The organism is Phytoactinopolyspora halophila (assembly GCF_003287285.1).
Classification (GTDB): Bacteria; Actinomycetota; Actinomycetes; order Jiangellales; family Jiangellaceae; genus Phytoactinopolyspora_A; species Phytoactinopolyspora_A halophila.
In genome coordinates this window covers 1-56752 of record NZ_QMIG01000010.1, presented here as the reverse complement: position 1 = coordinate 56752, position 56752 = coordinate 1, and the positions used below count along the sequence as shown (strand labels likewise).

The 56752-nt window shown below is 67.5% G+C and carries 53 protein-coding genes, 3 tRNA genes and 2 pseudogenes (1 of these 58 cut by a window edge); 27 read left to right on the top strand and 31 right to left on the bottom strand.

Annotated features, from left to right (window positions below):
• Positions 1–706, bottom strand: partial view of an RtcB family protein gene (locus DPM12_RS11520; RefSeq protein WP_112258553.1) — the start only. Its footprint begins 716 nt before the window's first position; only the first 706 of its 1422 coding nucleotides appear in the window; the start codon lies at positions 704–706; its stop codon lies off the left edge, out of view.
• Between the two features lie 81 nt (positions 707–787).
• On the opposite strand from DPM12_RS11520, the gene DPM12_RS11515 reads away from it, so the two are divergent.
• On the top strand, positions 788–1351 hold the full coding sequence (locus tag DPM12_RS11515; RefSeq protein ID WP_112258466.1) for a GNAT family N-acetyltransferase: 564 nt from the start codon (positions 788–790) through the stop codon (positions 1349–1351).
• 99 nt (positions 1352–1450) lie between these two features.
• Entirely contained in the window at positions 1451–2047 is a 597-nt protein-coding gene (locus DPM12_RS11510) for a CBS domain-containing protein (protein WP_211658844.1), read from the top strand.
• A 3-nt stretch (positions 2048–2050) separates the two neighbouring features.
• Here DPM12_RS11510 and DPM12_RS11505 read toward each other — a convergent pair whose 3' ends face one another.
• From DPM12_RS11505 to DPM12_RS11495, 3 genes and pseudogenes are all read right to left on the bottom strand, one after another.
• Positions 2051–2773, bottom strand: a complete 723-nt coding sequence (locus tag DPM12_RS11505) for an aspartate/glutamate racemase family protein (RefSeq protein ID WP_112258465.1) — start codon at positions 2771–2773, stop codon at positions 2051–2053.
• The gene (locus DPM12_RS11500) at positions 2770–3054 is read right to left on the bottom strand and encodes a hypothetical protein (RefSeq protein WP_112258464.1); all 285 of its coding nucleotides are present in this window, start codon (positions 3052–3054) and stop codon (positions 2770–2772) included. The genes DPM12_RS11505 and DPM12_RS11500 overlap by 4 nt, the downstream gene beginning before the upstream one ends.
• 103 nt (positions 3055–3157) lie before the next feature.
• Positions 3158–4965, bottom strand: a pseudogene (locus tag DPM12_RS11495) (thiamine pyrophosphate-requiring protein).
• Positions 4966–5202: 237 nt separating this feature from the next.
• Between DPM12_RS11495 and DPM12_RS11490 the strand changes: the two are divergent.
• The 5 genes from DPM12_RS11490 to DPM12_RS11470 are packed head-to-tail and all read left to right on the top strand — an operon-like array spanning position 5203 to position 10790.
• Positions 5203–6231: a LacI family DNA-binding transcriptional regulator gene (locus DPM12_RS11490; protein WP_112258463.1), complete on the top strand. Its 1029-nt coding sequence runs from the start codon at positions 5203–5205 to the stop codon at positions 6229–6231.
• A gap of 36 nt (positions 6232–6267) precedes the next feature.
• Positions 6268–7575 carry an extracellular solute-binding protein gene (locus tag DPM12_RS11485; protein WP_112258462.1) on the top strand — a complete coding sequence of 436 codons (1308 nt, stop codon included), beginning with the start codon at positions 6268–6270 and terminating at the stop codon, positions 7573–7575.
• A 3-nt stretch (positions 7576–7578) separates the two neighbouring features.
• The gene (locus DPM12_RS11480) at positions 7579–8520 is read left to right on the top strand and encodes a carbohydrate ABC transporter permease (protein WP_211658840.1); all 942 of its coding nucleotides are present in this window, start codon (positions 7579–7581) and stop codon (positions 8518–8520) included.
• Between the two features lie 11 nt (positions 8521–8531).
• Entirely contained in the window at positions 8532–9347 is an 816-nt protein-coding gene (locus DPM12_RS11475; RefSeq protein WP_112258550.1) for a carbohydrate ABC transporter permease, read from the top strand.
• Positions 9348–9356: 9 nt separating this feature from the next.
• Positions 9357–10790: a sulfatase family protein gene (locus DPM12_RS11470; RefSeq protein WP_112258461.1), complete on the top strand. Its 1434-nt coding sequence runs from the start codon at positions 9357–9359 to the stop codon at positions 10788–10790.
• A gap of 58 nt (positions 10791–10848) precedes the next feature.
• Here DPM12_RS11470 and DPM12_RS11465 read toward each other — a convergent pair whose 3' ends face one another.
• From DPM12_RS11465 to DPM12_RS11440, 6 genes are all read right to left on the bottom strand, one after another.
• Entirely contained in the window at positions 10849–12507 is a 1659-nt protein-coding gene (locus DPM12_RS11465; RefSeq protein ID WP_164465314.1) for a substrate-binding and VWA domain-containing protein, read from the bottom strand.
• Positions 12508–12652: 145 nt separating this feature from the next.
• Positions 12653–13876 (bottom strand): DNA polymerase IV, encoded by a 1224-nt coding sequence (dinB, locus tag DPM12_RS11460; protein ID WP_112258459.1) that lies wholly within the window; start codon positions 13874–13876, stop codon positions 12653–12655.
• A 69-nt stretch (positions 13877–13945) separates the two neighbouring features.
• Complete coding sequence (locus tag DPM12_RS11455; protein WP_211658834.1) at positions 13946–15748, bottom strand: S9 family peptidase; 1803 nt, start codon at positions 15746–15748, stop codon at positions 13946–13948.
• A gap of 136 nt (positions 15749–15884) precedes the next feature.
• Entirely contained in the window at positions 15885–17063 is a 1179-nt protein-coding gene (locus DPM12_RS11450) for a cysteine desulfurase family protein (RefSeq protein WP_112258458.1), read from the bottom strand.
• Complete coding sequence (locus DPM12_RS11445; protein WP_112258457.1) at positions 17060–18343, bottom strand: MFS transporter; 1284 nt, start codon at positions 18341–18343, stop codon at positions 17060–17062. The genes DPM12_RS11450 and DPM12_RS11445 overlap by 4 nt, the downstream gene beginning before the upstream one ends.
• Entirely contained in the window at positions 18340–19701 is a 1362-nt protein-coding gene (locus DPM12_RS11440; protein WP_112258456.1) for an MBL fold metallo-hydrolase, read from the bottom strand. The genes DPM12_RS11445 and DPM12_RS11440 overlap by 4 nt, the downstream gene beginning before the upstream one ends.
• 80 nt (positions 19702–19781) lie before the next feature.
• On the opposite strand from DPM12_RS11440, the gene DPM12_RS11435 reads away from it, so the two are divergent.
• Positions 19782–20438 carry an ArsR/SmtB family transcription factor gene (locus DPM12_RS11435; protein ID WP_112258455.1) on the top strand — a complete coding sequence of 219 codons (657 nt, stop codon included), beginning with the start codon at positions 19782–19784 and terminating at the stop codon, positions 20436–20438.
• A 114-nt stretch (positions 20439–20552) separates the two neighbouring features.
• Here DPM12_RS11435 and DPM12_RS11430 read toward each other — a convergent pair whose 3' ends face one another.
• Together DPM12_RS11430 and DPM12_RS11425 are read right to left on the bottom strand one after the other, a co-directional pair.
• The gene (locus DPM12_RS11430) at positions 20553–21206 is read right to left on the bottom strand and encodes a hypothetical protein (RefSeq protein WP_123788579.1); all 654 of its coding nucleotides are present in this window, start codon (positions 21204–21206) and stop codon (positions 20553–20555) included.
• Between the two features lie 114 nt (positions 21207–21320).
• Positions 21321–21392, bottom strand: a tRNA-Lys gene (locus tag DPM12_RS11425).
• A 225-nt stretch (positions 21393–21617) separates the two neighbouring features.
• Here DPM12_RS11425 and DPM12_RS11420 point away from each other — a divergent pair.
• Genes DPM12_RS11420 through DPM12_RS11410 form a run of 3 tightly spaced genes read left to right on the top strand, consistent with a single transcriptional unit; the run spans position 21618 to position 23681 of the window.
• Positions 21618–22577, top strand: a complete 960-nt coding sequence (locus DPM12_RS11420) for an ABC transporter ATP-binding protein (RefSeq protein WP_112258453.1) — start codon at positions 21618–21620, stop codon at positions 22575–22577.
• On the top strand, positions 22577–23428 hold the full coding sequence (locus tag DPM12_RS11415; protein ID WP_112258452.1) for an ABC transporter permease: 852 nt from the start codon (positions 22577–22579) through the stop codon (positions 23426–23428). The genes DPM12_RS11420 and DPM12_RS11415 overlap by 1 nt, the downstream gene beginning before the upstream one ends.
• 13 nt (positions 23429–23441) lie before the next feature.
• On the top strand, positions 23442–23681 hold the full coding sequence (locus DPM12_RS11410) for a helix-turn-helix transcriptional regulator (protein WP_112258451.1): 240 nt from the start codon (positions 23442–23444) through the stop codon (positions 23679–23681).
• Here DPM12_RS11410 and DPM12_RS11405 read toward each other — a convergent pair.
• Together DPM12_RS11405 and DPM12_RS11400 are read right to left on the bottom strand one after the other, a co-directional pair.
• Positions 23678–24463 (bottom strand): SDR family NAD(P)-dependent oxidoreductase, encoded by a 786-nt coding sequence (locus tag DPM12_RS11405; protein ID WP_112258450.1) that lies wholly within the window; start codon positions 24461–24463, stop codon positions 23678–23680. The two genes, DPM12_RS11410 and DPM12_RS11405, sit on opposite strands and share 4 nt — an antisense overlap.
• A gap of 1 nt (position 24464) precedes the next feature.
• Positions 24465–24677, bottom strand: coding sequence for a PspC domain-containing protein (locus DPM12_RS11400; RefSeq protein WP_112258548.1), 213 nt, complete (start codon positions 24675–24677; stop codon positions 24465–24467).
• A gap of 499 nt (positions 24678–25176) precedes the next feature.
• On the opposite strand from DPM12_RS11400, the gene DPM12_RS11390 reads away from it, so the two are divergent.
• Complete coding sequence (locus tag DPM12_RS11390; RefSeq protein WP_112258449.1) at positions 25177–25494, top strand: VOC family protein; 318 nt, start codon at positions 25177–25179, stop codon at positions 25492–25494.
• Between the two features lie 21 nt (positions 25495–25515).
• Here DPM12_RS11390 and DPM12_RS11385 read toward each other — a convergent pair whose 3' ends face one another.
• From DPM12_RS11385 to DPM12_RS11345, 9 genes are all read right to left on the bottom strand, one after another.
• Positions 25516–26820, bottom strand: a complete 1305-nt coding sequence (locus DPM12_RS11385) for an ATP-grasp domain-containing protein (protein WP_112258448.1) — start codon at positions 26818–26820, stop codon at positions 25516–25518.
• A 2-nt stretch (positions 26821–26822) separates the two neighbouring features.
• Positions 26823–27731, bottom strand: coding sequence for a nicotianamine synthase family protein (locus tag DPM12_RS11380; RefSeq protein WP_158542861.1), 909 nt, complete (start codon positions 27729–27731; stop codon positions 26823–26825).
• Positions 27732–27922: 191 nt separating this feature from the next.
• Positions 27923–28312, bottom strand: coding sequence for a 4-carboxymuconolactone decarboxylase (gene pcaC, locus DPM12_RS11375; RefSeq protein ID WP_112258446.1), 390 nt, complete (start codon positions 28310–28312; stop codon positions 27923–27925).
• 6 nt (positions 28313–28318) lie between these two features.
• Positions 28319–29134 carry a 3-oxoadipate enol-lactonase gene (pcaD, locus tag DPM12_RS11370; protein WP_112258445.1) on the bottom strand — a complete coding sequence of 272 codons (816 nt, stop codon included), beginning with the start codon at positions 29132–29134 and terminating at the stop codon, positions 28319–28321.
• Between the two features lie 7 nt (positions 29135–29141).
• Positions 29142–30521, bottom strand: a complete 1380-nt coding sequence (locus tag DPM12_RS11365) for a lyase family protein (RefSeq protein ID WP_112258444.1) — start codon at positions 30519–30521, stop codon at positions 29142–29144.
• Positions 30518–31108, bottom strand: a complete 591-nt coding sequence (gene pcaG, locus DPM12_RS11360; RefSeq protein WP_211658830.1) for a protocatechuate 3,4-dioxygenase subunit alpha — start codon at positions 31106–31108, stop codon at positions 30518–30520. Before pcaG ends, DPM12_RS11365 begins: the two co-directional genes overlap by 4 nt.
• On the bottom strand, positions 31101–31832 hold the full coding sequence (pcaH, locus tag DPM12_RS11355; RefSeq protein WP_112258442.1) for a protocatechuate 3,4-dioxygenase subunit beta: 732 nt from the start codon (positions 31830–31832) through the stop codon (positions 31101–31103). The genes pcaG and pcaH overlap by 8 nt, the downstream gene beginning before the upstream one ends.
• Before the next feature lie 42 nt (positions 31833–31874).
• Positions 31875–32654: a CoA-transferase subunit beta gene (locus DPM12_RS11350; protein WP_112258441.1), complete on the bottom strand. Its 780-nt coding sequence runs from the start codon at positions 32652–32654 to the stop codon at positions 31875–31877.
• Positions 32651–33454, bottom strand: coding sequence for a CoA transferase subunit A (locus tag DPM12_RS11345; RefSeq protein WP_112258440.1), 804 nt, complete (start codon positions 33452–33454; stop codon positions 32651–32653). The genes DPM12_RS11350 and DPM12_RS11345 overlap by 4 nt, the downstream gene beginning before the upstream one ends.
• A 200-nt stretch (positions 33455–33654) precedes the next feature.
• Between DPM12_RS11345 and DPM12_RS11340 the strand changes: the two genes are divergently transcribed.
• From DPM12_RS11340 to DPM12_RS11315, 6 genes are all read left to right on the top strand, one after another.
• A complete protein-coding gene (locus DPM12_RS11340) occupies positions 33655–35043 on the top strand; it encodes a diaminobutyrate--2-oxoglutarate transaminase family protein (RefSeq protein ID WP_158542860.1) in 1389 nt (462 codons plus the stop codon).
• On the top strand, positions 35040–36605 hold the full coding sequence (locus DPM12_RS11335) for a pyridoxal phosphate-dependent decarboxylase family protein (RefSeq protein ID WP_112258438.1): 1566 nt from the start codon (positions 35040–35042) through the stop codon (positions 36603–36605). The genes DPM12_RS11340 and DPM12_RS11335 overlap by 4 nt, the downstream gene beginning before the upstream one ends.
• Positions 36602–38419, top strand: a complete 1818-nt coding sequence (locus DPM12_RS11330) for an IucA/IucC family protein (protein ID WP_112258437.1) — start codon at positions 36602–36604, stop codon at positions 38417–38419. Before DPM12_RS11335 ends, DPM12_RS11330 begins: the two co-directional genes overlap by 4 nt.
• Entirely contained in the window at positions 38416–39105 is a 690-nt protein-coding gene (locus DPM12_RS11325) for a GNAT family N-acetyltransferase (RefSeq protein ID WP_112258436.1), read from the top strand. Before DPM12_RS11330 ends, DPM12_RS11325 begins: the two co-directional genes overlap by 4 nt.
• Positions 39098–40477: a lysine N(6)-hydroxylase/L-ornithine N(5)-oxygenase family protein gene (locus DPM12_RS11320; RefSeq protein ID WP_112258435.1), complete on the top strand. Its 1380-nt coding sequence runs from the start codon at positions 39098–39100 to the stop codon at positions 40475–40477. Before DPM12_RS11325 ends, DPM12_RS11320 begins: the two co-directional genes overlap by 8 nt.
• Positions 40478–40564: 87 nt before the next feature.
• A complete protein-coding gene (locus tag DPM12_RS11315; RefSeq protein ID WP_112258434.1) occupies positions 40565–42412 on the top strand; it encodes an IucA/IucC family protein in 1848 nt (615 codons plus the stop codon).
• 125 nt (positions 42413–42537) lie between these two features.
• Here DPM12_RS11315 and DPM12_RS11310 read toward each other — a convergent pair whose 3' ends face one another.
• Together DPM12_RS11310 and DPM12_RS11305 are read right to left on the bottom strand one after the other, a co-directional pair.
• Positions 42538–43326 carry a YcnI family copper-binding membrane protein gene (locus DPM12_RS11310; RefSeq protein ID WP_112258433.1) on the bottom strand — a complete coding sequence of 263 codons (789 nt, stop codon included), beginning with the start codon at positions 43324–43326 and terminating at the stop codon, positions 42538–42540.
• Positions 43327–43426: 100 nt separating this feature from the next.
• The gene (locus tag DPM12_RS11305) at positions 43427–43975 is read right to left on the bottom strand and encodes a hypothetical protein (RefSeq protein WP_123788580.1); all 549 of its coding nucleotides are present in this window, start codon (positions 43973–43975) and stop codon (positions 43427–43429) included.
• Positions 43976–44043: 68 nt separating this feature from the next.
• On the opposite strand from DPM12_RS11305, the gene DPM12_RS11300 reads away from it, so the two are divergent.
• The 3 genes from DPM12_RS11300 (at position 44044) to DPM12_RS11290 (ending at position 45969) form a co-directional block, all read left to right on the top strand.
• The gene (locus DPM12_RS11300; RefSeq protein WP_112258431.1) at positions 44044–44652 is read left to right on the top strand and encodes a cob(I)yrinic acid a,c-diamide adenosyltransferase; all 609 of its coding nucleotides are present in this window, start codon (positions 44044–44046) and stop codon (positions 44650–44652) included.
• A 64-nt stretch (positions 44653–44716) separates the two neighbouring features.
• The gene (locus DPM12_RS11295; protein ID WP_112258430.1) at positions 44717–45346 is read left to right on the top strand and encodes an MBL fold metallo-hydrolase; all 630 of its coding nucleotides are present in this window, start codon (positions 44717–44719) and stop codon (positions 45344–45346) included.
• Positions 45343–45969 carry a hypothetical protein gene (locus DPM12_RS11290; protein ID WP_123788581.1) on the top strand — a complete coding sequence of 209 codons (627 nt, stop codon included), beginning with the start codon at positions 45343–45345 and terminating at the stop codon, positions 45967–45969. The genes DPM12_RS11295 and DPM12_RS11290 overlap by 4 nt, the downstream gene beginning before the upstream one ends.
• A gap of 218 nt (positions 45970–46187) precedes the next feature.
• Here the strand turns inward: DPM12_RS11290 and DPM12_RS11285 are convergent, their stop codons facing one another.
• Entirely contained in the window at positions 46188–46535 is a 348-nt protein-coding gene (locus tag DPM12_RS11285) for a metallopeptidase family protein (protein WP_211658828.1), read from the bottom strand.
• A 252-nt stretch (positions 46536–46787) separates the two neighbouring features.
• Between DPM12_RS11285 and DPM12_RS11280 the strand changes: the two genes are divergently transcribed.
• The 4 genes from DPM12_RS11280 to DPM12_RS23200 all read left to right on the top strand — a co-directional run bounded on the left by DPM12_RS11280 (position 46788) and on the right by DPM12_RS23200 (position 48817).
• Complete coding sequence (locus DPM12_RS11280; protein ID WP_123788582.1) at positions 46788–48245, top strand: metallophosphoesterase family protein; 1458 nt, start codon at positions 46788–46790, stop codon at positions 48243–48245.
• Between the two features lie 145 nt (positions 48246–48390).
• A tRNA-Glu gene (locus tag DPM12_RS11275) sits at positions 48391–48463 on the top strand.
• Positions 48464–48509: 46 nt separating this feature from the next.
• Positions 48510–48587: transfer RNA gene (locus tag DPM12_RS11270), tRNA-Asp, on the top strand.
• Positions 48588–48658: 71 nt separating this feature from the next.
• Positions 48659–48817 (top strand): hypothetical protein, encoded by a 159-nt coding sequence (locus DPM12_RS23200; RefSeq protein WP_158542859.1) that lies wholly within the window; start codon positions 48659–48661, stop codon positions 48815–48817.
• Between the two features lie 5 nt (positions 48818–48822).
• Here DPM12_RS23200 and DPM12_RS11265 read toward each other — a convergent pair whose 3' ends face one another.
• The 4 genes and pseudogenes from DPM12_RS11265 to mobF all read right to left on the bottom strand — a co-directional run bounded on the left by DPM12_RS11265 (position 48823) and on the right by mobF (position 53656).
• A complete protein-coding gene (locus tag DPM12_RS11265) occupies positions 48823–49659 on the bottom strand; it encodes a nucleotidyl transferase AbiEii/AbiGii toxin family protein (protein WP_281269654.1) in 837 nt (278 codons plus the stop codon).
• A gap of 35 nt (positions 49660–49694) precedes the next feature.
• Positions 49695–50018, bottom strand: coding sequence for a hypothetical protein (locus DPM12_RS11260; protein WP_112258426.1), 324 nt, complete (start codon positions 50016–50018; stop codon positions 49695–49697).
• A gap of 97 nt (positions 50019–50115) precedes the next feature.
• A complete protein-coding gene (locus DPM12_RS11255; protein ID WP_281269653.1) occupies positions 50116–52779 on the bottom strand; it encodes an AAA family ATPase in 2664 nt (887 codons plus the stop codon).
• Positions 52780–52783: 4 nt separating this feature from the next.
• Positions 52784–53656: pseudogene (gene mobF / locus DPM12_RS23885) on the bottom strand (MobF family relaxase).
• A gap of 520 nt (positions 53657–54176) precedes the next feature.
• Here mobF and DPM12_RS11250 point away from each other — a divergent pair.
• Entirely contained in the window at positions 54177–54431 is a 255-nt protein-coding gene (locus DPM12_RS11250) for a helix-turn-helix domain-containing protein (RefSeq protein ID WP_112258425.1), read from the top strand.
• Positions 54432–54508: 77 nt separating this feature from the next.
• On the opposite strand, the gene DPM12_RS11245 is transcribed toward DPM12_RS11250, so the two are convergent.
• Positions 54509–55732, bottom strand: a complete 1224-nt coding sequence (locus DPM12_RS11245) for an IS110 family RNA-guided transposase (RefSeq protein ID WP_211658810.1) — start codon at positions 55730–55732, stop codon at positions 54509–54511.
• Between the two features lie 537 nt (positions 55733–56269).
• Here DPM12_RS11245 and DPM12_RS11240 point away from each other — a divergent pair.
• Positions 56270–56704 (top strand): hypothetical protein, encoded by a 435-nt coding sequence (locus DPM12_RS11240; protein ID WP_112258424.1) that lies wholly within the window; start codon positions 56270–56272, stop codon positions 56702–56704.
• The last annotated feature ends 48 nt before the right edge of the window (positions 56705–56752 follow it).

The following is a 56752-nucleotide window of genomic DNA, read 5'->3' as shown; positions in this document are numbered from 1 at the left end:
CGCAGTGGATCATCACGCATACCTGGCCCATGCGCAGGCCAAACGCTGCCGCAGCCGACTCGTCGTAGATCTCGTCCACGGCCTGCACCTCGAGAAAGTGGTTGCCGGACCCGAGGCTGCCGAGCTGATCACGACCCCGCTCGATGGCCCGGGAACTCACGTGCTCCGGCGCCGCGTCGGCGACACCGCCGCGATCCTCGCAGCGGTCGAGATCACGCTGGACTCCGTACCCGCGATCGACGAGGTAGCCCGCGCCGTCACGTAATACGGCCCGAAGCTCCTTCTCCGGATCGCGCACGTGCCAGACCGCTCCCCGGCCGAGCCCGCGTGGCGTGGACTCGTCGAGGCGATCCATCAAGGTGTCAATGACCGGGGCGATCCGAGCGCGATCCACGTCGGCCGCGAGCAACCGCACTCCGCAGGAGATGTCGAACCCCACGCCGCCCGGGGAGACGACCCCACCCTCCGCAACATCGGTAGCGGCGACACCGCCGATGGGAAAGCCATACCCCCAGTGCACGTCCGGCATCGCGTACGATGCACCGACGATGCCAGGCAACGTCGCCACCGCGGCCACCTGCGTGAGCGACTTGTCCTGCGCCGGTTCGGGAATGAGCGCCCGCGACGCGAAGACGATACCCGGAACGCGCATGCCTTCTCGACGTTCGATCCGGAGCCGGTACGGGCTTTCCTCCTCGACGTGCACGGAACCTCCTTGACGCATGACCGCTCATCACAGTCTGATCGACCGATGTGGGGAATTCCCATCGGATTTTGAGGAGCGACGATGTATACGGTGCAACCGGCGACGGCGGACCGGTGGGAGGACGTCGCCGCCGTCATGGGTACCCGCGGCGACCCGTCGCGATGCTGGTGCCAGTACTTTATGATGCGCAGGAAAGACTGGCACGCGTCGACGGTCGACACGCGGCGGGAGATGCTGCGCGAGCAGGTGTGCCGACAAGACGTACCGCCCGGTGTTCTCGCCTACACGGACGGCACGCCCGTCGGGTGGTGCGCGATCGCTCGGAAGAGCTCGTACCCGCGTCTGCGTCGTTCCCCGCTCGCGGGATCCGGCGATGACGACGGGGTGTGGTCGGTGACGTGTTTCGTCGTCACCGTCGGCCATCGCCGCCGTGGCATGACCTCGGCGCTCTTGCAGGGCGCGATCGACCTGGCTCGTGCCCACGACGCCAGAACGATCGAGGCCTATGCCGTCGACCCGTCCGCCCGCACATCCGTCTCCGCAGCCGAGCTGTACTTCGGCCCGCTGTCCGTGTACACGAGCGCCGGATTCACCGAGGTCGCCCGCCCCTACCCGGCACGTCCGCGGATGCGGCTGGATTTGTGAGGGTCACGCTCGATTCGTCCTGCCCGTCCTGGGTATCTAGCACACGACGGCTTCCGACGAGGCCCACCTCGCCGGGAAACAGGACGGAAGGGAGATCCGATGGCCGAGCGTGGAAGCGACAAGCACGGTCCCCGGCAGGATCAAGAACTCAAGCATGAGCTGCACGGTCTGGAACAGGCGGATCGGCTGGTCCGTGCCGAGGAATGGCGCGCACCCGAGCCACCGGCCGATGACGATCCCGAGTCTTACGCGGGAGAACTGGCCGCGGGCGTCGGGGACCAGACGGTAGGTGACGTCATGGCCACGGACATCGTCGCGCTTCCTGGGGCCACATCCATCGTCGACGCCGCGCGGGCCATGCGCGACGCGAACGTCGGCGACGTCCTCGTGGTCGAGCAGGACGTGCTCCACGGCATCGTCACCGATCGGGACATCGCGATTCGCGTCCTCGCCGAGCGTGCCGATCCGAACGAGACCACGATCGGCGGCATCTGCAGCGAGGCGATCGCCGTCGTGACGCCGGTGACACCGTTCGACGAGGCCATCAACCTCATGCGCGGGCGGGCCGTACGCAGGCTACCCGTCGTCGACGAGAACGGCCGCCCGCTCGGCGTGGTGTCCCTCGGTGACCTGGCGTTGGCCCGTGACCCCGAATCGCTGCTCGCCGAGATCAGCATGGCGCCAGCGACGAGATGACACTCACGCGGGGCCTCCGCGCCATTCCGGCATCGGTCGATTGCCCACCGCGACGTCGAACGCGGCCCGCGCGAGCAGCCGGGTCGAATCCAGGATTGGAAGCGGTGACGACGCGGCGTCGACGAGCAACGGGATCTCCGTACAGACGAGCGCTACCGCGTCGCATCCCCGCTGTTCGAGCTCGGCGATGATCTCGACATAGCGCGCCCGCGACGCGTCGGTAAAGATTCCCTCTACCAGTTCGTCGAAGATGATGCCGTTGATGGTTTCCCTGTCGCGGGCTCCGGGGACCATCGCCTCGATACCGTGCCGGGACAGTGCACGCGGATACAGATCACCATCCATCGTGTACGTCGTTCCGAGCACGCCCACCTTGTGGCATCCCGTTCGTGCCGCCCGTGCCGCGACGACGTCGGCGATGTGCAGTCCTGGCAGCGCGAGGGTGTTCCCGTCGGCCTCCAGCGCCAGGTGCGCGGTGTTGTCCGGGCAGGCAAAGAAGTCGGCACCGGCGGCTGCGAGACGTTCCACACTGGTCGCGAGCGTCGTGCGGATGCTGGCATGATCTCCGGCGTCCCATGCCGGCATGCTGTGCCCCATTGCGATGCAGTCAAGGGTGACGTCCGGGTGGAGGTGCGTTCCAATCTCGGAGGATCCATGCTGGCAGAACGCCCGCATGCACAGCGCCGCCCCCTCGATGCTGTGCGCGAGGATGCCGAGATGCTTCATGGGGTGGCGACCCTACCACCTGCGGGGCGCTCCGGTACCTGGCTGCTGCCGGGCAGAGTTATCTCCCGCGGCCAGTTCAGCCGCGCGACAACCTGCGCGAAGGCACGCTGCCGGGCGATGGCGGGCTCGCGCCCGTCCCCCATGATCGCGAGCAATACCGAGCTGACCCCTGCCGCCGAGGCCACGGCTTCCAGCTCGGCGAGCTCGTCTTCGACGGCGGCCGGTCCGCGCTCGGCAAGCCGGTGGGCGAGCTCGTGCAGCGCGCCCGCGTGCAGCCACATGATCGTCCTCTCGTCAGGGCGTGATGATCCGAGGACTATCGTGAGCTATCGACTGGCCCGGTAACAGTGCCAGTTCGACAAAAGTGGCCTGGGCCAGCTGCACCTATCGGGAACTGCCCGGCTTCCTGATGGAGGGAACCGCCTCCTGCAGTTTGGTCTTCGTTCCCTGCACCAGGACACGCCAGGCTTCAGGATCGCCCTTCAGGAGCGCCTGTGTGGTCGACGTCATCTGATCGAACGTGGCCGACGGCGGAATCGGGGGCACCGCCGGGTCACACGCGACATCCAGCACGGCCGGGCGGTCCGCCGTCAGCACCCGATCCCACGCGCTGGCCAGCTGGTCCGGCGCGTCGACGGTGAGGCCCTCCAAGCCGAGCTCCGTAGCGAACTGGGCATACGACACGTCCGGGAGGTTCTGCGACTCCTCGAACTTGGGAGCGCCACCCAACGCGCGCAATTCCCACGTCACCTGGTTGAGATCGTTGTTGTGGAAGACACACACCACCAGCCGCGGATCTTCCCATCGGCCCCGGTAGCTGGCGATGGTGAGCAGCTCGGCCAGGCCGTTCATCTGCATCGCGCCGTCTCCCACCAGCGCGATGACCGGCCGCTCCGGGTAGGCGAACTTGGCCCCGATGGCATACGGCACGCCGGCGCCCATGCTGGCAAGCGTCCCGGACAGCGAGCCGCGCATCCTCCCACGCATCCGCAGGTTGCGCGCGTACCAGTTCGTCGAGGAGCCCGAATCTGCCGTGACGACCGCGTCGTCCGGGACCTGCTCGGACAGCTCGTGCACCACGCGCATGGGGTTCACCGGGCGCGCTTCGAGCATGGCTTGCTGCTCTAGCGTCGACCACCAGGAAGCCACTTCGCCCTCGACGAAGGTGCGCCACGAGCGATCCTCCTTGCGCTCCAGCAACGGCAGCAGCATGCGCAGCGTTGCCTTGGCCTCGCCGACGAGGTTCACCTCCGTGGGGTACCGCAGCCCGATCATGCTTCCGTCAATGTCGATCTGAACGGCACGCGCCTGGCCGAACTCCGGCAGGTACTGCGAGTACGGAAGATTGGACCCGACGATGAGCAGGGTGTCGCAATCTCGCATCAGCTCGTAGCTGGGGCGCGTTCCCAGCAGGCCGATGGCACCGGTCACGTACGGGAGGGTGTCCGACAGCACGTCCTTGCCCAGCAGTGCCTTCGCCACGCCTGCTCCCGTCGTGTCGGCGACGAGCACGACTTCCTCGGCTGCGTTGCGGGCACCCTGGCCGACCAGGATCGCCACCTTCTCACCCGCGTTCAGCACCTCGGCCGCCGCAGCCACCTCGTCGTCCGGTGGAACCATGACCGACCTGGAGGAGCTCGGTGGGCTCGATGGGACGTGAGCGAACTCATGCTGGGGTGAGACGTATGGCTCCTCCTGAACGTCGGAGGGGATGATCACCACCGTCGGCGCCTGCCGGGACTGGGCAGTGCGGATGGCACGGTCGAGGGCGTTGGGCAATTGTTCGGGAACGTTGACCTCGACCAGGTACTCCGACGCCACGTCCTTGAACAGGGTCTGCAGATCTACTTCTTGCTGGTAGCTCCCGCCCATCGCGGTGCGCGCGGTCTGTCCGACCACGGCGACGACGGGCACGTGGTCGAGTTTGGCGTCGTACAGCCCGTTCAGCAGGTGCACTGCCCCGGGCCCGGACGTCGAGAGGCACACACCGACCGTGCCGCTGAACTTCGCGTGACCCACCGCCTGAAACGCCGACATCTCCTCGTGTCGCGACTGGATGAATCGGGATCGTCGTCGGCCCGGCCGAACGCGGCCACGATGTCGTTTACGCCGTCACCGGGGTAGCCGAAAACGTACTCCACACCCCATTCGCGGAGTCGCTGCAGGACGTAGTCGCCAACCGTTCCAGCCATGCTTCCTCCCAAACCTGCACGGGCACATGCCGTTTGCGATACCCGTTCGGGTGAGGATCACGCGGCGGCCAGCCGGATCAACCGCCACCGAGCTCATTATTCCGGCGGCCCCGCGCCTTCAAGCCAACCGCATGTTGATTCGATTAAACTCACCCAGCGATCATGTGACTCCGCAGGTGAACAGCATAGATATAGCAAACTATTGACAGAGAGCTATCTATGCATAAACGTATAAGCATGTCTCGTCGATGGACGTCCCGGGACGTCGCCGCGTTGGCCGGGGTTTCGGTGGCGACGGTGTCCTACGTCATGAACGGCCGCATGAGCGATCGGATACCGGCCACCACCCGGGATCGGGTCCTGGCCGCAGCCCGGCAGCTGGACTACTCGCCCAACCGGGCGGCCCAGAGCTTGCGCCGTCGCAAGACCGAGCAGATTTGCCTCATCGTCGACTCCATCGGCGTCCCGACGAACGACCAGCTCGCTCGCGACCTGCACGCCACGGCTGACGAAGCCGGCTACGGCGTCATCACCATGGTGGTCGACTCGGCCGAGCGCGCCGCCAAGACGGCAACTCTCCTGCAGCAGCGCATCGCCGACGCCGCCGTCATCGGACCGGCCAAGGTGCCGTGGTTCTCCGAAGAGATGCTCATCGAGCTGGCCCGCGGCGGGCTTCCGCTGGTCGCCATGAACAACTCGGTACGGCCGAACGGGTTCGACGTCGTTCGCGCCCCGGAAGCCGGAGCGTGCGGCGAGGCCCTCGACCACCTGTATGCGAACGGGCGCCGCCGGATCGCATTCGTCGGACACCGCGAGGAGGTCAACGATCCCACCGCTCGCGAGCGATCCGAGCGGTTCGGTGCCTATCGTGCCGCGCGGGAACGGCATGACGCCGCGTTCGATGACAGCCTCGTCGTCGAAGGCGCTGACGACCGGGTCGCCGCCTACCAGGCCGTCACCGAGTTGCTCAACCGGCCCGACAGGCCGGACGCCATCTTCGCCGCCTCGGCGCGGTCGGCCATCAGCTCGGTCTGGGCCGCGCGCGATGCCGGCCTCGGCATTCCCGACGACGTCGCGATCGTCGGCTGCGGCAACCTTCCCGAAACCCGTATCACCCGGCCGCCGCTGAGCACCGTCGGCCCGCCGTCCGCGGACGACTTCACCGACGTCTCCCGGTTGCTGTTCGACCGCGTCCTGGCATCCGATCCACCGCCAGGCCGCGAGCTCACGACCCCATGGGTCTTCGCCCCTCGCGGAACATCCTGACCTGCGACGCCGCACCGTCGCGAAAGGAGCACCACCATGGCTACCCAACAACCGACGCGCCGCCAACTTCTCCGCTGGACCGGTGCCGGGGCTCTCGCCGGCGTGGCCGGATCGTTCGCCACCAGTTGTGGCGCCGGCGCACCCGACGACGAGACCACCGCCGACGCCGCCGACAGCGGCGGCGACGACGGCACGTTCACCATCTACTGGAACGCCGGGCACGCGTACGAGGCTTACGAGGAGGTCATCAAGGAGTTCGAAGAGGAACACGGCCTCACGGTCAACTTCCAGAAGTACCAATGGGACGACATGCGAACCCGGTTGCTCTCCGACTTCGCAGCCGGGAACGTTCCCGACCTGGTCGAGGACGCGGGTTGGGCGCAGGAGTTCGCCATTAGTGGCGACGCGCTCTCGCTGCAGCCCTACATCGACGAGGACGGCGCCGAGATGGGCTTCCCCGACGACTGGCAGCCCACCACCATCGACCGGAACTCCTACGAGGGCGAGGTGTACGGCATCCAGCTGCACCTGACCTGCGTCCTGCCGTTCTACAACAAGGCGATGTTCGATGCGGCCGGCCTGGAGCCACCCGAGACGTGGGACGACCTGCTGGAGGTGGCGAAGGAACTCACCGGAGACGACGTGCACGGCATCGCGTTGAACCAGGACGCCAGCTACGCGTGGTCCTGGATGCTCCAGAACGGCGTCCGCTACTACGATCCGGAGACCGAGGAGCTGATGACCCCGCGCGACGCAGCGGTCGAGGCGCTCCAGTTCCAGGCCGATCTGGTGCACAAGCACAAGGTTGCGCCCGTTCCGACGCCCGGTACCGACTACTCCGGTCCGCAGAAGCTGTTGTCCGCCGAACGGGCCGCGATGATCCTGTCCGGGCCGTGGGACCTCCTTCCGATCCGCGAGACCAGCCCCGATCTGGAACTCGGCATCGCGCCCGCACTCCGCCGGGAGAAACAGGCCGCGGTCCAGGCTGGTACGAGCGTCTTCATCCCGGCTCAGGCGTCCCATCCGGACCTCGCGTGGGACCTCATCAAGCGGCTCACCGCACTCGACGTGGAAGAGCAAGCCACCGACGAGGCCGGAATGCTGATGCCCCGGGTCTCGTGGGCGGAGTCGTCTGCGGTGCAGGACAACGACCAGTACTCCGTATTCGCCAAGGCCTTCCCGTACGCGGTCGACTACAAGGAGGACCTGCGCCTGACGGGCAAGAGCGGCGAGATCGACGAACTGTTCGACACGCTCTACCAGGACGTCGTCATGAACAACACGCCCGCCGACGACGCGCTGGACGCGTTCCTCTCCGAGGCGGAGCAGGTGCTGGCGGACTGAGCCATGAGCTACTCCGACCTACGCGACGCGGACGCGGCCGTCACCGACGACTCTCCGCCACCCGCCCGGCCCCGCTGGCGGCTGTCGATGTCTCGCCGGTACGCGCTGACGGCCTACCTGTTCCTGTTGCCGGCGTTCGCCTTCTTCGGGCTGATGTTTTACGGCCCGATCATCAACATCTTCGGGAACTCCTTACGGACCGGTCCGCAGGCGGATACCTTTACCGGCTTAGACAACTACATCCAGGCGTTTCAGGATCAGGCCGTACAGAACTCCTTCATCATCACGCTGATCTTCGGCGCCGGAACAACGATCGGGGCCATCGTCATCGGACTGGGCCTGGCCCTGCTGGTGGACCAGCCGCTGCGCGGACGCGTGGTGTTCCGCGCGGCGCTGCTGGTTCCGTATCTCACGTCGGTGGCGATCGTGGGCCTGTTGTGGCGCAACATCCTCGATCCGCAGCTGGGGATCCTCAACCGCGTACTGGACAGCCTGGGACTGCCGACCCAGGCCTGGCTCAACACGCACCCCCTGGCGACCATCATCGGGGTCACCCTCTGGATGAACGTCGGGTACACGATGGTGCTGTTCCTGGCCGGGCTGCAGGGCATACCGGAGGTCTACTACGAGGCCGCGATCATCGACGGGGCTAGCCCGCGCCAGCGGTTCTGGCGAATCACGCTGCCGCTGCTGGCACCGACCACCCTGTTCGTCTCCGTCATGATGGTGATCACCGGATTGCAGGCATTCGCCCAGGCGTACATCATCACCGGCGGCGGACCGGGGAACAGCACGGACCTATTCGTCTTTCATCTGTTCAACGTGGCCTTCACCGCCCGAGACTTCGGCTACGCGTCGGCGCTGTCCTTCTTGCTGCTCATCGTGATCGTCGCATTCACGATGGTGCAGCTGCGGATCGGCCGCCGGGGAGAGGTGCAGTACTGATGCTTCGCCACATGACGACAGGCGCCCGAATCAGAAGCTACCTGATACTCGGATTCGCCGCCGCGATCACCGTGGTGCCGCTGATCTACATGGGACTGCTGTCCCTGCAGACGGAGGCCGAAACGCTCTCCGCCGATCCGGTGCTGTTGCCCGAGGAGCCACAGTTCGGCAACTACCTGGAACTCTTCGAGCGCGCACCGTTCGGCAACTTCATCCTCAACAGCGCCATCGTGACCGGCGGCATCACCATCGCGCACCTGCTGTTCGACCCGCTCGTCGGCTACGTCTTCGCCAAGTTCCAGTTCCCGCTGAAGAACATCCTGTTCATGCTGCTGCTGGCCACCCTCATGGTGCCGCTGTTCGTGCGGATGATCCCGCTGTACACGATGATGGCGGACCTCGGCTGGCTGAACACCTACCAGGCGCTGATCACGCCGTTCCTCATGGACGCGTTCGGCATCTTCCTGATGCGCCAGTTCATCCAGCCGATTCCGGACGATCTCATCCAGGCAGCACGTATCGACGGGGCCTCCGAGCTGCGGATCTACGCCAGGGTGATCCTGCCCCAGGTCAAGCCAGCGATGGCAGTGCTAGGAGTCTTCACGTTCGTCTACCAGTGGAACGAATTCATCTGGCCACTCGTAGCAACCACCACGGAAGACATGCGCACCATCCCCGTCGGCCTCACGCTGTTCAACCAGGAGTACTTCACGCTCTGGCATCTCACGGCGGCGGGATCGGTCCTTCTCTTCATCCCCACCGTTGTGCTGTTCCTGTTGACCCAGCGGTACTTCGTTCGGGGTATCACATTGAGTGGACTCAAGTAAGGGAGATACATGTCCAGGGCCCGTCCCCAACATCCGAACGTCATCGTCATCTTCACCGATCAGCAGCGGTGGGACAGCACGGGAGCGCACGGGAACCCGCTCGATCTCACGCCAACGTTCGATGACGTGGCGCAGACCGGTACGCACGCCGCACAGGCATTCACACCGCAGCCCGTGTGCGCGCCGGCCCGTGCGGCGATGCAGACCGGTCAATATCCCACGACGACGGGCTGTTTCCGCAACGGCATTCCGCTGCCCGAAGAAAGCCGGACGCTGGCGTCCTGCTTCGGCGACGCGGGCTACACCACCGGCTACATCGGCAAGTGGCATCTAGCCGACTCCGATCCAGTACCAGCCCACCAGCGAGGCGGATACCACACCTGGCTGGGCGCGAACATCCTCGAGTTCACCTCGGACGCTTACCGGACCGTCGTCTTCGATGAGGACGGCGAGGCCGTCATGTTGCCCGGTTATCGGACTGACGCGCTGTACGACGCCGCGATCCGGTTCGTCGCTGACCACGCGGGCACTCCGGGCGTCGACGCGTCGCCTCCCGAGCCGTTCTTCCTGTTCTGTTCGCTCGTGGAGCCCCACCACCAGAACGAGATCGACGCCTATCCGGCACCGGTGGGGTACGAGGAACGCTACCGGGGACGCTGGATGCCGCCCGATCTCGCGGCTCTCTCTGCCGAGGGCGGGACCGCGCATCGCCACATCGGCGGCTACTGGGGGCAGGTGCGACGAGTCGACGAGGGATTTGCCCGACTGCTCGACGCGCTGCGCAGTATGGACCTCCTGGACAACACCATCGTGGCGTTCACGTCCGATCATGGTTGTCACTTCAAGACCCGCAATGACGAGTACAAGCGCTCGTGTCACGACGGATCCATCCGGGTGCCGATGGCGTTGTGCGGGCCCGGGTTCGACGGAGGCCGCCGCATCGAACAGCCGGTGAGCACCATCGACCTGCCACCGACGTTGCTCGACGCCGCCGGCCTGGACGTCCCCTCCGACATGCAGGGCCGCTCGTTCCTGCCGCTCGTACAAGATCCCGCAGCCGAATGGCCCGACGACGTGTTCCTGCAGGTGAGCGAGTCCGAGGTGGGCCGGGTGATCCGGACGTCGCGGTGGAAGTACCACGTGACCGCGCCGGACGCCGACCCCTGGCACGATGCGAGCGCCTCGCGCTATGTGGAAACCGAGCTCTACGACGTCGTGAACGACCCCCACGAGCTGGACAATCTGGCCGGGCTGCCATCTCATCGCGCCATCGCCGACGAGCTACGCGAACGCCTCATCCAGCGGATGGTCGAGGCCGGCGAGGCCGCGCCGGCCATCGAGGCCGCGCCCGCCCAGCCGGACGCCCGACGCCACGTCGATCCCTATGTCCACACCTCCTCCTGGAAGCCGGCGCGCTTCGGGCATCAGCCCCGCACGCCGTAAGGACGACGCGGGCTCGGCTTCGACCGATCGGCGTCCCGGCCGCCAATCACGGCGGGGGTCAGCAGTTCGGGCGGCACTGGCGTTCGAGCATGGCACGGAAGAAGATGTCCTGGATGTCTTCGGGATCCTCGGCCTGATACGCCGACGCGCCGGTGGCCTCCGATATCTGCCGGAGTGCGTCCATGTCCGCGTCCGGCCCGATCCCGATAGTGATCAGCAAGACGGGACGAGCGGGATCGTGCTGCGCGCGGAGCTGCGTCAGCAACGTGTCGAGGTCCATCTCGGGAGACAGGTCCGGCCCCCACTCGTCTTCGCCGTCGGTGAGCAGGACCACCGAGTTGACCTTGTTGGGGTCGTAGTTCTCCTTGACCTCCTGGTACGCCGCCCACGCGGTCTCGTACAGGGCCGTCCAGCCGCGGACCTCGGAGTCCGGAAGTGCCGTCACCTCCTCGGTGAGCGCGTCCAGGCGGGTCCCCTCGCCGAGCTCCTCGTCGAGGGGACCGATGCCGACCAGCTCGCGCCAGTGGTTCGGCGGATCCTCCTCGGTGGAGAACGCCCACAGGCCGAGATCGCTGGTGGGAGGTATCAGGTCGAGCGCGGCCAGGTTGGCGTCGCGTACCAGCTCGATGCGGGTCTGCTCGCCGCCATCGGTCTCCCACATCGAGCCGGAGACGTCGATGACCGCCAGCATCCGCATCTCCAGGGACAACGCTGCCCATTGCCGAAGCGCTGCGGTCACTGTCTCGGGCTCCGGGCTCGCCATCACGTCAGGCATTCGTGGCTGGACACCCTCCACGGCGCCGACCACCTCACCTGCGGTCCCGTCCGGAGCGCGGAATCCGGCATCGTCCAACGCCGCCGCAGCCGCGTCGTCGCGCAGGGCGTCGACGACGCCGTCGACCGCTTCCGCCGTTGCCGCATCCGCATCGTCCGCGCCCACCAGCGCGGCCGGATAGTCGAAGACGGCCGTCCCGTCCTCCGGATACAGGGCGACCACCGGGCTGTCGGGGTGTTCCACGTTGTGCGCCACCACGGACTGCTCCGTGGCCGTGAACAACGGCGCGGCTGCGGGATCATCCACGACCTGTCCGTAGGCTTCGTCGACGTCGGCCACGGTATTGTCAGACACCGTCGTCATGGCTTCGACTAGCTGCGTCTGAGATTCCCCAGACTCACCGGTGGCTGCCTGTACCGCGAGCAACGTCGCCAAGCCTTCGGACGTGCTCATCGGATCGGTGATAGTCATGGCCACGTCATCCGACAGCGCGTTGCTCCACGCGACCTCGGCATCCGGCCAGCCCAGCTGCTCCTCCGCAACCCCTTGCGGCGCCACCATCACGAGCGGGGACGTCGCTATCGACCGGCTCTCTCCCAGCTGCGCACCGGTCTCCGATGCCCGTTGCAGCCAGATGCTCGACTCGGGCAGCCACAGGTCGGGAGCATCGTCGCCGTCCAGGCTCTCGACGGCTTCGGCCGAGGGCACCGGTGTCACGTCCACCGAGACGCACCTGCCGTCGACGGACGGTCCGTCCTCGGCTTCGTACGCGCGCACGATCTCGCTGATCGCCGGAAAGATATCGGGCGCCGCCGCCACTGCGAGCGCCAGGGTGTCGTCACAGGACGCCTGGGCCTCGCCGCCCGGGCCGCCCGGCCGTTGCTCGTCGCCGGATACGAAATCGCGAACCAGATACCCGGCGCCTGCGAGCAAACCGAGCACGATGATGGTCCCGCCCGTGCGAGCCGGCCAACGCCGCCTCGTCCGACCCCGTTGTGCGTGGCGTCCTCTCATCAAGCTCCGACCCCCTCACGGAACAGCGATCGGAACAATAGTCGAAAATGCCGCAAATCGGAACTACGCGCGCTCATTCATACAGCTGCGGTGGGGATTCATACATCGACCTCCCGAGGCCAGACGCTCGCGTGACCGCCGCGCCTCCGTAGCGACCACGCAATTCGTCCAGGGCGGCATCGAGAGGACGCGCGGGGCCACACTCCAGCGGCAGCGCCAGCTGGACGTTCCGGGCGTCGTCAAGATTGGTCACCGCCACCCCGATCAACGTGAGTCCCTTCTCCTCGACCATCGGCCACGACCGCGCGAGGAGCCACCGCGCCGTCGCGAGAAGGTACTCGGTCTCGTCCGTCGCCTGCGACATCGTGGACGAACGCGTGGCCCGGGAGAAGTCGGCGAAACGCATCCGCACCATCACCGTGTGCCCGACGCGCCGGCCTGCCCGCAGGCGGCGGCCGACACGATCGAGCAGGGTTGCCAGGATGGCGTCGACGTCGTCGTACGGCCGCGGCCGTTGGCCCAGGGCGCACTGCGCACCCACCGATCGCCGCCGACGCCCCGTCTGGACCGGGCGTGCGTCCTGGCCCTGCGCGAGCCGATGCAGATGGTCGCCAGCAGCTCTCCCGAGTGCCGACACGAGGGTCCGGCGGGGCATCGCCGCCACGTCGCCCACCGTTGCCATGCCCTTCGCGCGCAGCTTGCGTGCCGTCGCCGGGCCGACACCCCAGAGCCGCTCTACCGGCAACGGGTGCAAGAAGTCGAGCTCCTGCCCGGGTGAGACGACCAGCAGTCCGTCCGGCTTTGCCACGGCGCTGGCGACCTTGGCGAGGAACTTCGTCGCGGCGATCCCCACCGTGATCGGCAATCCGAGCTCGTCGCGCACGCGTCGTCGCAGCTGGCGCGCGATGTCGAGGGGTGCTCCGGAAATCCGCCGCAATCCACCCACGTCGAGAAACGCCTCATCGATCGAGATTCCCTCGACCAGCGGCGTCACTTGTTCAAAGAGCGCGAAAACGGCCCGGCTCGCGGCCGCGTAGGCGGCCATCCTCGGCTCGACAACCATCGCCTGCGGGCACAACCAGCGAGCCTGAGCCCCGCTCATTGCCGTACGAACGCCACACGCCTTCGCCTCATAGCTCGCCGCGAGCACGACGCCGTGCCCGACGATGACCGGCCGGTTCCGTAGCGACGGCTCGTCTCGCTGCTCGACCGACGCGTAGAACGCGTCGAGGTCAGCATGCAAGATGCTCGCACCGGACACGAACACATGTTCCCATAATTTGCCACGAACGGCCATGCTCGGCCACACGTGGCCACGCCGTCGCGCGTCGCTGGTGGTGCCCGGTGCTGTCGCGCGAGGTGGTCGTCAGGCGCGTACCTGCTCGGCGATGAAAGACATCGCGGCCGGGTAAGCGTCGAGCCGGTTGGCTCGCTTGGCCAGCCCGTGGCCTTCATCGTCGTAGACGATCAGCGTGCACGGCACGCCCTTCTCGTCCAGCGCCGCCTTGATCTGCTCGGATTCGCTCAGCGGCACCCGGGGGTCGTTCGCGCCGTGCACCACGAGCAGGGGCGTATCCATCGCATGCAGGTACGTCAGCGGGGAAGCTTCGACGAGGAACTCCCGGTCGTGTTCGAGGCTTCCGTATTCCCGCTCGCGAATCGCGCGCCGGTAGGGCGAGGTGTTTTCCAGGAAGCTGACCAGCGACGAGATGCCGACGATGTCGACGCCTGCCGCCCAGAGGCCCGGATGCATCGTCAAGCAAGCGAGCACCAGGTACCCGCCGTAGCTGCCCCCATAGAGCGCGATCCGGTCCGGATCACCACCGACGGACGGCACCCACGAGCGGATGTCGACGATGTCCAGCACCGCCTCCAGCCGCAGCCGGACGTCGTCCATCGAGTACCAGCGCTTGCCGTAACCGGTGGAGCCGCGCACGTTCGGCACGAGCACGACGTGTCCTGCCGCGGCCAGCGCCTGGTTGATCGGGCTGAACTGGCGCCGGGCCTGCGCCTCCGGACCACCGTGGATGTTCATCACCACCGAGCCGGACATGCCGGGCACCGGCTCGGGCGGAGAGTACACGTAGCACGGGATCATCTCGCCATCCCGGGCGGGAACCAGCACGCTCGTGGGATCGATCAGCGCATCGCGCAGCTCCGGCGTCATCTGCTCGGTCCCGTCCACCAGCGTCCGCAGCTCTCCCGTGGAGGTGTCGAACAGCAAGACATCACCCGGGCTCGTCGGCGAGTCCACACCGATGGCAAGAAACGCGGAATCTTGCGACCACGCGGCCGTCACCACGCCATTCCGGACGAGCGGTATGTCGGCCTGCCATTCGCCGTCCGGGCCGTGGATCGCCAGCTCGTCGCCACCGTCGACATTCCGGATGATCAGCAACCGGGAACCGTCGGGCGACGGCCGCGCGCTCACGTCATGCTCGTCGGAGGCGAGCAGCGTCGTCCAATTCTGCGCCCCGTCCACCTTCACCACAGCACGGAAGTCCCGCCCGTGGTTGGACGACATCACGAGGGTGTCCGTGCCGGAGATCAGCCTCACCGGCGTGTGCAAGGCGTGGTCGTCGGCGGCCGTGACGTCCGTCACCTGACCGCCTCGGGCCAGCCTCACCTGCGTCGACGCCGGCTGCAGCGAGAACAGTGTGACCGCAGCCGTGTCCCCGTCAACATCCACCTCGGACACGTAACCGCCGTCGTCGTAGAGAACCCGCTCGGCTCCGCTGTCGAGTTCCCGGACGATGACGTCGAAGTCGATCTCGTTGCGGCGGTTGGTGCGATACACCACGCGACCGGGCTGGACGTCCACCAGCGCGTGAACGTATGCGGGATCGTGCACCAGGGGTTCGAGATCGTCCAATCCTGCGGGCGTGGACGGCGGCGGTTCGACGTCGAGAAGCGAGAGCTGTAAACACTCGTCGCCACCATTGTCGTGTTGCACCACAACGGTGCGCCGCCCCGGCAGGTACCGTCCGGAGCACGCCCCCGGTAGCGCGGTCAACGGCGTGCGGGCACCCTGCGGATCGAGCTCGACCAGCTGCATCGAACCATTCGCGTCCGAGCCGGCCAGCACCCTGCCCTCGGGATCGACGTCGAAGACGGTCCAGGCGTGGAGTTCGAGAAGATCGGTGATCGTCGGCTTCGCGGCAGAAGTCACGCTTGCACTTTTACCATCGTGGCCCGCCGCCGCGGGCCGCGGGGTCAGCCACCGGGCATGCCGGACATCGGGCGCGGCGCCCCGTGCACGCTGAGATCACGTCAATCGATCGCGGAAAGCGCTTTTCGACGTGGATTCAGCGTGCACGGCTCTCCCGCTCGATGGCGTGCGCGGTCTCGCTGAGCGACGTGGCAGCTCGGCTGATGTCGTCATGGGTGCTCCATCGACCAAGTGTGAGGCGAAGTGCGCACCGGGCGCGCTCGGCAGGGAGGCTCATGGCGGTGAGCACCATCGAGGGCTGCGTTTCGCCTTCATGGCAGGCAGAACCAGAGGAAGCGGCGACGTCTGGCGTGGCGTCGAGGGCCCGGGCTCCTGGGACGCCGTCGATGCTGATGTTGAGGGTGTTGGGCAGGCGGCTGGTGGGGTGACCGTTGAGGTGCACGCGGCCGGGTAGTTGCTGGTCGAGTTGCTGGTGGAGCGTGTCGCGCAGGTGACGAAAGTGCCGTCCTTCAGCGATGTGGTTGTCCCGCGCAAGCCGAGCAGCATGGCCGAAGGCGACGATGAGAGCGACGTTTTCGGTGCCGGCGCGCAGGCCGCGCTCCTGCCCGCCACCGTAGATGGCTGGTTCGAGCTGAAGTCCTGGTCGAACGTAGAGCACGCCGATGCCTTTTGGTGCATACATCTTGTGCCCGGTGACCGTCATCAGATCGACGCCGAGTCGGCGTACCGAGATCCCTGCCTTTCCGGCGGTTTGGGAGGCGTCCGTGTGGAACACGACACCGTGAGCATGGGCCCGATCGGCGAGGTCTTCGATGGGTTGCACCGTGCCGGTTTCGTTGTTGGCGTGCATGATCGAGACCAGCACGGTGTCCGGGGTGATGGCGGCATCGAGCTCGGCGGGATCGACCTTCCCGGTGTCATCCACGGGCAGGCGGGTGATCCGGAATCCGTGTAACCGGGCGAGGCTGTCGCAGGCGGCGAGGACGGCGGGGTGTTCGGTGGCTTGCGTGATGATGTGGCTGCCACGAGCGCGGTGAGCGAGCGCCGCGCCCCGGATGGCCAGGGTGTCCGACTCGGAGCCACCGCCGGTGAACACGACATCATCCGGTGCGCAGTCAAGGAGCCCGGCGACCGATCCCCGTGCTGTGATCACGGCCTCGTGTGCAGCCTTCCCATAGGCGTGGCCGCTGGATGGGTTGCCGAAGTGGTCGGTCAGATACGGCAAGCATGCCTCGACCACCCGCGGATCGACCGGTGTGGTGGCGTTGTAGTCCATATAGACGGGTCCGCGACGGAGTGTGGTGGGGACGGTCATGGTGTGTCCTCGATGAGGTTGCTGCCGGCTCGAGGGTGCGTTTCGTACATGCGCACGGCGACGACGATGCCGGACACGACGCTGATGACCGCCGCCGCCCAGACGGCCGGGCGCAGTCCCCACACGTCGGCGACCACGCCGCCGACGAGCGCGCCGGCCGCATAGCCGCTGTCGCGCCAGAGCCGGTATACCCCCACAGCGCGCCCCCGCCAGCTCGGCCGGGCGACGTCGCCGATGGTGGCGAGCAAGGTGGGGTAGACCATGGCAGTGCCCGCTCCGAGCAGCACGGCGGCGACCACCCACCACGAGAACGTGTCCACGGCGGCGAGCACCGCAAGCCCGGCAGCCTGCGCCAGCATCCCGGACGTGATGAGGTGCTTGCGGCCCCACCGGTCGGAGAGAGCCCCCGTCACGAGTTGCCCGGTGCCCCAAACCGCCGGGTAGAGGGCGATGAGGACGCCGATTCGTTCCGCGGATACGCCAGCGGAGGCAAACAGGAGCGGGAACAATCCCCAGGACAGCCCGAAGTTGAGGTTGTTGACCATGCCAGCTTGGCTGGCCGAGGAAAGCGCGGGTTCGCCGACCGTCGTGCGGCCGAAGACCTGCCGGTTCGTGATGTCGGACTCCACTCGTGCGTGGCCGCTGGCGCGGGCGTCCTCGCCGGCCTCCAGGCGGGCATGCTCGCGGGTTTCCCGCACGAAGAAGGTGGACAGGCCGAGTCCGAGTGCGGCATAGGACAAGCCGAGCAGGAATGGTGCGGGGCGTAGCCCGTAGCGGGCGCCGAGGTAACCGGCGAGCACGGCGGTGACGGCGAGCGCCCCGTACCCGGCGGCCTCGTTGAATCCCATGGCCATGCCGCGCTTCCGTGGCCCGACGATATCGATCTTCATGATCACCGTGGTGGACCAGGTCAGGCCCTGGTTGATACCGAGCAGCAGGTTCGCCGCGACGACCCAGCCCCAGCTTGGCGCCCAAATCAGCATGAGCGGCACCGGCAACGCGATCAGCCACCCGACGAGCAGCACGGGCTTGCGGCCGAATCGATCCGACCACGTGCCGGCAAAGTAGTTGGTGGCGGCTTTCGTCACCCCGAAGACGAATACGTAGGTCAGCAAGAACGTGTAACCGGTGAGGTGAAACTCCCGCTCGGCCAGCAGCGGCAGGACGCCTTGCTGCTGCCCCACCATGCCTCCTACCAGGGCATTGACCGCCACGAGAAGGCTGAACTGGGCGAGGTTGGCGCGCAGCCCCAGCCGCGTCGGCCGTTTCGTCCCGGTCACGTTCCCGTTTCCAGTCCCCGACCGGTGGTGCGCGCCCAGTCGTCGGGACCACCGACCATGACGGCGAGGTCGCGGTGGCCGGCTCGTTCGAGCAGGCTCGCCGCGCCCATGGCACGCTCGCCGTGCCCGCACATGATCACGGTCGGCTCGCGCGGCACCTCGCCGGCACGGTCGGCGAGCGAACCGAGTTCGACGTGCCGGGCACCGGGCAGGTGCCCGGCCGCGAACTCGGATGTCTGGCGAACGTCAAGCACCTGGCCCTGGCCGACGTGCTCCGGCCACACCACCCGAGTACTGGACGTGGATAATCCTGCGGCGGTCCAGGCGCCGACTGCACCGTCCAGCTCGCCCGCGAGGTTGGTGTAACCGATCTTGGCGGCTTGCCACGCGATCTCGGCCGGATCTTGATCGGCCCCGCGCACGACGACGAGCGGGCGCTCGTGCGAAGCGAGCCATCCGAGCCAGGAGACGAATGCCGGGCGTAGTGGGATCGAAACCGCTCCCGGCACGTGACCCGCGGCGAACTCCGGCACCGGGCGCGTATCGATGATCTGGGCGCCGTCGTCCAGCAATGCGCGCACCGTCGCCACGTCCAGCGCCGGCAGGCCCGGCTCCGCGTCGAATACTGCCGGGCCCCGGCGGTTGATCTCGGACAGGCGCAAGAAGTACGGCGGGAAGCTGCCCAGCGAGTCCAGCAACGTGGCGACGAAAGAATCCTCATCGCTGGCACGCAGCAACGGGTTCGTGGCCTTCTCCTGCCCGATGGTGCTGGTGCGCTGCGTACCTGGTGGCGCGGAGCAAAACGAGCCGGCGCCGTGCGTCGGCCATACCGGCACCTCGTCCGGGAGCGACGCCAGGCGCTGCAACGATGCATACTGCTGACGTGCCAGCGCCTCGGTCTGCTCCGGCGAAACCAGGTCGGTGCGTGCGGCGGCCCCCACCAGCAGCGAGCCTCCCGTGAACACCCCGATCGGTTTGTCGTCATCGAGCAGCAGGAACGAGAGGTGCTCGTGCGTATGCCCCGGCGTGGCCAGCGCTTGCAGCCGCAGCCCACCGAGATCGACGTCGTCGCCGTCGCGCAGGCCGGTGTGCGCGAACTCCCGGTGTCCCTCCGCTGCCGCCAGCACCCGCGTACCCTCTGTCGCGGCCAGCTGACGGGCGCCGGAGAGGAAATCGGCATGCAGGTGCGTGTCCGCCGCGAATCCCAGCGCAAGTCCACGCCGCTGCGCCGCGTTCCAGGCAGCACGCAGGTCGAGGCTGACGTCCACCACGAGTGCACGCCCGTCGCCGAGGTCCACGAGATAGGCGGAGTTTCCGAGTCCTTCGTCGACCAGCGGGACGACATCTACCGCAGCCATGTTTCCGCCTTCCTGGCGTCGATCGGGTACGACTTCTTCATAGTTCCTATACACTATTCCATAGAAGATTGGAGAAATCGATGGGTGACCGAGATGCCAAGGCAGCGTTGTTCGACCAGTTCGCCCGCGTGGGCAAGGCACTGGGTAGCGGGAAACGCCTGGAGCTGCTGGACCTCCTGGCGCAGGGCGAGCGGACCGTCGAGTCGCTGGCGCGCGCCGCGGAGCTCGGGCTGACCACGGCGTCAGCGCACCTGCAAACCCTCAAACAAGCCAATCTGGTGGCCACCCGCAAGGAGGGCACCAAGGTGTACTACCGCCTGGCGGGCACCGACGTCGCGGCGCTCTACACGCTGCTGCGCCAGGTGGCCAACGCGCATCTCTCCGACGTCGAAAATGCCCGGGCCGCCTATCTCGGCCCGGACACCGAGCAGGTCAGCCGCGAGGACCTGCTGCGCCGCGCCCGCGACGGGGACGTCATGGTGCTCGATGTGCGCCCACACGAAGAGTATGTGGCGGGCCACATCCCCGGCGCGATCTCCGTACCGGTGGACCAACTGGCCGACAAGCTCGCCGAGCTGCCCGTCGATCAAGAGATCGTCGCGTACTGCCGCGGCGCCTACTGCGTCATGGCACACGAGGCGGTTCGCCTGCTGACCGCGCACGGGCGCGACGCTCGCCGCCTGGCCGACGGGATGCTCGAATGGCGCCTGGCCGAGCTACCCGTGGCGACGGCGTAGCCGCGCTCCCAAACCACATCTGCCTGGTGACGAATCATCGCCGCCGGCATCGGTCCTCCACCAGCATTCTTGCCTGCCGTCCGCTTTGAAGGCCGGGTGGGTTCGTCGTCATTGCTATCGGGGTGGAAAATCGTCAACAGTCAGCTTCCCGGCGCGAGTTTCGACGGTTGCCGCGGATCGAGGTATCGGCGGCGCGTTCGGATCACTGACCACGAGATTCTGCGATTTGCGTTGCCAGCCTGTGCTCTCGGCGACAGCGTCGGCGAACCCGTCGGGAACGAGGTGAGCTTCGCTGCTCGGCTCATCCGCGCGACCCGCGGTCCATAGAGTCAACCCGCGGCGTTCGAACCGCTCGCTCGTCGTGCACGTTTGCCCGCCTTTGGGCGTGGCGGTGTCCAGCGCCGTAATCAGGCAGATGCTTCCCTCTTTGTCGATCGTGACCCAGTGCGTGGCATCTTCAGTTCGTCCCACCAGGCGTGACGTGCTGGTCTCGATGCCTTCGGCATGTGACCCTGGCAACTCGTCCTGGGATTTCTGCGCTGACAACAAGGCGGAGATCGGAAACTCTTCAAGCGACCACTGCGCCGGGCCATGAACGCCTTGCTCAGCCGCTACCTTGGCAGCCGCCTGCACGTCGCCCGCTGCCTTGGCATCCGCCCGCGTGTCGCCCGTGTTCGCCGTCAGGGTCATGACAGCTAGGGATCCCAACACGATTGCTGCGAAGAGGCCAGCGGCTGCGCAGTAACCCTGCTTGCGACTCAACGCCATACTGGAAAGATAAATCGAGCATCCTCCGACGTGAGATCTGGGCCTCGGTGGGTCTTCCGCCCTGCCGGTATGCGAACGCTGGACTTACGGGGCTGAACATGCAGTTCAGAGCGGTGGGCCCCCAGGGACTCGAACCCTGAACCTACGGATTAAAAGTCCGCAGCTCTGCCATTGAGCTAGAGGCCCTGAAAACAGGCTACCTGAGGCTAGCCCGAGCAATAGGGCACGGCCCAGCCATGACCGGGCCGGGCTGATGGCCCACCTCTACCGTGCGGCCACGTGACGACATCCTACTCACGTGCAGATCTGTGCCATATGCCCAGGCGAGCGAAGCCGCTCTCGCGTAGATGTAGTACTTGTGCTATTTTTCGTAGTCAACGATATTTCTTCAATACAAGGAGCTTTGTTCAGATGACTGCGGCGACAGCCCCCGCTCCGGCGGCAGAGACCCCCGACGGCGGGGCCGTCATCGACGTTCGCGGGCTCCGGATGCGGTACGGCACCATGGATGTGATCACGGGAGTGAACTTCTCGGTCCATCGCGGCGAGGTCATCGCCCTCCTCGGCCCGAACGGCGCTGGCAAGACCACCACCATCGAGATCCTGGAAGGCTTCCGGATCCGGTCGGCCGGCGACGTCCGCGTCCTCGGCACCGAACCCGCCACGGGAGATGAACGATGGCGCGCCCGGCTCGGCATCGTGCTCCAATCCTGGCGTGATCACGCCCGCTGGCGCGTGCGTGATCTCCTTGATCACCTGGGCCGGTACTATGCCCCGTTCGCCACGCCGGGCCGGCCACGTCCGATAGAGACCGACAAGCTGATCGCCATGGTGGGCCTGACGGAACACGCCAACAGGCGGATCTCCACGCTCTCGGGCGGGCAGCGCCGGCGTCTCGACGTCGCGATCGGCATCGTCGGCCGGCCCGACGTGCTATTCCTCGACGAGCCGACCGCAGGGCTCGACCCGCACGCCCGCCACGACTTCCACGATCTCTTACATCGGCTGTCCGACTTCGACGACACGACCATCCTGTTCACCACGCACGATCTCAACGAGGCCGAGAAGATGGCGGATCGGATCCTGATCCTCGCCGACGGCCGGATCGTCGCCGACGGCAGCGCCGAGCAGCTCGCCCGGCGCGTATCCGGACAGGCCGAAGTGCGCTGGAGTCAGGACGGCGAGTTCCTCGTGCACTCCACCGACGACGCCACCGCGTTCGTCCGGGAGTTGTTCGCCGAGCACGGCGACGAAATCGGCGATCTCGAGGTGCGGCGCACGAGCCTGGAAGACACGTACATGGCTCTGGTGCATCGGCTCGAGACGGGGCAGAGCGGCGGGGACGTGGTCCCCTTCAAAAGGACGGCCTGATGAACGCTACGGTCCACGGGATTCAGCTCGGCTTCCTACGAGGCGTGATCGAGCTCCGGAACTCCCTGCGAACCTGGGACGAGTGGGGCAACAACATCTTCGTCGCGCTCGCGTTCGCCGTCGTCCTCTACTTCCAGCGAGACACCATCCTCGACGAGGCCACGGTCGCCCTCGCCACTGTCGCGCTACCCAGCATGCTCGGAACGATGGTGGTCCTCGGCGGAGTCAGCGGGACCGCCAGCATACTCGCCTTCGAACGCGAGGACGGCACCTTGCTGCGCGCGAAAGCCGTGCCCCACGGCATGGTCGGCTACCTCATATCCAAGATCATGCACTCCGCCGGCCTGATGGTCGTCACCATCACGGTCGTCTTAGTGGCTGGCCTGATCTTGGTACCGGAGATCTTGTCGACCAGCACGGTCGGCTGGCTGATGGCGGCCGGAATTCTCATACTCGGCTTGCTCGCGACACTGCCCTGGGGAGCGGTCATCGGGTCGTTGGTCAAGAGTCCACAGATGGCCTTCGGGCTCAGTGCCCTGCCGGTCGGCGGGCTCGCCGCGATTTCCGGTATCTTCTACCCGATCACGGCCCTTGCCGGCTGGGTTCAGGCGATCGCCCAGGCTTTCCCGGTGTATTGGCTCGGCCACGGGATGCGGGCCGCGCTGGTACCAGAGGCCGAAGCGGCCGAGATCGGAGGATCCTGGAGGTATGTGGAGATGCTCGGCGTCCTCGGCGCCTGGACGATCGTGGGGCTGCTCCTCGCGCCTCCCATCCTGCGCCGCATGGCGCGTCGGGAGTCCGGTTCGGCGGTCGAGGAGCGCCGCCATGCAGCCATGCAGCGATACAGCTGACGAGAGGACAGCATTGAGCGAAACCGTCTACAACCGGATCACGATGTTGCGCGCCGAGCGGGGAATCTCCCGGCGAGAGCTCGCCGACGCGCTGGGCGTGCACTACCAGACGGTAGGTTACCTGGAACGCGGCGAATACAGTCCCAGCCTGTACCTGGCGCTGCGAATCGCCGAGTATTTCGAGGTCCCGGTCGAGGTCGTCTTCTCCACGCGGCCATTTCCCCGGCTGGGTTCGGCCGAGCGCTCGGCCTAGCCTTGTTCACTCTCCCGGCTCAGACGGATCGGCGGATACGCCTGCGCCGCCAATCCCCCGTCGACCTCGAGCACCGTTCCGGTGACGTACGCGGCGTCGGCGCTGCACAACCATTGAACGGCCCGGGCAACGTGGTGGGGATCGCCGCACCCGCTGGCCGGCACTCGTGCGGCGATTTCCCGCTGCATGGCCTCCTGCTCATCGGCTCCGGCTGGCCACCCAGGTGACGTCTGGATGAACCCTGGCGCCACCGCGTTGACCCGCACACCGTGATCGGCGGCATCGAGCGCCATCGCTTTCGTCATCGCGGTCAACCCGCCCTTGGCCGCGCCATAGGCGGCATGCCCCGGAAGCAGGCGCGTGCCATGGATCGATGTGACGTTGACGATGGCGCCACCCGGCTTGTGCAGCAGCGGCCAGCACACCTGGCTGACGAGAAACGGGCCTTTGAGATCGACGTCGACGACGCGCTCCCACTCGCCTTCGGCCATGTCGAAGAACGGCGCTGGATACCCGATTCCCGCATTGTTCACGACCACGTCCAGCGCCCCGGTCCGGCTGTGGATCTGCTCGGCCATCGCCGCCACCGACGAGTGGCTTGCCACGTCGACGACCAGCGAGGTCGTCAATGCTCCCGCTGACCGGAGCCCATCCGCGTGCTTCTCGACCCCGTCTGCGTCGACATCGGCGAGGAACACGGTCGCGCCCTCGTCCGCGAACGTCGTGGCGATGGCCGCCCCGATGCCATGAGCAGCGCCGGTAACAAGGACCGCGCGAGTCATCTCAGCTCTCGTTTGGCATGACGACCCACAAGACGATGTACACGAGGAGGCTGGATGGCGGCAAGATTGCCAGCACGATAAACAGGAGGCGGAAGGCCATCACCGACGTGCCGAAACGCCTGGCCAACCCCGCGCAGACACCCGCGATGATCCGTCCTTCTCGCGGCCGCGCCAGACCGCTCCGACCGCTGCGTCCGTATCCATAAGTGCTCATGAGCCTCACGTTACGCCCGCGACAGGCCTCGACGCGTCCCACTTGCGCATGGTCGATCCCGGATTTGGCCTCCGGGTCACCCTGAACTCCGACGATCCGGCATACAGTGTCGAGACCGGCACTCCTGCCCTCCGGATCACCGAGTCGCGCACGACCGCGACCACGTGCCAATCGACGCGTACACGTTGACAGCCCTCGCGGGCTACGGGATCGTCTTGCATCTCACCCGGGCGACGCGCTGATCGCCGCCCCTTGTCGATCAGCCGTCGAACACCTTGGCCAGCGCTGCCCTTCCATCGGCCGCGAACGGCACGTCCTGAATCGATCCGAGCGCCACCGCGACGGCGATCGCCAGCGACGGGGTGAAGTTGACCGGACGCGGTCCGGCCTCGTGGCCCCGCTCGGCGCAGGTCCTCGGTTAGCGCATACCGGCGGTCGGTGCGATTCATCGCCCGGTTCACCTCCGGCGCGCGGCGAGTGCCGAAACAGTGACAGAACGGTGTCACCGAGCACGGATGCCCACGACATCCCCGCAGAGCTGCGGTATCAGGCACGCACCATCATCGACACCAAGGGCAGCCGTCCCGACATCTCCTTCCTGGCCGTGCCCGAGACGAAGACAGTGAAGAACCGGGTACATCTGGACGTCCGGGTCGGGCGTGCCTTTCCACGCGAGGAACGGCACGCCCGTCAGGACGCCGAGGCACGGCGACTCGTCGCTGCCGGTGCGACGCTGATCGGCCGGGTGGACACCCCCGACGGCACGTCACATCTCGTCCTGCGCGACGTCGAAGGCAACGAGTTCTGCGTGACGTGATGGGGGATCACAGTACGTGCCCTAGGCCAGACCGCTCGGGATGCCGAGGGGCGAGGCCGTCGCCCCGTCGTCGAAGTGCAATTCCAGCCCGCGCACCGCCTGCTCGGCATAGGCCCGCGCTCGCCGCCCGTCCGGGTCGACGGTGAGGACGTGGCCGAGGTAGGCGTCATTGTCCTGGGGCCTGCGCACCGGCCCGGAGCGAAGCATGGACCACCGCCACACCCGCGGGTCCGTCTGCAGCCGGTCCGAACCCGCAACGTACTCGACTACCCCGTCGCGCGGTGACATCACGAAGAACACCGCGGCGCTGCCCGCCGTACCGTCGGCCGCGGATGCAGCCGCCGCGAGATCGGGCATGCGGCCGAGTGCCAGGTCAACGAGCATGTCAAGGGGATGCACGCCGGCCACCAGGTGAACGAGATCGAAGATATAACCGCCACCCTGGCGCGGGTTGATCTCTATGATCCGGGGGCCGTCGGCGGTAAGTGCCACCTCGGTGTGGCTGAGTCCGTACGTGTAGCCGATGGCCGCGAGCGCGTCGGCAACCAGCGCCTCGATCTCGCGTGCGCGGCTCGGATCGAGCCGCGCGGGAAACATGTGTCCCGACTCCACTCGCGCCGGGGCCGCCGTGACGCTCTTGTCCGTGATGCCGATGACGGACGTCGTGCCCTCGTACGTGACGGCCTCGACACTGACCTCTTGCCCCTTCAGCGGTTCTTCGAGCAGCAGAAGGCGCTGCAGTGGTTGACCCCGCGTGTTGCGTTCGATGCCAGCGACATGCCAGAACGCATCTTTCAGCGCACCCTCGCTCTCGATCAGCTCGACGGCCGTTCCGGCGTTCAGATCAACCGGCTTGCCGATCAGCGGTAGTCCGAGACGGGCCGCCGCGCCGCGAGCATCCTGCCAGCTGTCGACGGCCGCGAACGCCGGGTTCGGCAGGCCGGCAGCCGCGAGCGCCGCCCGAACACGATGCTTCTGCGTGGCCGTGCGCATCACCTCGGCAGGGGCACCGGGAAGCCCCAGATCGTTCGCGGCCGCGGCGGCTGCCTCCAGATAGTAGTCGCAGGTCGTGAGGGCGCCGTCCACGCGCAGACGCTGGTCGACGGTGCGTGCCGCATGCCTGACGGCATCAAGATCGTTGGTGTCCGCCACGACGATCTCGGCCGCGTTCTCGACGACCGGATGCGGCCGATCGCCGTCGAGCGGGGCGTAGATCGACGGATCCCTGGTGAGCAGCACGTACTCGTGCCCCATGTCTCGAATGATCGGCGGCAAGCATATCCCGGTCGAGCGCAGCCAGCTTTCGATCATAAGCAGCGTCGCCACCCTCACGCCTCCGATCCGGGGCGAGGTACGGGAACGGCACCACGACGGGGAATCTGCGCCACGATCACGGAGTTGATCACCTCGCCGTCGGGATGGATGACGGTCCGCACGTCGAACTCGTCGAGCAGCGTGCGTTCGACCTCCGGGTAGAGCAGCATTCGCATCCCGCGGGCGCTGCGGATCAACAGCGTCGCGCCGGGAGCCATCGAACGCGCGAGATGCGCGAGGACACCGGCCTTCTCCTCCCCCGTCGCGCCGACCAGCGCAGCGAGGACGACGACGTCGTAGCCCGACAGGTCCACCCGGCCGGCGCCCTCATGCACGATGCGCAGGTGGGACAGGCCCAACGCGCGCGCCAGCCGACGTGCTGTCGTGACCGCGACCGGATCTCGATCGATGCCGTCGACGGCCGCACCGAGCTCGCGGGCCAGCAGGAACGCACTCATCGGCAGCGGCCCGGATCCGACGAAGGCCAGAGAACGCACGGGGTGGTCGACGGCCCGCGCCACGGCGCCGGCTTCCATCCGGGCGAGTAGCCGATAGTTGCTCAGGTACGGGAACTGGGACAACGTCAGGCTCGGATCGTCGCTGCCGCCGATGCGGCGCGCCCAGGCCAGCTCGAGCTCGGTCTCGCCGGTGGCACACAGCTCGCGCAACCGGGGCGCCAGGGAACTCACCCGGACGTCGTCGAACGCCCGAACGGCCAGCTCGTCGGGCGTACTCAGTACGAGATGGACAAGCTGATGGAACAGGGCATCGACATGCGCGCCCGGACGCAGATCAGCGCGCGCCTCAAGACCGTGGTAGATGGCGCTCAGGCGCCTGGCGACGTCGTCGACGGCGGGAGCCGCCAGGGACACGTCCCGGGGCGCGGCGATGGACGCGGATTCGGCGGTTTCCAGGAGCGTCACACGACCACCCGGCCCGCGTATCCAAGGCGCCATTGCGACAGGGCAGCACCGGAGCGATCACGTCGTGGCCCCGCAGCCACACCAATCCGGGCAAACCACGCAATTTCGATTATGAGATTCATGTTCATCAGGCGCCATCATGCCACGCCGCGATCGATCCCGTGTGGCATTCTGCCGAAGTGTTGCGGCCGTTACGCGTCGATGCGGCCCTCGTCCACCAGAACGTCCCGGGCGACCGCGAACGCCCGATTGGCCGCCGGCACGCCCGCGTAGATGGCCACCTGGAGCAGCACCTCGCGAATCTCGTCCACCGTCAGGCCATTCCGAAGTGCGGCCCGGACGTGCATGGCCAGCTCGGCGTCATGGTGCAAGGTAGCCAACATCGCCACCGTGATGCAGCTACGTGCCCGCCGATCGAGCCCGGGACGTGCCCAGATCTCGCCCCAGGCGTAGCGGGTGATCAGATCCTGGAAGTCGGCCGTGAACTCGCTCGCCTGCCGGGTCGCCCGGTCGACGTGCGCATCACCCAGGACGGCACGGCGCACCTGCATCCCGGAGTCGTATCTGTTCTGCTCGTCCATCGCTCCTCAGTTCGGCTCGGATCGAAGGTGATCGAGTATCAGCTGCCCCACCCGGTCGGGACGTTCCACGCTTGCCAGGTGAGCCGCGCCCTCGACGACCTCCAGGCGGGCGGGCGTGCCCGCGTTCGCGATGCCCTCGCTGATCGTGCGTGCATGATCGACCGGTGTCGCCGGATCCTCGGCTCCCGCGATCACCAGAGTCGGTGCCGCGATCCGCGGCAGGAGTGGCCGCAGATCCATCGTCGCTATCGCCGCGCAACACCCGGCATACCCCTCGGCGGGGGTCTCCAGCAGCTGCGTGTACAGGGTGTTCGCCTGCGACGTCGACGAAAAGGCAGGCGTGAACCAACGCGACCGGGCAGCTGGCAAGGCCGCGTCCGTTCCACGGGCACGGACCATCGACGCGCGTTCGTACCACGCGTCGGCAGGTGGCATGTGTGCCGAGGAACAGACCACGGCCAGGCGCTCGACCCGTTCGGGCAGCGTGGCGGCGCAGTGCAAGGCGAGCATGCCACCCAGTGACAGGCCCGCGAGGTGGGCCCGGTCCACCTGCAGCTCGTCAAGCAGCGCAACGAGCTCGGCAGTGAGCTGGTCGAGCGTGTACGGCCCGGGCGGAACGGCCGACGAACCGTGACCGAGGTGGTCGTAACGCACAACCCGAAACGACTCGCAGAACGTGCGCAGCTGGGGCTCCCACATGTGCCGGGTCGTTCCGAGGGAACTGCCCAGGACCAGCACCGGCGCATCGTCGGGCCCGTGCACGTCGTAGGCGAGCCCGCCCCTCCGACCCCTCCGATGATCATGAACACTACTCGTCCTCATAGGTCGATTAGTGTTCATGATCATCGGAGGGGTCGGAGCGGCGGGAGGGGCCAGCGGCATGGGAGGCGTGGCGATGGAGATGGCGGTCGACGAGAGCTCCAGCGGAGCCGAGCCAGCTCGCCGGGTCCAGGCGAGCGACCAGCTCCTCCTCGCTCAGCGCGTCCGCTATGGCCGGATCCCGCCGCAGCGCCACGACGAGATCCCGGCCACCCGCCGGCGCCTCGGCCAGAGCCTCCCGCACCGCCTCGTGCGCACCCGCGCGTCCCAGCACTGGGACGAGCACGGAGGCCAGCGCCTCGGACATCACCCCCGGCCCGGCCGCCCGCACGTGCTGCCGCATGGCAGCCGTATCGACCGACAACTCCGCCAGGATCGACGCGACACCGGCGGCCGCTCCCCCAGCGAGCCGGACCAGCTCCCGCAACGCCGGCCATTCCGCATGCCACGAGCCCGTAGCCCGCTCCTGCTCGTGGACCCCGCTGCCGAGAAGCGTCGCCACGAGGCCGGGAGCTCGGCGCGCGGCCGCCAGCACGAGCACCGACGTGACCGGGTTCTGCTTGTGCGGCATGGCCGACGAACCGCCACGGCCACCCTCGGCGAGCTCGGCACCCGGGCCCGATGACTGCCCGACGACGTCGGCGGCCACCTTCCCGCAGGCGGTCACTGTCGTGGCGAGCGCCGTCCCCAGCGCGTGTATGCGGGACCGCTCGGTATGCCAGGGCGTCGCCGGCGCGGCCAGACCCAGTTCGCTGGCAACATGATCCATCATGTCGAGCCCCCGGCCGGCCTGGCCCGCAAGCGTTCCGGCTGCCCCGCCGAGCTGGACCGCCAGCACGTCGTCGTGCAACCGCTCCAGGCCAGCATACGCCGCGTCGATTCCGGCTAGCCAACATGCTGCACGCAGGCCGAACGTCGTCGGTTGTGCGGGCTGGCCCAGAGTGCGGGCGAGCATGAGAGTGTCCCGGTGAGACTCCGCCCACGCGGCGGCCGCATCTCCCGCGCGTGCCAGGTGTGCGCGCAGCGGTATCAGGGCGCGACGCACCAGCAGCATCAACGCGGTGTCCAGGACATCCTGGCTCGTCGCCCCCGGGTGCACGGCGGGCTGCGCCGCGAGCGGCACGGATGCGGCCAGCTCGCGGACCAGCGGAACGACCGGATTACCGGCCTGCACGGACTCGCGGCCCAGATCACCGGCGTCGATGTCGAGTTCGGCAGCCGCGCGTGCCACCGCCTCGGCGGCCTCCGGGGACACGAGGCCCGCCCCCGAGGCGGCCCGGGCAAGTGCGACCTCGACGTCGAGCATCGCCCGGACGAGTGCGGCATCCCCGAGCTCGGTGTCGACCGACGGCGCGCCGTCGAGCCATTCGAGCATCCCGTTGCCGGTCATAGCGCGAAGAACACCGTTTCACGATCACCTTGCAGCCAGATGTCGAACCGGAAGCCGTCACCGTCCGGCGCCGCGATCAAGGTGTGCCGGCGCTCCTCCGGCACGGCGCACAGCACCGGATCGGTGTGGTTGGCATCATCACCGGGAAAGTAGATCCGGGTGACGACGCGATCCAGCAAGCCACGTCCGAGCACGGACACGTTCACGTGTGGCGCCTCGGTGCTGCCGTCCGGGCAGGGTAGCGAGCCCGGCCGGACGGTGTGCACGGCGTAGCGGCCGTCCTCATCCGTCGGGCATCGCCCGAATCCCCGGAAGCCTTCCACCTGGCTACGAGCCGAACCGCGCGGATCGTCCGGGTGGTCGAACCGTCCCTCCGGGTCGGCTTGCCAGGTTTCCACCACGGCGTCCGGGATCGGCACTCCGTCACCGTCGTACACGGTCCCGGTGATCCACACGGCTCCTGGCGTGCCTTCGGGAACGACGTGCGGACCGTCCGGCCACGGCAGGCCAACGTGCAGGAACGGGCCGACCGTCTGGGAGGGCGTCAGGCCCCGGCGTTCCGGCACCATGGCGCGTGGTTCAGTCATCGTCGTCCTCCTCGAAGACGCTGGCATGCTGCCCACGCAGGATAATGTCGAACCGGAAGCCCAGGGCCCATTGCGACTGCGTCGCGTCATGATCGTAGCCAGCTATCATCCGCTCGCGCGCCTTCTCGTCACGCACCGAGTTGAAGATCGGGTCCCGGGAGAACAGCGGGTCGTCGGGAAAGTACATCTGGGTGACCAGCCGCTGGGTGAATGCCCGCCCGAACAGCGAGAAGTGGATGTGCGCCGGGCGCCAGGCATTGTCGTGATTACGCCACGGGTACGCGCCCGGCTTGATGGTGACGAACCGGTAGTACCCGTCGGCGTCGGTGAGGCAGCGGCCGACGCCCGTGAAGTTCGGGTCCAGCGGAGCGGGCCAGTTGTCCCGCGCATGCCGGTATCGCCCGCTCGCGTTGGCCTGCCATATTTCGACGAGCGTCTGCGGCACCGCGCGACCGTCCTCTTCGAGGACCTGGCCATGCACGATGATTCGCTGACCTAGTGGTTCCGCGGCATGCTGGCGGGTCAGGTCGTGGTCGAGCGGTCCGACCCGGCCGTCGCCCAGCACCGGACCGGTGATCTCGGTCAACCGCTGGGGCAGCAGCACCAGGGGCTCGTGCGGATGCCGCCGCGCCGTGGAGCGGTACTCCGGACTGTCGAGTGGCGGATGGACACCTTCCGGCGGCGGATACCACGGCACGGTGGCGCCGCTCCACGTTCGCGTCATGACACTCCTTCCAAGACCACGGCCAATCCCCCGATCGACACATCAGGCATCGCTCGGCTTCCCTGTCGCGTTCTCGAGCTGGCGCAGCATGCCCAGCTCGACGTCGCTGGGCGCCGGGGTGGTACGAAGATCGGCGGCGACGGCTACCTCCCAGCCGGTGGCGGCGCGAACGTCGTCGATGTCGACGCCCGGATGCACCTCGGTGAGGACCAGCTCGCCCGTGTCGGGATCGGGACACAGCACCCCGAGGTCAGTGATGACCTTGGTCGGGCCGGCTCCCCTCAGGCCCAGAGTCGCGCGCGCACCTGGGCCGGTGCCATGTCCGACCGACGTGACGAAATCCAGCTGCTCCACGAACGTGCGCGTGTTCTGTGACACCACCACGAACACCTCGCGGCAGGACGCCGCGATTTCCGGCGCACCACCGGCGCCCGGAAGCCGGACCTTGGGCTCCGCGTAATCGCCAATCACCGTGGTGTTGATATTGGCGAACCGGTCGATCTGAGCCGCTCCCAGGAAGCCGATGTCGATCCTGCCGGGTTGCAGCCAATAGTTGAACACCTCCGGGACGCTGATGACCGCCTCGGCGGTTTCCGCCAGGACACCGTCACCGATCGAGAGGGGCAGATGCTCCGGTCTCGCCCCCACCGCCCCGGATTCGTAGATCAATGCGAGGTGTGGCGCGTGGATCCGGCGAGCGAGGTTCGCCGCCGTGGAGGGAAGTCCGATGCCCACGAAACAGGACGTGCCGTCACGCAGGACACGTGCCGCCGCGACCGCCATCATCTCCTGCGTGCTGTATGAGAGACCGTCGCACGTCATGCGAACACCTTTTGCCTCAGCCAGGCGTCAAAACTCTCACGATCCCGGCTGATGGCATCCCAGCTCTGGTAGTGGGCATTGTCCCGCTCCGAATAGCCCTGCGCATACGACGGGTGCGCGCCGCCAGGAACCTCCGCGACGTACCCGAGCGCCCACCCCGGCAAGACCACGGCGCCTGGCATCGGCGTCAGCTCGTCGACGACCTCCTCGACCGTCACGATGCTGCGCGATGCCGCCAGGACCGCTTCCTTTTGCACGCCGATCAGGCCCCAGAGCTGGACGTTCCCGGACCGGTCGGCCCGCTGCGCATGGACGATCGCGACATCGGGATTCAAAGCCGGGACCGCCGCGAGCTGCTCGCCCGTGAACGGGCAGGTGACCTGTTTGATGGTTGACGTCACGCTGGGCAGATCGGTTCCGGCATAGCCACGCAGGACCGCGAACGGCAGGCCCGAGGCACCCGCCACGTAGCGGTTGGCCATGCCGGCATGGCTGTGCTCCTCCAGCTCGAGCGGTACCGGCCAGCCGTTTTCCACCGCATCGCGGAACCGGTGCAGCGACCCGACGCCGGGATTGCCTCCCCAGGAAAAGACCAACTTGCGCGCGCATCCGGCGCCGATCAGCTGGTCGTACACGATGTCCGGTGTCATCCGCACGAGCGTGAGGTCGCGCAGCCCTCGACGGATGATCTCGCGTCCCGCCGCGACCGGAATCAGGTGCGTAAACCCCTCCAGCGCCACGGTATCGCCGTCGTGGACCGCCTCCTGGACGGCCTCACCCAACGAAACCAGCTCTGCCACCGAAACTCCCGCCACGTTGTTCGCATTACGCACTTCTGTTCTTTATTCGAACGTACCGTTCGCCCGATGAGCGTGTCAAACCTCATGGATCGCGCCGAATCACTTGCGGCGGCACCCCTCAGTGAGTAAGGCTAGCCTCAGCTTCATTAGGCATGCCTAATCAAAGTCAGCACCTATTCCCAGTATCACGAAGGAAGCCCGTGACACAGCTCGAAGCACTCGCGCCGACCGGAACTCCGGCCGCAGAGAACCTGCCCACGCACGATCCACTAGCACCCGACGCGCCCACCCGGGAGTCGTCGGCACGCTCCTACCCCGCCCGATTACCGATCACCCTTACGTGGGGCCGCGGCGCACGCGTCCGCGACACCGGGGGAGACGAATACATCGACTGCCTGGCCGGAGCCGGTGCGCTCGCCCTCGGCCACCATCACCCTGCCGTGGACGAAGCCATACGTGCCGCCCTCGACAGCGGCTCGCCCCTCTCCACCCTCGACCTCGCCACACCCGTGCGGGAACGGTTCATCGAGCAACTGTTCAGCGTGTTGCCCGCGCCCCTACGCGCCGAGGGGCGGGTCCTGTTCTGCGGCCCCAGCGGCGCCGATGCCGTCGAAGCCGCCGTCAAACTCGCCCGCACCGCCACCGGGCGCAGCGGAGTCGTCGCCTTCGGAGGCGGGTACCACGGCATGACTCAGGCCACGCTGGCACTCACCGGCCGCCGATCCGCCAAGGAGCCCCTCGGAGCCCTGCTACCGGAAGTTCATCACCTGCCGTTCCCGAGGCCGTATCGCTCACCGTTCGGACCGGTCGATGCCGCCACCGATGCCGATCTGGCCGCACGCCTCGTCGCCTGGGCCCTGCACGACGACTACAGCGGCATCGCCGCGCCGGCCGCCGCCGTGGCCGAACCGGTCCAGGGCGAAGGCGGGGTACATCCCATGCCCGCGTCGTTCGCCACCGCCCTGCGAGCCCACTGCCGGCAGGCCGGCACGGTGCTCGTCGCGGACGAAGTGCAGACCGGTCTCGGGCGCACGGGCACGCTGTGGGCGAGCGAACCGATCGGGCTCGATCCGGACATCCTCGTCCTGTCCAAGGCCGTGGGCGGTGGCATGCCGCTCGCGGTGATCGTTCACCGTGGTGCCCTGGACGCGTGGCAGCCCGGCGCACACGCCGGCACGTTCCGCGGCTCGACACTCGCGCTCGCCGCCGGTGCAGCCACGATCCGCGAGGTGGTGCAGGGCGGCCTGCACCAACGGGCGGCCGAACTCGGCGAGCGGTTGACCGCGGGCCTGCGCGCTGCCGCCGACGATCCGCGTGTCGGCGACGTGCGCGGTCGCGGCCTGATGGTGGGTGTCGAGCTGGTCGACCCGGAGGTGACCGAGGACGGCGTTCCCGTACCCGATGGCGATCTCGCCGCCGCCGTGCAGAGCGAGATGCTCCGCCGCGGCGTGATCACCGAGGCGGGCGGGACACGCGATGCCGTCGTGCGGTTCCTTCCCCCGCTCGTAATCAGCGACGAGGAGATCGACCGCGTCGTCGACACGTTCGTGGCCGCACTCGCTGCCGTACCGAAAGGCGGCACGGCATGACGGCAGCGAACGAGGCAACCGCGCACGCCCGCGCGACGGCCGATTTCCTCGACGGCAGCGCCGCAGCCAACGCCGCGCTGAGCGAAGCCGTCGCCCTGATGCTCGACACGCTCGCCACACACGAGGGGCGCCGGCCATGTCCCGCACGGAGCCCGGACGAGCTACGCGCGCGGGTAACCGCAATCGACCCGATCCCCGAGGACGGCGCCCCGCTCGCCGACGTGCTCGCCGACGTGGGCGAGGTGCTGCTGGCCCACGGAGTGCGGCTCGCCGACCCGTGGTGCGCAGCGCACCTGCACCCGCCCGTGCTGATTCCGGCCGCGGCCACCGAACTCGCCATCGGTGTGTCGAACCAGTCGATGGACTCCTACGACCAGGCTCCAGCCGCGACATTCGCCGAGGACCATCTCGTCCACTCGCTCGCCCGCCTGCTGGGCCTGGCCGGATCGTCGCCGGAACCGAGCGGCGTGCTGACCGCCGGCGGCACATCGTCCAACCTCCTCGGGCTGCTGCTGGCGCGCGAACACGCCCACCGGGAAGCGGCGGGAAGCGCCGTCGGCGTCAGCTCCCGCGGCCTGCCGGAAAACGCCGGAGCCTGGCGCGTCCTCGCCTCCGACGGGGCACACGCCAGCGTGCGCCAGGCCACGGCAGTTCTCGGGCTGGGCCGCGACGCCGTCGTGCCCGTGGCCACCGGCCCCACCGGCGCGATGGATATCGACGCTCTCGACGATGCCTGGCGGCGGCTCACCGACGCCGGGCAATCGGCGATCGCCGTCGTCGGGACGGCGGGAACCACCGACTCCGGCGCGATCGACCCGCTCGACGAGCTCGCTGACCGCACCACGGCTCACGGGGCCTGGTTCCACGTCGATGCTGCCGTCGGTGCCGGACTCGCCCTCAGCGACCGGCAACGTTCCCGGCTGCGAGGCATCGAGCGGGCCGACTCCATCACCGCCGATCTGCACAAGCTGTGGTGGCAGCCGATCGGCGCCAGCGCGCTGCTCGTGCGCGATGCCGCCAGCCTGCGCGGCGTGCGCGAGCCCGCCGACTACCTCAACCGGCACGACGACGGTGACGTGCTCAACCTCGTGGAACGCTCGCTGGACACGTCCCGGAGATTCGACGCGCTCAAGGTGCTCGTGTCGGTCCGCGCCACGGGACGGCGCACGCTCGGAGGCTACGTCGACCACCTCGTCGATCTGGCCACGCAGGCAGGCACGCTCGTCGACACCCACCCGGATCTGGAGCTCGTCGCCGCGCCCCAGACGGTGACGGTGCTGTTCCGCTGCCGGCCCGCAAGTACGGCCTCCCTCGACGGCGGGCACATCCAGGACGCCAGCGACGACGAGCACGTGGACGCCCTCAACACCCGCGTACAGCGTGACCTCCTCGCGCGCGGGCGCGCGGTGATCGGCCGAACCCGGTGGCGCGGCCGGGTCGCTCTCAAACTCACGCTGGTCAATCCACTGGCAACCACTGCCGACATCGCCGCCCTGCTCGACACCGTGGCCGCGGCGGGACGCAGCAGCCAGCTCGCCGAACACGAGGAGGTCGCCGGATGAGACACGCTGCCGAGCACGCCAGCATCCGCGCCCTGCTCAACTGCTGGATACGTGAAACACCGCGCTGGTCGCTAGAAACCCGGCCCGATGAGGGCACCGTTCTCACCGTTCCCCTGCCCCGCTGGAACGCGCACATCGAGGCGCCGGTGTCGCGGGTCTCGGCCACGTTCCGGCACGAGCTCGCCCTACCGGCGTGGCTCATCGTGGCCGGCCAGCAGGCCCGGCCAGTCACCCTGGCCACGCTCGCCACGCTGCTGGCAGACGAGCTCGACGGCACGGTTTCCGGGAGCGACGGGGCCGGCGGGAGCGACAGCGCTGACGGGGGCGGCGAGCCTGACAGCGCCGACGAGCCTGATGGGGGCAACGCCTTGCTGCGCCGGATCCTCGACAGTTCGGCCGCCATCTCCGGGCACCTGCACGCCCGCGCCGGCGAGATCGACCGGCTGTGGAGCGCCGACCCGCTCCCCTTCGGCGCCAGCGAGCAGGCGCTGTTGCTCGGGCACATGTGCCACCCGACGCCCAAGAGTCGTGGTGAGATGACCGAGACGCAGCGCCAGCTCTACTCGCCGGAGCTCGCGGGACGGTTCCCGTTGCGTTGGCTCGCCGTCGAACCCGATCTCGTCCGGCATGCCAGCGCCACTGGCACCCCCGCTCCCGAACTGGCCAAGCAGCTCCTGCGTACCGATCCGTCGACCGACGTGGCCGCCCTCGACGCCATGACCGGAGCCGTCGGCGAGCGGATCATCCTCCCGGCGCATCCCTTCGAGGCCGACCGGCTCGCCGCCGATCCGGCCACGGCGCACCTGTTCGCGACCGAAGCCGTCGTCGATCTCGGCACCTTCGGTTCGCCCTACCTTCCGACCACGTCGGTACGCACGGTCTACCGGCCGGACGCGGCCTGGCAGCTGAAGTTCTCGCTGCACGTGCGCGTCACCAACTCGATGCGGGTGACCCTGCCGAAGGAGCTGGACCGCGCGGTCGAATCGGCGATGCTGGCACGCACCTCACTCGGCGAGCAGGTGGCCGCCCTCGCACCGCACTTCACCCTGCTGCAGGATCCCGCGTATCTGACCGTCACGTCCGGCGGGGACGTCCAGGACGGATTCTCCGTGCTGTTGCGAGAGAACCGGTGGACACGCGACGGTCCCGGCGACGTCAGCGCGCTGACCACGCTGTGCCAGGATCATCCCGCCGGTGGCGACAGCCGTCTGATCGCCATCGTCGACGCGATCGCGCGACGCGAGCGGCGCAGCGCGAGCGACGTAGCACGCGAGTGGTTCGCTCGCTATGGCGACGTCGTCATCCGTTCCCTGATCCGGCTCTACCTCGATGCCGGGCTGTGCGTCGAGGCGCACCAGCAGAACACGCTCGTCGAGCTCGATCGTGGCTGGCCGGTGCACGGGGTCTATCGCGACAGCCAGGGCTACTTCCACCGCGAGGCGGCTCACGACGACGTCACCCGGCTGCTTCCCGGCCTGGGCGAGGCCACGGAGTCGATCTTTCCCGAGTCGCTCGCCGACGAGCGGCTGGCCTATTACATGTTCGTCAACGCGGCACTGGGCGTGATCAACGCTCTCGGTCCTCGCGTCGGCGAGGAGGTCCTGCTGGCCGACCTGCGAGATCTGCTGATCGGGGAACGCAAACGTGGTGGACGGTACCCGGCGACGCTGCTGGACCGGCTACTCGACGATGCGCAGTGGCCCTGCAAGGCCAACCTGCTCACCCGGGTGAACGGCATGGACGAGCTGGTCGGCGACATATCCCAGCAGTCCGTCTACGTGACGCTTCCCAATCCGTTGAGGGAGAGCCCATGACGACGCACACCCCTGCCGATCCGTCCGCTCCCCTTCCCCGCGTCCCGGCGCATGACGACCCGGCAGTACGCACCGGGCCGGCGCCGTGGACGGCCACCGTTGCCGGCTCGGCCGTGACGCTGGCTGCCCTTCCAGCCCGCGCCGACGAACACGGCGAGCTCGTCCACGACTGGATGAACCGTGCACACGTCGCGCCCTGGTGGCAACTCGACCGTTCGCTCGACGAGATCCGTGCCTATCTGACGGGGCTCACACACCTGCAGCCCTGGATCGTCTACGCCGACGGCCGCCCGTTCGGCTACGTCGAGACCTACCGCGCCGTGGAGGACGATCTCGCGTCGTACTACGCGGCACGCCCGGGCGACGTCGGGTGGCACCTGCTCATCGGCCCGGAAGACGTGCTCGGTTCCGGACTGGCCCGGCTGCTCGGGCACGCCTTTCTCGCCTACCTGTTCACGCGCGGAGACCGGGTGGTCTGCGAGCCCGACGTGCGCAACGCGCGGATGCACGCTTTCTGCCGCCGCCTCGGGTTCGAAGCCATGGCCGAGATCGGCCTTCCGGACAAGCGCGCCCTGCTCATGAGCTGCTCCCGGCAGGCATACGCAGAACTCTTCCCGGCCGGCACCGCCGTGATCGGTAACGCGCACGGCCAGTGGAACGGTCAGGGGGTGAACACCGATGCGTGACACCGAGGAGGGGCCGGTACGCGTGACCCGTACGGATCTGGCCAACAAGTCGGACGGCACGGCCAACGTCGACGTCGTCGGCGTCGGGCTTGGCCCGTTCAACTTGGGGCTCGCCGCCCTGCTCGAACCGGTGGAGGACGTCTCCGCGATCTTCTTCGAGGCCGAGCCGGACTTCGCGTGGCATCCCGGTCTCATGCTGACCGGCACCACGCTCCAGGTGCCGTTCCTGGCCGATCTCGTCACGCTGGCCGATCCGACCAGCCGGTACTCGTTCCTCAACTACCTGCACGAACACGACCGGCTTTACCGGTTCTACTTCTACGAGCGCTTCCACGTCCCGCGCCAGGAGTACGACGCCTACGCCCGCTGGGTGGCGCACGGCCTCCCGACGTGCCGGTTCGGGCACCGGGTGGAGAGCGTGACGCCGGACGGCTCCGGAGCGTGGACCGTACGGGTGCGCTCCGCTCACGGTGCCCACACGTACCGTGCCCGTTCGGTCGTCTTCGGAGTCGGCAGCCGCCCCTACGTTCCGCCGGTGGGCCAGGACCTGCTCGGCGACGACCTCTTCCATGCCGCCGACTACCTCACGATGCGCGGCAAGGCCATCGAGGCCGAGGCGGTCACCGTCGTCGGATCGGGACAGAGCGCCGGAGAGATCGTGGCCGACCTCCTGGAAACCGGCATCCACACCGGGCAGCGGCTCGACTGGTTCACGCGAAGCTCCGGATTCTTTCCCATGGAGTACTCGAAGCTGGGACTGGAACACTTCTCCCCCGAATACACGACGTACTTCCACTCCCTGCCAGCCTCGACCCGCGACCGCGTGCGTGCCGGACAGGACCTGCTTTACAAGGGCCTGTCCGAACAGACCAGCGAGCGCATCTACGACCTGCTGTACACGGCGACGATCGACCGGCCCGACCCGCCCGTCACGTACGTCGCCGGGTGCGAGCTGCAGGACGTGCAGCCGTCGCCGACACCGGGACGGCAATGGCGGCTGACCTGGCACCACGTCGACGAAGACCGCACCGTGGCGCGGGACACCGACGTGGTGATCTTCGCCACGGGGTACCGGCCCGCGCCGCTACCCGTACCGGATGGCCTGATCCAGCGGGACGAGTACGGACGGCCCGACGTGAGCCGGGACTACCGGCTACGCCTCGACGGCCAGCCGCCGCACCCGTCGTCGCTGTTCACCCAGAACGCCGAGCTGCACACCCACGGCGTCGGCACGCCGGACCTCGGCCTCGGTGCCTACCGCAACTCCGTCATCGTAAACGCCCTCGCCGGACGCGAGATCTACCACGTGCCCGAGCGCACGGTTTTCCAGCGCTTCGGAACGGCCGCACTCGATGACGAGACGCGCCACTGACGGCACGGGCCGGGGCCGTGCCTCCCCGCCTCGAACCATCAGCCACATCCGGCCCTCCCGGGCCGCCCAACAACTTACGGAGGAACCATGGACGACCCTGCGCGAGACATCTCCGGCTGGCTCGACTCCACGACCTGGACACGCGCCAACCGCGAGCTCGTCGCCAAGGCGCTCACCGAGCTCATGTACGAAGAGGTCATCACGCCCGACATCGACGATGCCGGTCAGCTCGCCGTCGAGCTTCCGGGCGGCACCCTGACCGGGCGAGCAACATACCGGACGCTGGGCTGGTGGCGCGTATGGCCGGGGTCGCTGGCATGGACGCCGAGCGGAACCGGCTCGGATGCCACGACGGGCGCAGGGCGTACTCCGCAGGACGTTCCCGACGCCGCCGATCTCGTCGCGCGCATCCTGGCCCGGCACGGAGTCGGAGCATCCACCGTCGCCGGCGTCGTCGCCGAGCTGGCCGCGACACTGATGTCCGACGCGTGGCAGCTCGCGCGCGGGCAGGCGGCGGCGAAACTGCTGGACCTGCCACCGGTGTTCGTGGAGTCCGAGCTGCGCGGACATCCCTGGATCATCGCCAACAAGGGACGGATCGGCTTCGGCGCCGACGACGTGCTGTCATACGGGCCAGAAGCCGGCACGGACGTCACCCTGCTCTGGCTGGCGGCGGATCCACAGATCGCCGATGTCCGGAACGCTGCCGGGCTCGACCATCAGGGCGTCGTGCGTGAGCAGGTCGGAGAGCACGAGTTCGCCCGGATGCGCGAGCGCGCCGCACAGGCCGGGCTCGACCCGGACACGTGTGTTTACCTGCCCGTACATCCGTGGCAGTGGAGTCACCGCATCCTGGCGCTGCACGCCGGAGAGCTGGCCCGGCGATCCCTGGTCCCGCTCGGTGAGAGCGGTGCCCGCTACCGTCCCCAGCTGGCCATCCGCACCCTGACAGATGTGGAACACCCCGAGCGGCGCTACCTCAAGCTGCCGCTGTCCGTACTGAACACGTCGGTCTACCGGGGACTGCCGCGCGAGCGCGCGCTGGCCGCTCCCGCGCTGACCGAGTGGCTGGCGCAGGTGGTCGCCACCGATGGATTCCTGCAGGAAACCGGGATCGTGTTGCTGGGCGAGGTGGCATCGGTCAGCGTGGCCCATCCCACGTACGAGGCCGTGCCGGACGTGCCCTACCAGCACACCGAGATGCTGGGCGCGATCTGGCGCGAACCGGTGGACCCGTACGTGCGTGCTGGCGAGCAGGCGGTATCGCTGGCCGCCTTGCTGCACGTCGATCCCGAGGGCAAACCGTTCGTGCAGGAGCTGATCCGGCGTAGCGGCCTGCAAGCAAACGAGTGGGCCAGCCGGCTGCACGGCATCGTGCTCCCGCCACTGCTGCACATGCTCTACCAGTACGGCGTGATGTTCTCACCACACGGGCAGAACTGCATGCTCGTGCACCGGGACGGGGTGCCGGTGCGGCTCGTCGTCAAGGACTTCGTGGACGATCTCGCGATCTGCTCCGAGCGGCTACCCGAGCACGATGGGATCGACGCACACGTGCACGACGCCCTGGAAGACGTGACGATCGAAGCGAAGACCCTGGTGAAGTACCTGCAGAACGGGCTGTTGATCTGCGTCTACCGGTACCTCGCCGAGATCATGGACGACGCCCTGGGGCTGCCGGAGGGCAACTTCTGGGCGTCGGCCCGCGCCGAGCTGGCCGCTTACCAGCAGCGCTTCGGCGCCGAGCTGTCCGATCGGTTCGCGCTGTTCGATCTGGAAACGCCGACGTTCCCCAAGCTCTGCCTCAACCGGCTGCGGCTGTTCGAGCGCGGCTACGCCGACGATCCGGAACGCCCCGTCATCGCGGCGGCCGGTGAGGTCTGGAACCCGCTGGCCCGGCGCCGAGATACGGCGCCGAGTGAAGAACACGCGTGAGGGCGACGACGCGGTCCCGGGATCCTGACGTCGGTCTGCAATGGCGACTTCGATGCCGAAACGTGCGAAAAAGCCACCAGATCGGCGAATAGTTGCACGTCTCGGCATCGAAGTCAGCCGACGAGTCAGGACTGTATGCCCGCACGTCGACGCGCATACACGAGCGCGCCGCCGCCGAGAAGGGTTCCGAGGATGCCGAGGCCCAGCGCCGCGGCATTGACAGCCGTCACTCCCGAGTCGTCGTCGGAGAGCGCAGCCGCGTCGTCGTCCGCCGGACCCTCACCGTCGGCAGCAGCATCACCCTCGACGTCCGCATCGTCGCTCTGCCCGCCATGGCTCTGCCCGTCAGCAGATTCGATCACCTCGACCACCGGGGCCGGCGCATCCAGCTCGTGCGGATCCTCGCCCTCGTCAGCGATCTGATCCCAGGCGGTCTCGCCCTCTTCGCAGTCCTGCAGGACGGGGAAGGCGAGCGCGTCGACGGGTTCCTCCGGCATGAGCGCCGAAATTTCGAACGCGTCGCGGAGATCGCCGGGCAGTGGAGTCCGGGCCGTGTAGACGACACGATCCACCGGACCACCCTCGACCGGTTCGCCGTCAGCGTCGAGTACCTCGACGTCCCAGTTCGGATTCACGCTCGGCGTCACGGACTTGACCTCCTCCGGAATGTCGATGGCCACCTCGGTGGTGGGAGAGCCCTCGCACCCGTGCGGCACGGAGAAGGTGAGCAGTTCGTACGAACCGGCCGTCGTTTCCTCTGGTGACACGGTGACATGCGCGGAGGCGAGTGTCGCCCCGACGGTCACGAGTGTGGCGGCGCCCGCCACGGAGGCGGCGGCGCGTACCACGGCGCGTGTCCGGTGTCGGCGGTGCTTGCGATGCTGGCGGTTCTGAACATGACGAGACAACGGCATGGGTTTACTCCTTCAACGCTGGTATCGATGCACGACGCACCCCCAAAGCACCCGTGATCATGAACACAAACCGTTCTATGTGAGCGGCTTGAGTTCATGATCATCGGACGTTGGGGAGGCCAGCGGGAGGAGCTCGAGTACCCGGTCCACTCAGACAGAGATCACGCAGGTTACGGCAGATCGGCCGGTAACTCTGGAGAACAGAGGGAGCGGGGCCAGCAGGTGGCGAGACGTCCTGAACCGGTGGAACGCGGGGCAGCAGTCTCGTCAGGCCCCACAACGCCCAGACGAGCCGCTCGCCATGCGCGAGCAGCGCGCTCAGCACGACCGCCGCGATCACGTGAGACGCGAGCATCGTCGGTGTCCAGCCATAGCTAGACACCTCACCATGGTGACCACCGGCCCCGGCGAACAGGTGCAAGACGAGCTGTGAGAGCACGACGACACCGAGAATGCCACCGAACGAGCGGCGCGTGTCTGCGGCAGCCACGCACATCGCCGACAGCGCCAGCCCACCGGCGACGACATCTACGGAAAGGTGTACGACACCGCCAGCGGCTACGTGTGCCGCCAGCGACATACCCAGGCACGTCGTGGCCAGGATCAAGCCGCGAACCACGCGCGCCATGCCCCGGCCGGGATCCTTCACGGCTCGCGAGCGTACCACCCGGGCCACGGCTTCGGCGGGCATCCCGGGATCGCCATAGGGTAGGTGGTGTGGTCAACCTGACGAAGATCTACACCCGCACCGGCGACGACGGCACCACGGCGCTCGGAGACTTCACCCGTACGACGAAGACGGATCCCCGGCTCGTGGCATATGCCGACGTCAACGAGGCCAACGCCACCATCGGGGTCGTCATCGCCACCGAGCGGTCCGGCTCCGGAGGCGGTGATCTCGGCGACGACGTACTGGAGATTCTGACCCGGGTCCAGAACGACATGTTCGACGTCGGCGCCGATCTGTGCGTGCCGCTCCAGCCGAGCTACGAACATCCGCCGCTACGCGTGCAGGCCGAGTGGATCGACGAGCTCGAACAGCATTGCGACACCTACAACGCCGACCTGCCGAAGCTGCGTTCGTTCGTCCTGCCCGGCGGCAGCCTCACCGCGGCACACCTGCATGTCGCGACCACGACGGTACGCCGGGCCGAGCGTTCCGCCTGGCAAGCACTCGAGTCCTACGGCGACGGAACCGACGGTGGCGTCAATCCGCTGACAGCGACATACCTCAACCGGCTGTCAGACCTGTTGTTCGTCCTCTCCAGGTACGCCAATCGGCACGACGGCGACGTGCTGTGGCAACCAGGCGGCGGCCGCACGTGAGACCTCGCGACAACCTGCTGCCACCCATCGGCAGAGATCCGTGCAGCTGGATATCCTCGACAGGATGAAGCTGACGAAGTTCGACCATTCGTGCATGTTGGTCGAGGATGGCGATACGCGAATCCTGATCGACCCCGGCAGTTTCACCCCCGGCTTCGAGACGCTCACCGGCGTGCGTGCTGTGCTCGTCACCCATCAACACCCCGACCACGTCGATCTCGAACGCCTGCCTCAGCTGATCGAGCGGAATCCCGGCGTGTCGGTATACACCGACCCCGGGACCGCCGGGCTACTCGGGGACGCAGGTGTCGAAGCATCGATCGTGCGATCTGGAGACAAACTGGATCTCGGTCTCAGCGTCCACGTCTACGGTGAACAGCACGCCATCATCCATCCCGACATTCCCGTCGTCGCGAACGTCGGCTACCTGATCGGCGGCCGGTTCTTCCACCCCGGCGACTCGTTCCATCCCCCGGATGCCGACATCGAGGTCCTCGGCCTGCCCACGGCCGCACCGTGGCAGAAGCTCTCTGAAGCGGTCGACTTCCTCCGCGAGGTCAACCCGTCGATCGCCATCCCGATCCACCAGGCGATCCTGGCCAAGCCGGAGCTGTACTACGGGCACTTCGAACGGCTCGGTCCCAAGCATACCGAGCTGCGGATACTCAGCCCAGGCGAGACGCTCACGCTGTGATGTCCCGCGACGAGCGTCCGCCACGCCGGCCTGCACTTCGGGCCGACCTGCCTGACTTTCCCGGCGATCCGGATCCGGCCGATCGGATCGCCCTGGCACATGCCACGGCCGCGGCCGTGCTGAAGGCGGGACACGGCGACGACCAGAACCCGGATACCACCGAGCGGCTCGTGCACCTCGCCGACGAGGTCGGCCTCGACGAGCTCGCCGAACTGTGGCGCGAGTCGGGCCCCGGCACGCTGCCGGGGACGTTGTGGTCGCTGTACCTGCTCCGGAGCTGGCTGCAGCGCAACGGCGCGGAAGCCTCCCGCCTGTTCACCGCCGGTGAGCGCACGGCCGAAGTGTCGACGGCCGTCGCGGGTCTGCGACAGCCGCCGGGCCCGGACGAAGTGGCCGAACTCGGCAACGCGATCCTCACCCGCGCCTTCGACAGCGACTTCGCGATTGCCCTGGAACGCGCCGCGGCCTTCTGCCGCGTCGTCGCTGTCGGCCGGGCGCACGTCGCCGACGACACCCCGCCCGACGAGAGCGATCGGCAGATCAGGCTGGCTCGCGGCAACCTCAGGATGGCCGACGAACTCGAACAGGCCGCCGGCCTGTGGCGCAAGGGCGAGCTGCACTGATTTTTCGTTCTCACCCCTCATCGGGTACCGTCATGGTTGGCGACAGCCTTCGGGCCCTCGCTGGGCGTCGGACCGCGGTAACCCCGGGTCCCACTTTTTCGCCGCTACGAGCGGCCGTTGCGCCGAGAGGCGTTCCCGGTCCGGCGTCCTTTCCTCAACTTCCGCCAGTGTCGAAGACCTGGCTCTGCATGCGACCGGCCCGAGCCATCCAGGTCAGGTCATGCCCAGCCGAGTTCGTGTAGCCGATCGTCGTCGATGCCGAAATGATGCGCGATCTCGTGGACGACGGTGACCAAAACCTCGTCGACCACCTCCTCGCGCGTCTCACAAAGCCGCACGATCGGCAGCCGGAAGAGGCGCACCGTGTCTGGCAGCACACCGCTGTAGTCACCGCGCTCGGTCAGCGGCGTTCCCTCGTACAGCCCGAGCAGTTCCGGAGCATCCGCTGGTGGCTCGTCCTCAACGAGAATCACCACGTTGTCGATCATGTCGGCGAGTTCGGGCGGGATCTGGTCCAGCGCGTCGGCCACCAGCTCCTCGAACTCCGTCTCCGTCAGTTCCAGCACGCTTCCGCTCTCAACGTTGGCTAGCCCTCCTCGTGAAGCGCACGACCTGATCTTCAGATAGTGAACTGCGCGGATATGAGAATGGGCACGATCTGTGCTACCAACGTTACCGTGGGAGTGTCCACTGAAGACGAGACGCGGGACGATCTCCCGACAGGTGCCGCCCGAGGCTGGCGCGCCACATGGTCCAGGTTCTGGCCGCACGTCCGGCGCCCATCTCTGCCCCCCGCCCTCCAGCGTTTCGTTCCCGTCGTGGCCACCGTCATCCTCGCGCTTCTCGGTGCCTGGGTCGCGCTGCTGGTCGCCGGCACGACGCGGGAGGTCGCCGGGCCGCTCGTGGTCGACGCCTCCGTGCGGCCGTCCTGGGGAGGGCAGTCGATCGTGCAGGTGGACCCGATCGGCACACTCCTCGTCGACTCCCACACCGCGCCGGTCTCGCTTCAGGTCAACGTTCGCTCGGTCGAGGAAGAAGGCCTCAACCAGATCGCCGACAACCCGACGATGCTCACCGAGCTGGACGATCGCATCGTTTCGGACCTGCAAGACGTCATCGTCGCAGCCGGGGTGCGCGGCGCCATCGTGGCTGTGCTCGGCGCCGCGATCGGCGCGGCACTGGTGCTGCGTTCGGTACGGTACACGTTTCTGGCCGCCGGCCTGGCCCTCGTCGGCATCGCTGGCTCGTACGGTTCGGCGGCGCTGACCTACGATGCCGAAGCCGTCCGCAGCCCGACGTATACCGGCCTGTTCGAGGCCGCACCGCAGCTCGTCGGCGAGGCCGAGGAGATCGCCACCAACTTCGACGCGTATGCCGAACAGCTCGCGGGGATCGTCACCAACGTCGGCGCCCTGTACAACACCACGCTGTCGCTGCCGACCTTCAGCCCTGACGACGACCTGACTCGGGTGCTCCACGTCTCCGATCTCCATCTCAACCCAGCCGCTTGGGAGATCATCGACGCGGTGGCCACGCAATACGACGTCGACGTCATCGTCGATTCCGGCGACATCGCCGACCACGGCACCCCGCTCGAAAGCAACTATGTCCGGCCGATCGGCACGCTCGACCGCCCCTACGTCTTCGTCAAGGGCAACCATGACTCGGTGGCCACGGTCGCAGCCGTCGAAGCTCAGCCCAACTCCGTCATCCTGGACAAGGAGCCCGTCGAAGTCAAAGGTATTCGGTTCTTCGGTGGCCCTGACCCCCGCTTCACCCCCGACCGGACCACCCGGGGAACGTCCGACGAGGAGATCCTCAACGGATCGATAGAGATCGGTGAACTTGGTCGTGCTCTCGACCCACCCGCAGACATTCTCGTCTTCCACGATCCGTCCCACGCCGAGCACCTCGACGGAGCCGCGCCGTTGGTGCTCTCCGGCCACGGGCACCGGCGGAACACGTACCTCCTCGAAGGCGGTACTCGGGTGATGATGCAAGGCTCCACGGGCGGAGCGGGACTACGCGCGCTCGACGGGGAGGAGCCAACTCCGATCATGCTGAGCGTGCTCTATCTCGATCCGGAGACGAGCAGGCTCGTGGCCTGGGACGACATCACACTCGGCGGGCTGGGACTCAGCTCGGCACAGATCGAGCGCCACCACGCGGAGGAAAGCGAAGACGCCGCGAGTGACGACTCCGACAACGGCGACGAACCCGAGGAGATCGAAGGAGAAGAGGAGGCCTACGGTCTCGGCGCCGGGGCGGGTCGCTAGTTCTCCAGTAGGTCCCGCATTCGTGATCATGGCCGAGGATAGGCCCGTCCCTTCCCAGCACCTGATTTGGAGAACGGAGCACCCTCGTCCTATGATTTCCTGGTCTCCGACGGCAACGAGCCGAGAGCCAAACCGTCAAGGTTGAGTCCCCATCGTCTAGCGGCCTAGGACTCCGCCCTTTCAAGGCGGCAACGCGGGTTCGAATCCCGTTGGGGATACAATGGACCTGCCTCTGTGGCATACTGAGGCAGGTCGATTATGCAAGGTCCTGTGGAGCAGTGAGGAGTGCTCGCCGCCCTGTCAAGGCGGAGGTCGCGGGTTCAAGTCCCGTCAGGACCGCCAGCATCACCGCAGGTCAAGGACGGTTCCTCAGGAGCCGTCCTTCTTGTTTTTCCGGAGATTAGGCTCGCCGCGTGGAGAATCCGGAGTCCGACCTCGAACGTGTCAAGGCAGTTGAGGACCCGCTGGAGCGCGCTGTTGAGATCGCAAAGATGCTCAGCGACGTCGTTGGCCTCCAGGACGAGCTTCTCCGGTTGCGCCGCGAGGCCGTGCTCCAGCTACGTGAACGCTGAGACTCTTACAGCAAGATCGGGCAGGCGCTCGGTTTGCATCGCAACAGGGTCCAGCAGATCGTTGAAGGCAGGGCGCGCTGAAGCCGATTACGATCTGCTGGCGTGCTCGCATCAAGCCAGGCTCGGCCCGGGCATGGACGGCGGTGGGTGTTCAGTTGGCTGGGCGCTGGTGCGACGTCGCGCCGTACCTGCCGCGTGGGACCCCGAGGGTCGCGATTGCCGTCCACCAGCTCTCGGTGCCATGCCGCGATCTGAATCCGTACGTCGCGCAAGTATTCGGGTGTGATCTGGTACCGGAGGAAGTCTTCGTCGTCGAAGCGTGTGATGCGTGCCAGCATCTGGGCGAAGCACGTCTTGTCGAAGCCGGCGTCGTCAGCGGTGGCGAGATCGATCAGCTCTTCTCGGGTATAGTGCCTGCCGATCAGCAACGATGCAACGTCGATGTAGTCGCGAGCTGCAGCCCGCGTGTAGAGCGCGCCCATCTTCCCAGCGGCGATGTCGTCGCGGTGAAGAACCGGGCCGATACTCAACTGCACGGGCGCATGAGCCAACGGTGTGGCAACAAGCTCCACCTTGGTCGCGTACTCCTGATCGCCCGTAGGATTCGTTGCCGGGTCCGATACCCACATCCTGACGTACGTATCGGTGCTGACCTCCGTCGCCACTGCAAATCCGGCAGCACGATACGCCTGGATCGTGTGCTCGGCCGCCTCGTTCATCTCTGCGCGGCGCTCGTATGGAGCGAAGAGATCGACGTCTTCGCTGACCCGATCGACGACGTCATGCGCTTGCACGGCGTATCCGCCGGCCAGGGCAAAGCCATGTTGGGCGGCGGCGTTCAGACCGATCTCGATCAGCCTGCGATGGAACGCGTCCGTTATGCGGCGGAGCGCTTGCGCAGCTCAGGGATACGTTCTTCCCACAGACGGCGAACGTCCGGCGGAAGCGTCAGGCGGTCCCAGAGGCGCACCAGGATCTGCTTGTTGATGTACTGCCGGACGTCTTCGATCTGACGTGCCTCGTTCAGCACAGTCTCGTACATGATCACCAGATGGCGGTCGTTGTTGAGATCGAACGGACGCCGTGGTCCCCAGTCCAAACGGCGAGGCAGGGTGAGCGTGCCACGCGTCGGCCCGCGCAGCTCATCCAGCGATTCCGCGGCAACGTATGGCCGCGCGAACCATCTCGTGGCCTGGCTCATGGCTCTAGTCTGCCCCACAACGAATGCCGATGACCACAAGACGCTTCCGAGTGCTTCCAATGCGGGTGCCGGCGGTCCGCGAAGCGCCGCGCCTTGATCACAGGCTTGGCCCGACTACTCGGTCAGGCTGCGGCCGGGCAATCGGAACGGGAGATATCGGTTCATGGGTGCTGGCGAGTCGGCGTGCATCGTCGAGTGCTGCTCGCGCGTATACGGTGTCGATGTGCCGGTCGTCGCCGGTTCCGGTCGAGCCGAGGGGACGTGGTCCGGTGAATGCGTGTCGGTCTCGGTAGGCCGCGATCGTTGTGACGGCTTCCAGCCACACGCTGCGCTGCTGGCCGCCGCGCGGGGGCGGGCCGAGGTGGCGTGTCCAGGGTTCGCGGCGACGGATGGCGTTCTCGGCAAGGGAACGGGCGCGTTGTTCGATGAGGTGTTCGCGTTCGCGTAGCGCGGTGCGCATCTCGTCGGTCATCGCTCCGGTGGCTCGCGGGATGAGCCCGGCGACGAAACTCGCGCGAGCGTGGCCATCCGTGCGTGGCTGGTGGCGTACGAGCGCGGTGGTGAGCCGCTTGTGCAGCACGGCGGCGACGTCGTGGGCGTCGGCGAGGCTGTGCTGGCTGACCAGCTGCGGGAGCGCGCGGTCGAGGTCGATGTTGTGGGCCTCGGCACGCCGCAGAGCGGCTGTGAGCGGGCCGAGAGCCGGTGATCGGTACAGGGTCTCGGCCTGGACGGAGGTAAAGCCCGCGTGAGTGAGCTGGGCGATCCAGTGTTCACGTTGGGCGGCTGCGGCGATGGTGTCGTATTCGGCGGCCAGCTGCGCGATACTCGTGTAGCGGTCCTGCTCGGCGGTGATGGTCTCGTGCGCGGACGCCTCCGCGCCGACGTTCTGGAGGACCGCGTGCAGCACGTGACGGGCGGTAAGCGTGCTGTCCGGGATTGTGAGGTGGGCTTCGAGTTCGGGCTGGTCGGTGGCGACGTAGACGGTATTGCGGTCGCGTCCGCGGGTCATCCCGACATACAGCGCCTCGCGGGTCGTGGATGCCGAGGTCACGATGGTGTGGGCGGTGTCCACGGTGGCTCCCTGCGCGCGGTGAGCGGTGATGGCATAGGCCAACTCGACCTGTTCGGACACGTACGCGGCGGGCAGCGTGATGGTGGCGCCGTATCGACGTCCGGCCCGGCGAACCGTGAGCGAGCCGTCGGCGTGAGCGGCGGTCACGGACCATCGGTCGCCGTTCTTCACCCACCGCGTACCGGTGGTGAGGCGGCGCTCGTTTCTGCGTGTGATCACGTGGTCGCCGACGCCAGCTCTGGTGCCGTCGTGCAACGCCACATCACTACCCGACTTCACCTGCCCGGCCGCGATGCGGTCGGAGCGGGCGCGGGTGTTCAACGCGGCCACGGTCTCGTGGGTGTCGGTGACCATGATGCTCGCCTTACCGGCCGCGACGTCGGCGCGCCAGGCCGCGTATGCGGCATCTAGCGCATGGTCGGTACTGGTGTCGATGATGCGGCCGTGGGCCTGGTAGGTGTCGATCACGTCCGGGTCGCCCGAGCGCAGCCGTAGCGAGGCGTGTTTCTCCCAGCCGTGGCGGAATCGTCGCACCTCGCTCAGCTCGGCGATGTCATCACGGTCGCGGGCGAGCAGGGCGAAGGCGCCGCCGGCCCCGACCGCGCCGAGCTGCGCCCAGTCACCCACCAGCAGGATCTTCGCTCCGGCATCGGCGGCATGAGTAGCGATCGCATCCAGCGTGAACGTGCCGGCCAGCGATGCCTCGTCGACGATGACGAGCTGGTTGCAACACAGCGTGGCGCGCCCGTGGCGGTGTTCGTGCAGCCATTTCGCGGTGTTCTCACACGCGATGCTCAAATCCTCGGCGAGAACCTGCGCGGCGGCTGCCGATGGAGCCAGCCCGACGACCGTCCCGTGGCCGTGGACCTGTTCCCACATTGTGCGTAGCGCGGTCATCGTGCTGGTCTTCCCCGCCCCTGCCGGACCGACCAGCACATCCACGACCCGCCCGGACGCGACCACCCGGGCGACGGCGCGCCGCTGGTCACCCGCCAGCCGCCGACCCCGACCACGGCGCAGCAGGACAGCGGCCGCTTCCTCGTCGATGACTGGCGCGGTCGAGGTGCGGGCGTGCGCGAGCAGGCGATCCTCGGCGTCGAGCAGCTCGGCCGAGGTGAACACCGAGCCAGGCCTGGGCCGGAACACCGAGCTGCCGTCGGCACGGCGAAACTCCTCCGGCGTTGCGGCGGTCTCGGGTGGGGTCAGCTGCAGCGAACGCCGCTCGGCGGCGTCGACCACCCGGGTGATCGTCGCGTCTCGATCCGCTGTCGAGGCGAACCGGATGCCCATCATCTGCCGGGAGGCCTCGGCGTGCAGGTTCCACCGTCGCCACGTCGACCGCTTCTCCCCAACGGCCGGCACGACGGCGTCGGCGAGTGTCGCAACATCGCCCGGTGCGACGTCGCGCTCGCGCAGCACTGTCGCCGAGGGGTGTCGCGATGCGACGATGCGACGCGTCCACGCTGTCGCATCCTCACCCAGCACCGTCCCGGCTCGGCGTCGCCACTCGTCGGTGAGCTCGGCCAGCGAACACACGGTCTTCTCCGGCCGCGTCGCCAGTGTTGCTTGCGCACGTAGCCGGATCACCGTCTCAGCGCTCGGTTGTCGGCCATGCGCCGCGACATACCGCGCAATGAGATCGTCCTTGGCCTGCCCGATCTGCGTCGAGCGAGTGGAGAACTCCCTCATCAGCTCATCCGGCACGCCCGCGATGTCCCAGGCGGGGTTGCGATCCGGGCCCGCGCTGGCGTTGCACCCATTGCACGCCGAGCGCACGCGTCAACCGATCCGCCAGGACCGCGCGGTAGTGCTCGGAGAGCGCGACAACGGATGCGTGCAATGGTCGCCCGTCCAGCGAGCGCCACACGCCGTCGCGCACAGTGCGTACCTTGTTCGAGATCACCACGTGCGTGTGCAGCTGCGGATCACCGCTGCGCGAGTCGAAATGATCCTAGGCCGTGGCGATCACACCAGTGACGTCCATCTGCGCCACCGCACCATCCGGCCCGGCATGACCGGCCCGCGTCGCCGCGATGTCACGCTCGACCAGCGCCATAACGTCATTGATGGCGGCATGGTGCTCCGCCGCGATCACCTTCTGCGTGTCCGCGTCCGCCAGCGCCCAGAGCACGCTCACGCTCTTCGGAACCGAGAACGTGAAGTCATAGCCGACCACCGCACGCCGCCGACTATGCCCGACTTCGTCGCCGCCACTCGACCTGGGCGGGCCGGCACGCTCACGTGCCGACGACCCGTCGGCGGGCTGGGCTGTTTGGGAGGGGGCATGTCCACTTGCTGCCGCGTACTGCGGGTACGCGCGGCCCAACGCTCCACTGGTCACAGGATCACGGCCCTCGCCCAGCAGCAGACGCAACTGCTCCTCACCCACCACATCGCCAGGAGCTAGACGACCATCGCCCAGATCAGCCATCCCTGACCCGAGCCAACGCCCCGGCGGCGTGCCCTTCTCCCCGTAGTACCGGTTCAACGGCGTCCTCAGCTTCCGGTCACCGTCACCCGCGGCGACGGACTTGAGCAAGTAGGCATACCCAGCGCCAGCCGACATCACCCGCATCGACACCGTCACCGCATCGCCCCGCCTCGCACCGCTTCCATGCCGGACAGGTGCGCGCTACAACCCAGCGGTCCTCGATCTGCAAGACGCGTCTAAAGATCGCTACGACGGGGGCATCCGGCAGGAACAGCGAGCACGGCCGGCTGACGGCGGCGCCAACACAGGGCGCACCGGCATCAGGGCTGACGTGGGAGTGGCCATGGCGGGCGACGGATATTGACACGGGAACACGGGCACGACCGACAGTCATGACAACGTCCGTAATATCCAGTAACATGTAATTCTTGGAAGCGGGCTCGTGGGAGCGTTTAGACCAGATGACCGTCGAAGTCAGGTTCCCCGCAGGGCTGCATCAGCGCAGGTTACACGGACCCGCCATTATGGCGGCACCGGCTCGACAGCAAGGATGACGGCTCCGTCGAATCGACGGCGCCGCAGTTCTGGTCGGCGTTGCGCACCTCGTCTCTACAAGGCCAACCCGTGTAACGAGCAAGCCATAGAGGTAAACCCCATGACCAGCGTCGAGAAGACTGCCGTCGCGGTGCCGATCGAACAGGAAGTGCATCCCGCCACGGACGGCGAGAGGCACGCGTACCTAACCACCGCCGAGGTAGCCGAACTACTACGGACACCGGTTGAAACTATCCGGTACTGGCGCCACATCGGTAAAGGACCACGCTCATTCAAAATTGGCCGACGCGTCCTCTACGATCACCGCGACATCCACGACTTCGTCAATGAGGCACGCAACAGCGAAGACCGGTGAAGCCGGGAGTTCGACCAGCCCACACGGTGGTGCCAACGTGGCGCCACCACGTACGTCACATCGGCTCCCTTCTGTTGTCAAGGGGCCGCCCTGAGCGCTGACCTCGTCGTGGTCTTCCCGTTTTTGTGCGGCGGGCGTAGCGTCGGTGTTGCGGGTCCGGGAAGTGGCTGATCCGAAGTGTCGATGGGCGGGGGAAGGTCGACCGCGCTGGATTCTTGAGACGCCCCGCAGTGCCCTCCCGGGCTCGCGTCAGCCGCCTCGGGCGGGCAGGTGAGGGCGGCCCGCTGTGCATCGACGACGAGCTGCCGGTAGACGGCATCGGAGATTCGCCGCTTCAAACACCGCATGGCTTCCATCGGCTTCTTGCCCTCGGCGCGTTTGCGTCGGTAGTAGGTCCGGCCGTCGGTGTCGAGGCGGATTTGGGTGACCGCGGCGATGTGGATCATGTGGTTCATCCGCCGGTTCCCTGCCCGCGAGAGCCGGTGGCGGTTGTGCTCACCGGAGGAGGCGTCCAGGGGTGCGGTGCCGGTCCAGGACGTGAAGCGGTTCCGGTCAACGAAGCGGGTGACGTCGCCGACGTCGGCGAGGATTCGGGCCGCTACGACTGGTCCGATGCCGGCGAGGTTCATCAGCCTCGAATCGCGGGCAAGGACCATGGCTTTAAGCTCCGCGGTCGCCTTCTTGGTCTTGGTTTCGATCGAGATCAGCTCAGCGAGTTCTTCCGCGGCGATACGGCGGCGAGTCTTCCCGGCAATGTCTCGGGGGCGCACGGCGGTGAGCATCGCCTTGGCCTGCCCGGTGGTGATGTCACGCTTGCCCTGTCCGGGGAGCAGCTCGGCCAGAAGTGCTTGGAGCCGGTTCACGGTCTGGACTCGGCGCCGGGTGAGCGCTTCGCGGCGGTCGGTGAGCATCCGCAGCGCTTCGAGTCCACCATCGATGCTCAACACGCGCAGGCCGTGAGTGCGGACCGCGACGATCGCGATCGAGTGCGCGTCGACCGCATCGGTCTTGCGGTTGTGGCCGGTGTCGAACAACCGGACCCGGGCGGCAAGCTTGGCCGGGACATCAACGACGTTCTGGCCGGCTTCTAGGAGCCGCTGTGCGAAGGGTCGCCCGGCGCCGTTGGCACCCTCGACAGCCCAGACCCGGTTCGGCCAGTTCTTCACATACGTACGCATAGCGGTGTAGCCGGCCTGGTCGGTGGTGAACCTACCCGAACCGAGCAGCCTCTCGTTACTGTCGACAACCTCGATTGTGGCCGACAGCTTGTGGGGATCGACTCCGATCATGACCTGTTCCATGCGCTGCTCCCGCCTGTGCTCGTACCGGATGTGGATGGCGAGGTGGGCAGTGCTACTACGAGCAGGGCAGTCCCTTCTTGAGCCACGCCTCGTCGCGGCGCTCGACGGGATGCAGACCGAAAGTGAGCCACACCCGCTAGCGAGTGGGCAGCCCAAAAGAGAGCGTCCCGCCGGGCACCTGGACCGAGTCTGGCCAGACACCGATCCTGTGGGAAGTCTCTAGTAGCCCAGAATGACGCAAAGCGAGAGAGGGGACTTGTACGTGCAGACGCGGAGATTCTTCCGCTTGGGGTGTGCGAACCCATGTGGATCTGGTCCTGTCCAGTGCACGTGCTGCGCTGCGGAGCCAACCCATCGGCCGTTGAACGGCGAGTTCCCTGCCTCAGCCGCTCCAGAACTATCTGCGTCAGAGCTACAGGACCACGCCCGAGCGCTCCCTGCGAGGAGGCTAGCCCTCTCGTGGACCCTCTTCTGTCGTACCGGTGCGTCAAGATGTCGTTGTTACAGATTGCGTAAGGCGAGGAGTGAGGTCAGCAGGTGAGCGATGAGGATGTGGCCGCGCGACGGGTCCGGTTCTTCGGGGTCCATGACTTGGCGGCAGGCTGGTACGCCGAGCGTGTGGCCGAACTGGTTGATCGGTTCGACCCTGCGAATGTCCCGACGAACATAGCGGACATCATTGAGCTTCATAACGTGCAGCAGTACCTCGAACATGGGCTCCTCCCGAACGCATTCACCGAAGAGGAACGCAACCAAGCCAAGGAGCGGATTCCCCAAATCTGTAGTGCGGTGGCGCGGTTCTTTTCGGCGATCGACAACACGAACTTCGCGGCCATGGTGGCCGGAGTCGGCCACGAGTATCACGGGGACCTTCTGGACCTTCTTGGTCGGAACAAGGCCTTCAAGCGCTGCGACGGCGCGACGGTCCTACCCGCGCTCAGGGCGGCAGGTGTACATCTAGGGCATGTCTGACAAATATGGAGCGCTCGTCCTGCGAGACTGATCAGATGTCGAGGTTTC

Excerpts from the sequence above, each read along its gene's own strand:
- DPM12_RS11365 (WP_112258444.1), bottom strand. The coding sequence starts at position 30,521 with ATGACCGGCAACGGGATGCTCGAATGGCTCGACGGCGCGCCGTCGGTC.
- DPM12_RS11430 (WP_123788579.1), bottom strand. The coding sequence starts at position 21,206 with ATGGCGTTGAGTCGCAAGCAGGGTTACTGCGCAGCCGCTGGCCTCTTC.
- pcaG (WP_211658830.1), bottom strand. The coding sequence starts at position 31,108 with ATGACTGAACCACGCGCCATGGTGCCGGAACGCCGGGGCCTGACGCCC.
- DPM12_RS11250 (WP_112258425.1), top strand. The coding sequence starts at position 54,177 with ATGACCAGCGTCGAGAAGACTGCCGTCGCGGTGCCGATCGAACAGGAA.
- DPM12_RS11420 (WP_112258453.1), top strand. The coding sequence starts at position 21,618 with ATGACTGCGGCGACAGCCCCCGCTCCGGCGGCAGAGACCCCCGACGGC.
- DPM12_RS11470 (WP_112258461.1), top strand. The coding sequence starts at position 9,357 with ATGTCCAGGGCCCGTCCCCAACATCCGAACGTCATCGTCATCTTCACC.
- DPM12_RS11405 (WP_112258450.1), bottom strand. The coding sequence starts at position 24,463 with ATGACTCGCGCGGTCCTTGTTACCGGCGCTGCTCATGGCATCGGGGCG.
- pcaC (WP_112258446.1), bottom strand. The coding sequence starts at position 28,312 with ATGGACGAGCAGAACAGATACGACTCCGGGATGCAGGTGCGCCGTGCC.
- DPM12_RS11435 (WP_112258455.1), top strand. The coding sequence starts at position 19,782 with ATGGGTGACCGAGATGCCAAGGCAGCGTTGTTCGACCAGTTCGCCCGC.
- DPM12_RS11505 (WP_112258465.1), bottom strand. The coding sequence starts at position 2,773 with ATGAAGCATCTCGGCATCCTCGCGCACAGCATCGAGGGGGCGGCGCTG.
- DPM12_RS11260 (WP_112258426.1), bottom strand. The coding sequence starts at position 50,018 with ATGAGCCAGGCCACGAGATGGTTCGCGCGGCCATACGTTGCCGCGGAA.
- DPM12_RS11320 (WP_112258435.1), top strand. The coding sequence starts at position 39,098 with ATGCGTGACACCGAGGAGGGGCCGGTACGCGTGACCCGTACGGATCTG.
- DPM12_RS11440 (WP_112258456.1), bottom strand. The coding sequence starts at position 19,701 with ATGGCTGCGGTAGATGTCGTCCCGCTGGTCGACGAAGGACTCGGAAAC.
- pcaH (WP_112258442.1), bottom strand. The coding sequence starts at position 31,832 with ATGACGCGAACGTGGAGCGGCGCCACCGTGCCGTGGTATCCGCCGCCG.
- DPM12_RS11255 (WP_281269653.1), bottom strand. The coding sequence starts at position 52,779 with ATGAGGGAGTTCTCCACTCGCTCGACGCAGATCGGGCAGGCCAAGGAC.
- DPM12_RS11330 (WP_112258437.1), top strand. The coding sequence starts at position 36,602 with ATGAGACACGCTGCCGAGCACGCCAGCATCCGCGCCCTGCTCAACTGC.
- DPM12_RS11335 (WP_112258438.1), top strand. The coding sequence starts at position 35,040 with ATGACGGCAGCGAACGAGGCAACCGCGCACGCCCGCGCGACGGCCGAT.
- dinB (WP_112258459.1), bottom strand. The coding sequence starts at position 13,876 with ATGGCCGTTCGTGGCAAATTATGGGAACATGTGTTCGTGTCCGGTGCG.
- DPM12_RS11485 (WP_112258462.1), top strand. The coding sequence starts at position 6,268 with ATGGCTACCCAACAACCGACGCGCCGCCAACTTCTCCGCTGGACCGGT.
- DPM12_RS11500 (WP_112258464.1), bottom strand. The coding sequence starts at position 3,054 with ATGTGGCTGCACGCGGGCGCGCTGCACGAGCTCGCCCACCGGCTTGCC.
- DPM12_RS11400 (WP_112258548.1), bottom strand. The coding sequence starts at position 24,677 with ATGAGCACTTATGGATACGGACGCAGCGGTCGGAGCGGTCTGGCGCGG.
- DPM12_RS11515 (WP_112258466.1), top strand. The coding sequence starts at position 788 with ATGTATACGGTGCAACCGGCGACGGCGGACCGGTGGGAGGACGTCGCC.
- pcaD (WP_112258445.1), bottom strand. The coding sequence starts at position 29,134 with ATGAGGACGAGTAGTGTTCATGATCATCGGAGGGGTCGGAGGGGCGGG.
- DPM12_RS11350 (WP_112258441.1), bottom strand. The coding sequence starts at position 32,654 with ATGACGTGCGACGGTCTCTCATACAGCACGCAGGAGATGATGGCGGTC.
- DPM12_RS11245 (WP_211658810.1), bottom strand. The coding sequence starts at position 55,732 with ATGGAACAGGTCATGATCGGAGTCGATCCCCACAAGCTGTCGGCCACA.
- DPM12_RS11315 (WP_112258434.1), top strand. The coding sequence starts at position 40,565 with ATGGACGACCCTGCGCGAGACATCTCCGGCTGGCTCGACTCCACGACC.
- DPM12_RS11310 (WP_112258433.1), bottom strand. The coding sequence starts at position 43,326 with ATGCCGTTGTCTCGTCATGTTCAGAACCGCCAGCATCGCAAGCACCGC.
- DPM12_RS11415 (WP_112258452.1), top strand. The coding sequence starts at position 22,577 with ATGAACGCTACGGTCCACGGGATTCAGCTCGGCTTCCTACGAGGCGTG.
- DPM12_RS11490 (WP_112258463.1), top strand. The coding sequence starts at position 5,203 with ATGTCTCGTCGATGGACGTCCCGGGACGTCGCCGCGTTGGCCGGGGTT.
- DPM12_RS11475 (WP_112258550.1), top strand. The coding sequence starts at position 8,532 with ATGACGACAGGCGCCCGAATCAGAAGCTACCTGATACTCGGATTCGCC.
- DPM12_RS11480 (WP_211658840.1), top strand. The coding sequence starts at position 7,579 with ATGAGCTACTCCGACCTACGCGACGCGGACGCGGCCGTCACCGACGAC.
- DPM12_RS11295 (WP_112258430.1), top strand. The coding sequence starts at position 44,717 with ATGAAGCTGACGAAGTTCGACCATTCGTGCATGTTGGTCGAGGATGGC.
- DPM12_RS11510 (WP_211658844.1), top strand. The coding sequence starts at position 1,451 with ATGGCCGAGCGTGGAAGCGACAAGCACGGTCCCCGGCAGGATCAAGAA.
- DPM12_RS11325 (WP_112258436.1), top strand. The coding sequence starts at position 38,416 with ATGACGACGCACACCCCTGCCGATCCGTCCGCTCCCCTTCCCCGCGTC.
- DPM12_RS11450 (WP_112258458.1), bottom strand. The coding sequence starts at position 17,063 with ATGACCGTCCCCACCACACTCCGTCGCGGACCCGTCTATATGGACTAC.